This is a genomic window from Saccharothrix xinjiangensis, from assembly GCF_039527585.1.
In the GTDB taxonomy this organism is placed as follows: domain Bacteria; phylum Actinomycetota; class Actinomycetes; order Mycobacteriales; family Pseudonocardiaceae; genus Actinosynnema; species Actinosynnema xinjiangensis.
The window spans coordinates 57672-113120 of the sequence record NZ_BAAAKE010000015.1 but is presented as its reverse complement, the minus strand read 5'-3'; the positions used below and the strand labels follow the sequence as shown (position 1 = coordinate 113120).

57 protein-coding genes (2 of these 57 running past the window's edge) are annotated in these 55449 nt (G+C 74.2%); 27 read left to right on the top strand and 30 right to left on the bottom strand.

What is annotated here, in order from left to right; translation table 11 throughout:
- The 5 genes in view from carA to pyrR are tightly spaced (each overlapping or abutting the next) and all read right to left on the bottom strand, a layout consistent with a single transcriptional unit that may run on beyond the window.
- Positions 1-320, bottom strand: the beginning of a protein-coding gene (gene carA, locus ABD223_RS26665) for a glutamine-hydrolyzing carbamoyl-phosphate synthase small subunit (protein WP_344039266.1). It extends 793 nt beyond the left edge of the window; 320 of the gene's 1113 nt are visible here — the first part of the coding sequence; its start codon is at positions 318-320; its stop codon lies beyond the left edge, outside the window.
- On the bottom strand, positions 317-799 hold the full coding sequence (locus ABD223_RS26660; protein ID WP_344039265.1) for a PH-like domain-containing protein: 483 nt from the start codon (positions 797-799) through the stop codon (positions 317-319). The genes carA and ABD223_RS26660 overlap by 4 nt, the downstream gene beginning before the upstream one ends.
- Positions 796-2088 carry a dihydroorotase gene (locus ABD223_RS26655; protein ID WP_344039264.1) on the bottom strand — a complete coding sequence of 431 codons (1293 nt, stop codon included), beginning with the start codon at positions 2086-2088 and terminating at the stop codon, positions 796-798. Before ABD223_RS26655 ends, ABD223_RS26660 begins: the two co-directional genes overlap by 4 nt.
- The gene (locus ABD223_RS26650) at positions 2085-3044 is read right to left on the bottom strand and encodes an aspartate carbamoyltransferase catalytic subunit (protein ID WP_344039263.1); all 960 of its coding nucleotides are present in this window, start codon (positions 3042-3044) and stop codon (positions 2085-2087) included. The genes ABD223_RS26655 and ABD223_RS26650 overlap by 4 nt, the downstream gene beginning before the upstream one ends.
- Positions 3041-3613, bottom strand: a complete 573-nt coding sequence (gene pyrR / locus ABD223_RS26645; RefSeq protein ID WP_344039262.1) for a bifunctional pyr operon transcriptional regulator/uracil phosphoribosyltransferase PyrR — start codon at positions 3611-3613, stop codon at positions 3041-3043. Before pyrR ends, ABD223_RS26650 begins: the two co-directional genes overlap by 4 nt.
- A gap of 257 nt (positions 3614-3870) precedes the next feature.
- Here pyrR and bldD point away from each other — a divergent pair, with 257 nt between their 5' ends.
- Complete coding sequence (gene bldD, locus ABD223_RS26640; protein ID WP_015103676.1) at positions 3871-4359, top strand: transcriptional regulator BldD; 489 nt, start codon at positions 3871-3873, stop codon at positions 4357-4359.
- Positions 4360-4495: 136 nt separating this feature from the next.
- Here the strand turns inward: bldD and nusB are convergent, their stop codons facing one another.
- Genes nusB through ABD223_RS26625 form a run of 3 tightly spaced genes read right to left on the bottom strand, consistent with a single transcriptional unit; the run spans position 4496 to position 6624 of the window.
- The gene (gene nusB, locus ABD223_RS26635; protein WP_344039261.1) at positions 4496-4915 is read right to left on the bottom strand and encodes a transcription antitermination factor NusB; all 420 of its coding nucleotides are present in this window, start codon (positions 4913-4915) and stop codon (positions 4496-4498) included.
- Between the two features lies 1 nt (position 4916).
- Complete coding sequence (gene efp, locus ABD223_RS26630; RefSeq protein WP_344039260.1) at positions 4917-5480, bottom strand: elongation factor P; 564 nt, start codon at positions 5478-5480, stop codon at positions 4917-4919.
- Positions 5481-5532: 52 nt separating this feature from the next.
- Positions 5533-6624: a M24 family metallopeptidase gene (locus tag ABD223_RS26625; RefSeq protein ID WP_344039259.1), complete on the bottom strand. Its 1092-nt coding sequence runs from the start codon at positions 6622-6624 to the stop codon at positions 5533-5535.
- An 89-nt stretch (positions 6625-6713) separates the two neighbouring features.
- Between ABD223_RS26625 and ABD223_RS26620 the strand changes: the two genes are divergently transcribed.
- Entirely contained in the window at positions 6714-7115 is a 402-nt protein-coding gene (locus ABD223_RS26620; protein ID WP_344039257.1) for a hypothetical protein, read from the top strand.
- Positions 7116-7210: 95 nt separating this feature from the next.
- On the opposite strand, the gene ABD223_RS26615 is transcribed toward ABD223_RS26620, so the two are convergent.
- From ABD223_RS26615 to ABD223_RS26585, 7 genes are all read right to left on the bottom strand, one after another.
- Positions 7211-8740 carry a glycoside hydrolase family protein gene (locus ABD223_RS26615; RefSeq protein ID WP_344039256.1) on the bottom strand — a complete coding sequence of 510 codons (1530 nt, stop codon included), beginning with the start codon at positions 8738-8740 and terminating at the stop codon, positions 7211-7213.
- A 264-nt stretch (positions 8741-9004) separates the two neighbouring features.
- Positions 9005-10111: a 3-dehydroquinate synthase gene (gene aroB / locus ABD223_RS26610; protein ID WP_344039255.1), complete on the bottom strand. Its 1107-nt coding sequence runs from the start codon at positions 10109-10111 to the stop codon at positions 9005-9007.
- Positions 10112-10393: 282 nt separating this feature from the next.
- Positions 10394-10897 (bottom strand): shikimate kinase, encoded by a 504-nt coding sequence (locus tag ABD223_RS26605; RefSeq protein ID WP_344039253.1) that lies wholly within the window; start codon positions 10895-10897, stop codon positions 10394-10396.
- Complete coding sequence (gene aroC / locus ABD223_RS26600) at positions 10894-12093, bottom strand: chorismate synthase (protein ID WP_344039252.1); 1200 nt, start codon at positions 12091-12093, stop codon at positions 10894-10896. The genes ABD223_RS26605 and aroC overlap by 4 nt, the downstream gene beginning before the upstream one ends.
- 165 nt (positions 12094-12258) lie before the next feature.
- Positions 12259-12747 (bottom strand): prepilin peptidase, encoded by a 489-nt coding sequence (locus ABD223_RS26595; RefSeq protein ID WP_344039251.1) that lies wholly within the window; start codon positions 12745-12747, stop codon positions 12259-12261.
- Between the two features lie 494 nt (positions 12748-13241).
- Positions 13242-13694 (bottom strand): PTS sugar transporter subunit IIA, encoded by a 453-nt coding sequence (locus ABD223_RS26590; RefSeq protein WP_344039250.1) that lies wholly within the window; start codon positions 13692-13694, stop codon positions 13242-13244.
- Positions 13691-13927, bottom strand: coding sequence for a PTS sugar transporter subunit IIB (locus ABD223_RS26585; RefSeq protein ID WP_344039249.1), 237 nt, complete (start codon positions 13925-13927; stop codon positions 13691-13693). Before ABD223_RS26585 ends, ABD223_RS26590 begins: the two co-directional genes overlap by 4 nt.
- 143 nt (positions 13928-14070) lie before the next feature.
- Between ABD223_RS26585 and ABD223_RS26580 the strand changes: the two genes are divergently transcribed.
- The 4 genes from ABD223_RS26580 to ABD223_RS26565 all read left to right on the top strand — a co-directional run bounded on the left by ABD223_RS26580 (position 14071) and on the right by ABD223_RS26565 (position 17036).
- A complete protein-coding gene (locus tag ABD223_RS26580; protein WP_380648476.1) occupies positions 14071-14856 on the top strand; it encodes a GntR family transcriptional regulator in 786 nt (261 codons plus the stop codon).
- Positions 14857-14859: 3 nt separating this feature from the next.
- A complete protein-coding gene (locus ABD223_RS26575) occupies positions 14860-16164 on the top strand; it encodes a PTS transporter subunit EIIC (protein WP_344039247.1) in 1305 nt (434 codons plus the stop codon).
- Positions 16157-16426, top strand: coding sequence for an HPr family phosphocarrier protein (locus ABD223_RS26570; RefSeq protein WP_344039246.1), 270 nt, complete (start codon positions 16157-16159; stop codon positions 16424-16426). Before ABD223_RS26575 ends, ABD223_RS26570 begins: the two co-directional genes overlap by 8 nt.
- 67 nt (positions 16427-16493) lie before the next feature.
- Positions 16494-17036 (top strand): AAA family ATPase, encoded by a 543-nt coding sequence (locus tag ABD223_RS26565; protein WP_344039245.1) that lies wholly within the window; start codon positions 16494-16496, stop codon positions 17034-17036.
- Between the two features lie 12 nt (positions 17037-17048).
- Here ABD223_RS26565 and ABD223_RS26560 read toward each other — a convergent pair whose 3' ends face one another.
- The 6 genes from ABD223_RS26560 to ABD223_RS26535 are packed head-to-tail and all read right to left on the bottom strand — an operon-like array spanning position 17049 to position 23001.
- Positions 17049-17888 carry a shikimate dehydrogenase gene (locus tag ABD223_RS26560; RefSeq protein WP_344039244.1) on the bottom strand — a complete coding sequence of 280 codons (840 nt, stop codon included), beginning with the start codon at positions 17886-17888 and terminating at the stop codon, positions 17049-17051.
- Between the two features lies 1 nt (position 17889).
- Complete coding sequence (mltG, locus tag ABD223_RS26555) at positions 17890-19122, bottom strand: endolytic transglycosylase MltG (protein ID WP_344039243.1); 1233 nt, start codon at positions 19120-19122, stop codon at positions 17890-17892.
- Positions 19119-19631, bottom strand: coding sequence for a Holliday junction resolvase RuvX (gene ruvX, locus ABD223_RS26550; protein WP_344039242.1), 513 nt, complete (start codon positions 19629-19631; stop codon positions 19119-19121). Before ruvX ends, mltG begins: the two co-directional genes overlap by 4 nt.
- Entirely contained in the window at positions 19618-22290 is a 2673-nt protein-coding gene (gene alaS / locus ABD223_RS26545; RefSeq protein WP_344039241.1) for an alanine--tRNA ligase, read from the bottom strand. Before alaS ends, ruvX begins: the two co-directional genes overlap by 14 nt.
- A 55-nt stretch (positions 22291-22345) precedes the next feature.
- Positions 22346-22609, bottom strand: a complete 264-nt coding sequence (locus tag ABD223_RS26540; protein ID WP_344039240.1) for a hypothetical protein — start codon at positions 22607-22609, stop codon at positions 22346-22348.
- The gene (locus ABD223_RS26535) at positions 22606-23001 is read right to left on the bottom strand and encodes a DUF948 domain-containing protein (RefSeq protein ID WP_344039239.1); all 396 of its coding nucleotides are present in this window, start codon (positions 22999-23001) and stop codon (positions 22606-22608) included. The genes ABD223_RS26540 and ABD223_RS26535 overlap by 4 nt, the downstream gene beginning before the upstream one ends.
- Before the next feature lie 255 nt (positions 23002-23256).
- On the opposite strand from ABD223_RS26535, the gene ABD223_RS26530 reads away from it, so the two are divergent.
- Genes ABD223_RS26530 through ABD223_RS26510 form a run of 5 tightly spaced genes read left to right on the top strand, consistent with a single transcriptional unit; the run spans position 23257 to position 29899 of the window.
- Positions 23257-24651, top strand: coding sequence for a pyridoxal phosphate-dependent decarboxylase family protein (locus ABD223_RS26530; RefSeq protein ID WP_344039238.1), 1395 nt, complete (start codon positions 23257-23259; stop codon positions 24649-24651).
- Positions 24648-26312: an IucA/IucC family protein gene (locus ABD223_RS26525; protein ID WP_344039237.1), complete on the top strand. Its 1665-nt coding sequence runs from the start codon at positions 24648-24650 to the stop codon at positions 26310-26312. The genes ABD223_RS26530 and ABD223_RS26525 overlap by 4 nt, the downstream gene beginning before the upstream one ends.
- A complete protein-coding gene (locus tag ABD223_RS26520) occupies positions 26309-26884 on the top strand; it encodes a GNAT family N-acetyltransferase (RefSeq protein WP_344039236.1) in 576 nt (191 codons plus the stop codon). Before ABD223_RS26525 ends, ABD223_RS26520 begins: the two co-directional genes overlap by 4 nt.
- Positions 26881-28152, top strand: coding sequence for a lysine N(6)-hydroxylase/L-ornithine N(5)-oxygenase family protein (locus ABD223_RS26515; protein ID WP_344039235.1), 1272 nt, complete (start codon positions 26881-26883; stop codon positions 28150-28152). Before ABD223_RS26520 ends, ABD223_RS26515 begins: the two co-directional genes overlap by 4 nt.
- Positions 28145-29899: an IucA/IucC family protein gene (locus ABD223_RS26510; protein WP_344039234.1), complete on the top strand. Its 1755-nt coding sequence runs from the start codon at positions 28145-28147 to the stop codon at positions 29897-29899. The genes ABD223_RS26515 and ABD223_RS26510 overlap by 8 nt, the downstream gene beginning before the upstream one ends.
- A gap of 303 nt (positions 29900-30202) precedes the next feature.
- Here ABD223_RS26510 and ABD223_RS26505 read toward each other — a convergent pair whose 3' ends face one another.
- Together ABD223_RS26505 and ABD223_RS26500 are read right to left on the bottom strand one after the other, a co-directional pair.
- Positions 30203-30931, bottom strand: a complete 729-nt coding sequence (locus tag ABD223_RS26505) for an SAM-dependent methyltransferase (protein WP_344039233.1) — start codon at positions 30929-30931, stop codon at positions 30203-30205.
- Positions 30932-30972: 41 nt separating this feature from the next.
- Positions 30973-32295: a replication-associated recombination protein A gene (locus tag ABD223_RS26500; RefSeq protein ID WP_344039354.1), complete on the bottom strand. Its 1323-nt coding sequence runs from the start codon at positions 32293-32295 to the stop codon at positions 30973-30975.
- A gap of 118 nt (positions 32296-32413) precedes the next feature.
- Between ABD223_RS26500 and ABD223_RS26495 the strand changes: the two genes are divergently transcribed.
- The 4 genes from ABD223_RS26495 to ABD223_RS26480 are packed head-to-tail and all read left to right on the top strand — an operon-like array spanning position 32414 to position 34792.
- Positions 32414-33187 (top strand): transglycosylase SLT domain-containing protein, encoded by a 774-nt coding sequence (locus ABD223_RS26495; RefSeq protein WP_344039232.1) that lies wholly within the window; start codon positions 32414-32416, stop codon positions 33185-33187.
- Positions 33187-34239, top strand: a complete 1053-nt coding sequence (locus ABD223_RS26490; RefSeq protein WP_344039231.1) for a CHAP domain-containing protein — start codon at positions 33187-33189, stop codon at positions 34237-34239. Before ABD223_RS26495 ends, ABD223_RS26490 begins: the two co-directional genes overlap by 1 nt.
- A complete protein-coding gene (locus tag ABD223_RS26485) occupies positions 34236-34520 on the top strand; it encodes a YbaB/EbfC family DNA-binding protein (protein WP_344039230.1) in 285 nt (94 codons plus the stop codon). The genes ABD223_RS26490 and ABD223_RS26485 overlap by 4 nt, the downstream gene beginning before the upstream one ends.
- Positions 34520-34792: a hypothetical protein gene (locus ABD223_RS26480; protein ID WP_344039229.1), complete on the top strand. Its 273-nt coding sequence runs from the start codon at positions 34520-34522 to the stop codon at positions 34790-34792. The genes ABD223_RS26485 and ABD223_RS26480 overlap by 1 nt, the downstream gene beginning before the upstream one ends.
- On the opposite strand, the gene ABD223_RS26475 is transcribed toward ABD223_RS26480, so the two are convergent.
- Positions 34779-35534: an ESX secretion-associated protein EspG gene (locus ABD223_RS26475; protein ID WP_344039228.1), complete on the bottom strand. Its 756-nt coding sequence runs from the start codon at positions 35532-35534 to the stop codon at positions 34779-34781. The genes ABD223_RS26480 and ABD223_RS26475 overlap by 14 nt on opposite strands.
- A 72-nt stretch (positions 35535-35606) precedes the next feature.
- Between ABD223_RS26475 and ABD223_RS26470 the strand changes: the two genes are divergently transcribed.
- Positions 35607-36359 carry a helix-turn-helix transcriptional regulator gene (locus ABD223_RS26470; RefSeq protein ID WP_344039227.1) on the top strand — a complete coding sequence of 251 codons (753 nt, stop codon included), beginning with the start codon at positions 35607-35609 and terminating at the stop codon, positions 36357-36359.
- Here ABD223_RS26470 and ABD223_RS26465 read toward each other — a convergent pair.
- The 5 genes from ABD223_RS26465 to ABD223_RS26445 are packed head-to-tail and all read right to left on the bottom strand — an operon-like array spanning position 36286 to position 39469.
- On the bottom strand, positions 36286-36810 hold the full coding sequence (locus ABD223_RS26465; RefSeq protein ID WP_344039226.1) for a hypothetical protein: 525 nt from the start codon (positions 36808-36810) through the stop codon (positions 36286-36288). The genes ABD223_RS26470 and ABD223_RS26465 overlap by 74 nt on opposite strands.
- Positions 36811-36839: 29 nt before the next feature.
- Positions 36840-37478, bottom strand: a complete 639-nt coding sequence (locus tag ABD223_RS26460; protein WP_344039225.1) for a hypothetical protein — start codon at positions 37476-37478, stop codon at positions 36840-36842.
- Positions 37471-37737, bottom strand: a complete 267-nt coding sequence (locus ABD223_RS26455; protein WP_344039224.1) for a WXG100 family type VII secretion target — start codon at positions 37735-37737, stop codon at positions 37471-37473. The genes ABD223_RS26460 and ABD223_RS26455 overlap by 8 nt, the downstream gene beginning before the upstream one ends.
- Positions 37734-38960, bottom strand: a complete 1227-nt coding sequence (locus tag ABD223_RS26450; RefSeq protein WP_344039222.1) for a PPE domain-containing protein — start codon at positions 38958-38960, stop codon at positions 37734-37736. Before ABD223_RS26450 ends, ABD223_RS26455 begins: the two co-directional genes overlap by 4 nt.
- Positions 38957-39469, bottom strand: a complete 513-nt coding sequence (locus ABD223_RS26445; protein ID WP_344039221.1) for a hypothetical protein — start codon at positions 39467-39469, stop codon at positions 38957-38959. Before ABD223_RS26445 ends, ABD223_RS26450 begins: the two co-directional genes overlap by 4 nt.
- Positions 39470-39524: 55 nt before the next feature.
- Between ABD223_RS26445 and ABD223_RS26440 the strand changes: the two genes are divergently transcribed.
- From ABD223_RS26440 to ABD223_RS26430, 3 genes are all read left to right on the top strand, one after another.
- Positions 39525-40136 carry a uridine kinase family protein gene (locus tag ABD223_RS26440; protein ID WP_344039220.1) on the top strand — a complete coding sequence of 204 codons (612 nt, stop codon included), beginning with the start codon at positions 39525-39527 and terminating at the stop codon, positions 40134-40136.
- Between the two features lie 28 nt (positions 40137-40164).
- Positions 40165-40584, top strand: coding sequence for an SRPBCC family protein (locus tag ABD223_RS26435; RefSeq protein ID WP_344039219.1), 420 nt, complete (start codon positions 40165-40167; stop codon positions 40582-40584).
- A 267-nt stretch (positions 40585-40851) separates the two neighbouring features.
- On the top strand, positions 40852-41970 hold the full coding sequence (locus ABD223_RS26430; RefSeq protein ID WP_344039218.1) for a lytic polysaccharide monooxygenase auxiliary activity family 9 protein: 1119 nt from the start codon (positions 40852-40854) through the stop codon (positions 41968-41970).
- A gap of 138 nt (positions 41971-42108) precedes the next feature.
- On the opposite strand, the gene ABD223_RS26425 is transcribed toward ABD223_RS26430, so the two are convergent.
- Entirely contained in the window at positions 42109-42957 is an 849-nt protein-coding gene (locus tag ABD223_RS26425; protein WP_344039217.1) for an NmrA family NAD(P)-binding protein, read from the bottom strand.
- Positions 42958-43151: 194 nt separating this feature from the next.
- Here ABD223_RS26425 and ABD223_RS26420 point away from each other — a divergent pair, with 194 nt between their 5' ends.
- From ABD223_RS26420 to ABD223_RS26385, 8 genes are all read left to right on the top strand, one after another.
- The gene (locus tag ABD223_RS26420) at positions 43152-45653 is read left to right on the top strand and encodes a DEAD/DEAH box helicase (RefSeq protein WP_344039216.1); all 2502 of its coding nucleotides are present in this window, start codon (positions 43152-43154) and stop codon (positions 45651-45653) included.
- Positions 45654-45699: 46 nt separating this feature from the next.
- Complete coding sequence (locus ABD223_RS26415; RefSeq protein WP_344039215.1) at positions 45700-48696, top strand: AfsR/SARP family transcriptional regulator; 2997 nt, start codon at positions 45700-45702, stop codon at positions 48694-48696.
- 230 nt (positions 48697-48926) lie between these two features.
- The gene (locus ABD223_RS26410; protein WP_344039214.1) at positions 48927-49235 is read left to right on the top strand and encodes a hypothetical protein; all 309 of its coding nucleotides are present in this window, start codon (positions 48927-48929) and stop codon (positions 49233-49235) included.
- A gap of 41 nt (positions 49236-49276) precedes the next feature.
- Positions 49277-50119 (top strand): LytR/AlgR family response regulator transcription factor, encoded by an 843-nt coding sequence (locus ABD223_RS26405; RefSeq protein ID WP_344039213.1) that lies wholly within the window; start codon positions 49277-49279, stop codon positions 50117-50119.
- A complete protein-coding gene (locus tag ABD223_RS26400; protein ID WP_344039211.1) occupies positions 50116-50499 on the top strand; it encodes a DUF485 domain-containing protein in 384 nt (127 codons plus the stop codon). The genes ABD223_RS26405 and ABD223_RS26400 overlap by 4 nt, the downstream gene beginning before the upstream one ends.
- Positions 50496-52214 (top strand): sodium/solute symporter, encoded by a 1719-nt coding sequence (locus ABD223_RS26395; protein ID WP_344039210.1) that lies wholly within the window; start codon positions 50496-50498, stop codon positions 52212-52214. The genes ABD223_RS26400 and ABD223_RS26395 overlap by 4 nt, the downstream gene beginning before the upstream one ends.
- Positions 52211-53383: a sensor histidine kinase gene (locus ABD223_RS26390; RefSeq protein ID WP_344039209.1), complete on the top strand. Its 1173-nt coding sequence runs from the start codon at positions 52211-52213 to the stop codon at positions 53381-53383. The genes ABD223_RS26395 and ABD223_RS26390 overlap by 4 nt, the downstream gene beginning before the upstream one ends.
- A gap of 52 nt (positions 53384-53435) precedes the next feature.
- Positions 53436-55449: the 5' portion of a TIR domain-containing protein gene (locus tag ABD223_RS26385; protein ID WP_344039208.1), read on the top strand. The gene runs 866 nt beyond the window's last position; the window shows 2014 of its 2880 coding nt (coding positions 1-2014); the start codon lies at positions 53436-53438; the stop codon falls past the right edge of the window.

Sequence of the window (55449 nt, the reverse complement as noted above, 5' to 3'; positions counted from 1 at the left end):
ACGACGCCCTGCTCGGTCAGCTCCTCGTCCAGGCTCCGGCGCGAGCGCCAGTTGGACGGCATGCGCGCCGGGTCGCGCACCACGTACCCGGCCACCCAGATGCGGCCCGACTCGTCGTCCTCGTCGTTCCAGCCGGTGTTGCCGATCTGCGGCGCGGTCTGCACCACGATCTGGCGGTGGTAGGACGGGTCGGTCAGGGTCTCCTGGTAGCCGGTCATGCCGGTGGAGAACACCACCTCGCCCAGGCTCGCGCCGAGCGCGCCGTACGCCTCGCCGCGGAACACCCGGCCGTCTTCGAGAACCAGTGCCGCGTTGGTCATCGGTCGCCTCCCAGGGCTAGCACCCACTGCTCGTACACGTCCTTGTCATCGCCCCGGAACCCGGTGTCGAGCACCCGGTCCCCGAGCTGCCAGCGCACGACCAGCAGGCCGTCCGCGGTCATCACCTTCCCCGCGAGGCCGCGCGCCGTGCGGGCGCCCTCGACCCGGTCCGCGGGGATCCACAGCGGGCTCGCGCCCGCGCGCTCCACCAGCAGGCCCTGCTCGGTGAGCCTCAGCACGGCCTCGGCGCGGTGGCCCACGTCGCCCACGGCGACCCGGTCCTGCCAGTTGTCGCCGAGGGTCGTGCCGACGTAGACGCCGGTCGTCTCCAGCACGGTGGCGCCGGTCTCGGCGGGCGGCGCCGGGAACTCCGGCAGGTCCGCCTGGCGCCGCTTGCGGTTCTGCCAGCCGCGCCACATGCCGTACAGGCAGAGCAGGAAGATCGCCAGGACCGCCAGGGACAGCAGCACGCGGGTCATGCCGGGATCCTCCCGCCGAGTGCCGTCACGCGCCCGCGCAACACCGTGGCGACCACCGCGCCGGGCAGCTCCATCCCCTCGTACGGGGTGTTGGCCGCGATGCTGGCCAGCTCCGCGCCGCGCACGGTCCAGCGGGCGCCCGGGTCGACCAGGACCAGGTTGGCGGGCTCGCCCACCTCGATCGGGCGACCCTGGTCGGGCAGGCCCGCGATGGCGGCGGGCCGCTCGCTCATCACCCGCGCCACGCCGCGCCAGTCCAGCAGGCCGGTCTCGACCATGGTCGCCACGACGATCGACAGCGCGGTCTGGAGGCCGAGCATGCCGGGTCGGGCGGCGGCCCACTCGGTGTCCTTGTCCTGGACGGCGTGCGGCGCGTGGTCGGTGGCCACGCAGTCGATGACGCCCTCGGCCAGCGCCCGCCGCAGCGCCTCGACGTCGGTGGTCGCGCGCAGCGGCGGGTTGACCTTGTTGACCGGGTCGTAGGTGGCCAGGCGCTCGTCGGTCAGCAGCAGGTGGTGCGGGGTGACCTCGGCGGACACCCCGGTGCCGCGCGCCTTGGCCCAGGCCAGCACGTCGGCCGTGCCCGCGGTGGAGACGTGGCAGACGTGCAGGCGGGCGCCGACCTGCTTCGCGAGCAGGCAGTCCCGGGCGACGACCGCCTCCTCGGCGGCGGCCGGCCAGCCCTGGAGGCCCAGCCGGGCGGCGTGCTCGCCCTCGTGGGCCTGCGCGCCGACGGTGAGGCGGGGCTCCTCGGCGTGCTGGGCGACCACCACGTCCAGCGCCTTGCTGTACTCCAGGGCCCGGCGCATGATCAGCGGGTCGTGCACGCAGTGGCCGTCGTCGGAGAACACCCGCACGCCCGCCTTGGCCATGGTGCCCAGCTCGGCGAGCTTCTCGCCCTTCAGGCCGACGGTGACCGCGCCGACGGGGTGCACGTCCACCAGGCCGACCTCGCGGCCGCGGCGGGCGACGTGCCCGACGACCACCGCGTTGTCCGCGACCGGGTCGGTGTTGGCCATGGCGAACACGGCCGTGTAGCCGCCCAGGGCCGCCGCGGCCGAGCCGGTGGCGATGGTCTCGGTGTCCTCGCGGCCGGGTTCGCGCAGGTGGGTGTGCAGGTCGACGAAGCCGGGCAGCAGGACCGCGCCGCCGCCCTCGACCACGTCGGCGCCGTCGGCGTCGTGCCCGGGGACCTCGCCGATCGCGGCGACCACGCCGTCCCTGACCAGCACGTCGACCGGGTCGCCCTCGCCGTAGGGCCGTACTCCCCTGATGATCAAGGGATTCACGCGGTTTCCTCCTCGTGGGCAAGCAGGTGGTACAGCACGGCCATGCGCACGTGCACGCCGTTGCGCACCTGGTCGGTGATGGCGGCGCGGGGCGAGTCGGCGACCGACGAGGCGATCTCCATGCCGCGGAGCATCGGGCCGGGGTGCAGCACGACGGCGTGCTCGGGGAGCAGCGCGAGCCGGTTGTCGTTCAGGCCGTAGGCGATGGAGTACTCGCGGGCGGACGGGAAGAAGTGTCCGCTGCCCCCCGCGCCGGCGGGCCCGCTGTACATCCGCTCCGCCTGCACCCTCAGCAGCATGACCGCGTCGTGGCTCGGCAGCTCGGCGTCCAGCTCGTGCGAGACGCCCACCGGCCAATTCTCCACCCCGGCGGGCAGCAGGGTCGGGGGTGCGACCAGCGTCACCTCCGCGCCGAGCGCGGTCAGCAGGTGCACGTTCGAGCGGGCCACGCGGCTGTGCAGCACGTCGCCGACGATCGCGATCCGGCGGTCGCGCAGGTCGCCGAGGCGTTCCCGCAGGGTGGCGGCGTCGAGCAGGGCCTGGGTGGGGTGCTCGTGCGTGCCGTCGCCCGCGTTGACCACGGACGTGCCCGCCTCGCGCAGCCAGCCGGCCAGCCGGTGCGCCGCGCCGGACGCCGGGTGCCGCACGATGACGCAGTCCGCGCCCGCCGCGGCCAGGGTCAGCGCGGTGTCGCGCAGCGACTCGCCCTTGCCCACGCTGGAGCCGGACGAGGAGACGTTCACCACGTCCGCGCTCATCCACTTGCCCGCGATCTCGAAGCTCACCCGGGTGCGGGTGGAGTTCTCGTAGAACACGGTGATGACCGTGCGACCGCGCAACGTGGGGAGTTTGCGCACTTCACGGCCTTCGAGGGCCTGCTTCAGCCGGGCCGCGGTGTCGAGGATCGCGGTGGCCTGGACCGGGTCGATGCCCTCGGTGGACAGCAGGTGCTTCACCGCAGGACCACCCCGTCGCGGTCGTCGAACTCAGCCAGCAGCACGTGGACCTCCTCGGACCGCGCGGTGGGCACGTTCTTGCCCACGTAGTCGGCGCGGATCGGCAGCTCCCGGTGACCCCGGTCGACCAGGACGGCCAGCTGCACGGCGCGCGGGCGGCCGTGGTCGCGCAGGGCGTCGAGGGCGGCGCGGATGGTGCGGCCGGAGAACAGCACGTCGTCCACCAGGACCACGAGCTTGTCGTCGATGCCGCCGCCGGGGAGCTTCGTGTCCTCCAGCGGTCGGGTCGGGCCGCGCCGCAGGTCGTCCCGGTACAGGGTCACGTCCAGGGTGCCGGTGGGCACCTCGACCCCGCTGAACTCGGCGATCCGCGCCCCCAGCCGGCGCGCCAGCGGCGCGCCCCGGGTCGGAATCCCCATCAGGACTACTTCCGGTGCGCTGGGTGCACCTAGAGCGGTCTTCTCGATGATCTGATGGGCCATTCGGGCGACGGTGCGCGCGACGTCGCCGGCCGACAGGAGCTCTCGCTCCCCGGCCGGGTCCGTCGCGCCACGTTGACGTGGCGCCACGGTGGACCTCCTTCCCCGCCTCGCAGGACGGGTCCTTAAAGGACGTCGGACACCCGGTTGCGACCGGGCTGACCAGCACGGTATCAGGCGTGGGCGGTCAATCTTCCGGGTGGTGTCCGTGGTCTCGCCCACCTGTCCCAACGAGATCAGCTTGACCTGGTGACCACGGAGAGCAATCATTACTCTGCGTATTGATCTAAGCCTCCCCGCGGCAGTCCCCTACCGGCTGACGGGGCGAATGAACGGAGAACCGCCACATGGGCGACTACGCCAAGGCGCTGGGGGCAAAGCTCCGCGCGATCCGCCAGCAGCAGGGCTTGTCTTTGCACGGCGTCGAGCAGAAGTCCGGCGGTCGCTGGAAGGCCGTGGTCGTGGGCTCTTACGAGCGCGGCGACCGAGCCGTCACCGTGCAGAAGCTGGCCGAGCTGGCCGACTTCTACGGGGTGCCGGTGGCCGAACTGCTGCCGGAGGGTCGGGTCCCGTCCGGGGCGGAGCCCGCCACGAAGATCGTCATCAACCTGGAACGGCTGCAACAGCTGCCGGCGGAGAAGGTCGGGCCGCTCGCGCGGTACGCGGCCACCATCCAGAGCCAGCGCGGTGACTACAACGGCAAGGTGCTGTCGATCCGGACCGAGGACCTGCGGTCCCTCGCCATCATCTACGACATGACACCCGGTGAGCTGACCGAGCAGCTCATCGACTGGGGTGTGCTTCCCCCCGAGGCCCGACCGGCCAAGGAGGACTGAAGCACCGTCTGCCGGGACCCGGCGGGTGTCATCGGGTCCCGGTGGGCACGGCTGAAGGGGGCCGTGACCCGCTCGTGCGAGCGGGACGCGACCCCCTGCCGGTGTTGCGCTTGCCCACAGGTGCTCGCAGGACTGCTTACAGGACGGCGCGGAGCTGGTCCGCGATGACCGCGATCCGGCCCAGCACGCCGTTGACGAACCGCGGCGAGTCGTCCGTGGACAGGCCCTTGGCCAGCTCCACCGCCTCGTCGATCGCCACCGCGTCGGGCACGTCGCCCGCCCACAGCAGCTCGTAGAGCCCGACCCGCAGCACCGCCCGGTCCACCGCCGGCATGCGCTGGAGCGTCCAGCCCTCGGAGTGCTCGGAGATCAGGTCGTCGATCCGCGCGCGGTGCGCGGTGACGCCCTCCACGAGGCTGACCGTGTAGTCGTTGACCGGCGGCACGTCGGCGGAGCCGACGCGCTCGGCGATCAGGGTGACCGGGTCGGCGCCCCGCACGTCCGCCTCGTAGAGGACGTCGACCGCGCGTTTGCGGGCCTTGCTGCGTGCGCCCATCTCAGCCGTTCACTCGGCCGAGGTAGCGGCCGTCGCGGGTGTCGACCTTGATCTTCTCGCCGGTGGTGACGAACAGCGGGACCTGGATCTCCGCGCCGGTCTCCAGCGTGGCGGGCTTGGTGCCGCCGGTGGAGCGGTCGCCCTGGAGACCCGGGTCGGTGTGCTGGATGACCAGCTCGACCGAGGTCGGCAGCTCCACGTAGAGCGGGGTGCTCTCGTGGATGGCGACGACCGCCTCCTGGTTCTCCAGCATGTAGTTCGCCGCGTCGCCGACGGTCTCCGCCGGGACGGTGATCTGGTCGTAGGTGTCGCCGTCCATGAAGACGAAGTCGGCGCCGTCCTTGTACAGGTACGTCATGCCGCGCTTGTCCACGGTCGCCGTGTCGACCTTGGTGCCCGCGTTGAAGGTCCTGTCCACCACCTTGCCGGACAGGACGTGCTTCAGCGTGGTGCGCACGAAGGCGCCACCCTTGCCCGGCTTGACGTGCTGGAACGCGGTGACGGTCCAGAGCTGGCCGTCGAGGTTCAGCACCAGGCCGTTCTTCAGGTCGTTGGTCGTGGCCACGGTGGTGGGCTCTCCTGTGGTTGAGTGCCGGCGAGCGCCGACGGCTCGGACGTCAGACGACCACGAGCTCTTTCGTGGTCAGGGTGAGGAGCTCCGGGGCGCCTTCGCGCACCACGAGCGTGTCCTCGATGCGGACACCGCCCTTCCCGGCCAGGTACACACCGGGCTCGACGGTGACCGCCATACCGGGCAGAAGTGTACCGTCACCCGCCTTGGACAGCGCCGGAGCCTCGTGGATCTGGAGGCCGACGCCGTGGCCGAGACCGTGCAGGAACTGCTCGCCGTAGCCCGCCGCGTCGATCACGCCGCGCGCCGCCGCGTCCACCGCGGCGACCTCGGCGCCCACCACCAGGGCGGCGCGGCCCGCCGCCTGCGAGGCCGCGACCAGCTGGTAGAGGTCCCGCTGCCAGTCCGCGGCGCGGCCGACCACCAGGGTGCGGGTCATGTCCGAGTGGTAGCCGTCGACCAGGGCGCCGAAGTCGAGCTTGACGAGGTCGCCGTGGTGGACCGGCGCGTCGGTGGGCCGGTGGTGCGGCACGGCCGAGTTCGCGCCGGCCGCCACGATCGACTCGAACGACGGGCCGGCCGCGCCGTGGTCGAGCATGCGGCCCTCCAGCTCGCGCGCGATCTCCTTCTCGGTGCGGCCGGGCCGCAGGCCGCCGTGCTCGATCAGGCCGGCCAGGGCGCGGTCGGCCGCCGCGCACGCCATGCGCAGCGCCTCGACCTCGGCGTCGTCCTTGACCACCCGCAGCGCCTCGACCAGGCCGGGCGCGCGGACCAGCTCCGCGCCGCCGCTCCTGCCACCGGCCGCGTCCCGCAGCGCGTCCAGGCCGTCCACGGTCACGTCGTGGCTCTCGAAGCCCACCCGGCGGGCGCCGGCTGCCCGCTTGAGCAGCGCCGCGTCGCAGGGCCGGTCGATGACCCGCTCCAGGTCGGGCACCTGCGCGGCGGCCTGGGTGAGGTAGCGGCCGTCGGTGCAGAACAGGCTCGCCCCGTCCGACTCGGCGTGCACCAGGAGCGCGGCGTTCGAGCCGGTGAAGCCGGTCAGGTAGCGGACGTTGAGCAGGTTGGTGACCAGCAGGGCGTCGAGCTCCTGCGCCCGGAGCGAGGCACGCAGGGCGGCACGGCGGGTGGCGTGGGGCATACCGGCAGCCTAGGGCCGGCGGAGCAGCAGTACAGGGCCACACGATCGGATGAACTTCAGGGGGCTTGGCGGACACATAGGGTGGAGTTATGCGCACGTGGCCGGTTCGCGGGTTGACACTGGGGTTGCTCCACGGCGCGGTGCAGACCGGTGTCGTGGCGGTGGGCGTGCACAGCCCCGGGGCCGCCTCGTCGACCAGGTACATCGCGCTGGTGCTGCTCGTGGTGGTCGGCGGGCTGTGGGGTGCGCTGGACGCGTGGCGGGGTATGCGGGGGCCGGGGATGGTGTGGTTCTCGGCCGGGTTGGTGGCCGGGCCGGTGGCCGGGGTCGTCGGGGTGGCGGGGCGGTCGCTGGTCGACCAGACCGGGTGGGAGTCGCTGGGGTCGGCGCTGACCGGCGGCGCGGCGTTCACCGCGCTGGTGGTGATGGCGACGGCCGGGGTGGGGGTCGCGGTCGGGAGCAGGTTGCCGCAGGCGGAGGGCGCGCGGTAGGTCTTCGGCGGACGGGTCGGCCGTGCGGGGTCGGCCACGCGGGATCGACTGTGCGGGACCGGCCACGCGGGATCGGTCGTGCGGCCCGGCCGTGCTCAGCGGCGCAGGCCGCCTGCCTTCTCGTAGTCCTCCCAGGTCCCCCGCGTCACGTCGGTGATCGGGGAGGAGTTCAGCGCGGCCACCTCGGCGTCGTTGACCAGCCACAGCCGGTCGCCCTCCAGCAGCAGGCCGACCTGCCCGTCCGGCGCGCGCACGGCGGGAGCCTCCGCCGGGACGCGTTCGACGACCTCCAGCCGGTCGACCACGGGCGGGCGGCGGTCCAGCACCCGCCTGGCCAGGCGGTGGGCCACCGAGCGGCGCTCGACGCGGACCACCTCGCCGGCCAGCACCAGGTCGACGGTGTTCTCCGGGGACGGCACCGCGAAGCCGTCGAGGACGCGGGCCGCCTCCTTCGTGGCGCAGCCGGGGACGCCCGCCAGGTCCAGGCCGAAGCGGGCCAGGTCGGTCGGCGCGCCCGACTCGCCCTTGACCGTCGCGCGGACCACGTCCACCGGGACCCGGCCGCACGGGTCCTCCGGCGAGGCGGGCGCGTGCCCGGTGGGTGTCCGGACCAGGCCGGGACCCTCCTGCCACGGGCCGGGGATGTGCACCGGCGGGTGCGGTTTGGCGGTGAAGTCGCGGTTCCAGGAGGTCAGGGTGGTGCCGTGGTCGGTGGAGTGGGCGATGACGAAGGCCTGGAGCGCGTCCACGTACATCCAGTCGGCGCTGAACGCGTCCACGATCGAGCGGGTGCGCGAGCGCGTGTCGGGGGCGCTCTTGAAGCCGTCGGGGCCGAGGGCCTGCACGCCGGTGGCGAACGTCGGGTCCTGGGACCGCAGCACGAACTGGCCCGCGCCGTTCCAGCCGGCCGCCGCGCCCGTGGTGTCGGTGAACATGAGGTAGACCCAGCCGTCCAGCCACAGCGCCGACACCTGGCCCGCGCCGTAGACGTTGTCCCTGATCACCTCGCCGGACGGGGTGATGATCGGGCCGTTGCCCTGGCGGGTCCAGGTCAGGCCGTCGGGGCTGACCGCGACGCCGACGGCGCTGCCGTTGTCCAGGTTGTCGCGCTCGGCGGCGGTGTAGTACAGGTAGTGGACGCCGCCGACCTTGATCACCGACGGGTCGCAGGTGTGCATGGCGTCGAACCCGGAGCCGCTGCCGGAGAGCACGGGCGTGGCGGGTGCGCCGCCGGGCGCGGTGAACGGGCCGTTCACCGAGGGCGCCTCCGCGTAGAGCACGTCGTCGCCGGCGGGCTGGGCCACGCCGAGCTGGCTGCACCACCACATGCGGTACTTGCCGCCCTCGACCACCAGCGTGGGCGCGTAGTTGTAGGCCGAGTCCCCGCCACCCACCGCGACGACGCCACCGCTCCGCCTCCCGCGATCGGCGGCCAGCGCCACGGGTTCCGGGACGGGCGCGGGTGAGCTGCTGGTCGTGGTGGAGGGGCTCGGCGCGGCGCTGCTCGTGGTGCTCGTGGTGCTTGCCGGTGCGGGGTCGGCGGCGCTCGGGGCGCAGGCCGCCAGGGCGGCGGTGACCAGCACGAATCCGAGGAGCCTCGCCGCTCCCCGTGCGGACCTGGGCATGCGGGGCTGGTCTCCACTTCTGCGGGGTGGTCGGTGCGCCGGAGAACGCGCGGCGCCCGGCTCCCCCCAGTGTAGGGATCGCCTCACTTGTTCGGGTGTCACCCGATCGGAGCTACGAGGTCGACTTCCCGGGAACCGAGGCACCGGAGGCCCCGGCGCTGGAACCCGGAGTTCCAGCGCCTGGGGCGCTGGGACCCCGGGCGTCGGGCCCCAGCGTCCCGGAGGTCTCCCCTCCCACCGGCCCGGAGGTCTTCTCCCCCGGCGTCACAGCAGGACGCTGCCCCCGCTCTTCGGCTCACCCGCCACGGCCGAGTAGGCCGCCGCGATCAGGGACGGGTCCGGGCCTTCCAGGCGGCCCGGCTTGGCCAGGCCGTCCAGGACCACGAACCTCAGCACGCCCGACCTGTTCTTCTTGTCCGAGCGCATGCCGTCCATCAACTGGGGCAGCGCGTCCGGGTCGTAGCTGGTCGGCAGGCCCAGGGAGGTCAGGATCGCGCGGTGGCGGTCGGCGGTGGCGTCGTCCAGGCGGCCGGCCAGGCGGGACAGCTCCGCGGCGAACACGAGGCCGACGCTGATCGCCGCGCCGTGGCGCCAGCGGTAGCGCTCGCGGCGCTCGATGGCGTGGCCCAGGGTGTGGCCGTAGTTCAGGATCTCGCGCAGGTCGGACTCGCGCAGGTCGGTGGACACCACGTCCGCCTTGACCTGGATCTTGCGGCGGACCAGCTCCTCGATCACGTCACCGGCGGGGTCGAGCGCGGCGGCCGGGTCGGCTTCGACCAGGTCGAGGATCACGGGGTCGGCGATGAACCCGCCCTTGACCACCTCGGCCATGCCCGCGACCAGCTCGTTGGGCGGCAGCGTCTCCAGCGTGGCCAGGTCGACCAGCACGGCGGTGGGCTCGTAGAACGTGCCGACCAGGTTCTTGCCCGCATCGGTGTTGATGCCGGTCTTGCCGCCGACCGCGGCGTCGACCATGCCGAGCAGCGTGGTCGGCACGTGGACCAGCCTCACCCCGCGCATCCAGGTGGAGGCGACGAACCCGGCGAGGTCGGTCACCGCGCCGCCGCCGAGGCCGATCACCACGTCCTGCCTGCCCAGCCCGATGTGGCCGAACACGTCCCAGCAGTAGCCGGCGACGCGCAGCTCCTTGCCGTCCTCGGCGTCCGGGACCTCGACGCGGTGCGCGTCGACCCCGGCGGCGATCAGCTCGTCGCGGATCGCCTCGGCGGTCGCGGACAGCGTGGGCGTGTGGACGATCGCCGCCTTGGCCGTGCCCCGCACGAGTTCGACCAGGTCACCGAGCAGGCCACGGCCCACCACCACGTCGTACGGTCGTTCCGCGGCCACGCGGATCCGCACCGGCTCGCCCATCACCACTCCCTCCGTCGTTCACCATTCGACCACGACCGCTCCGAGCACGTCGCCGCCCCACGCCCCGGCCGGGCGCTCGCCCTGGTCGCGCACCGCGCGGCGGGCGCCGCCCGGACCTTCGACCAGCCCTCCACGCGGGAGGTCACCGCGCGTCCGAGGCCCCGCGCCCGACCACGTCTCCGCGTCCGCCCTGGTGAACGGGCCGACCAGGCGCGCGCAGCCACGCAGCGGGGTGGAGCCGACCGGTTCGACGGGTGCGGTGTGCCAGGACCCGGGTGGCGGTCAACCGCACCGGGCGAGCACGGTGTCGACCACCTGCTCCGGGGACAGGTGGTCGGTTGCCACCTCGACGGTGGCGACCTCCCGGTACAGCGGCAGGCGGGCGTCGAGCAGGGCCTTGAACGTGGCGCGCGGGTTCACGCCAGCCAGCAGGGGACGGGCGGCGGACAGGCCCGTGCGCCGCACGCCCTCGGCCATGCCCACGTTGAGGAACACCACGGTGTGGCCTGCCAGGCGCTGCCTCGTCGTGGCGGACAGCACCGCTCCCCCGCCCAGCGCCAGCACGCCGTCGTGGGTCTTCAGGGCTTCGGCGACGGCCTGCTCCTCCAGCGCGCGGAACGCGGGCTCGCCGTCGGTGGTGAAGATGTCCGAGATCGGCTTGCCCGCGCTCACCACGACGTCCTCGTCGGTGTCGCGGAAGGCCAGCCCGGTGCGCTCGGCGAGCAGGCCGCCGATCGTCGTCTTGCCCGCGCCGGGCGGGCCCAGGACGACGAACCTCGGGCTCACAGCCCCGCCCAGCGGGCTTCCAGGGCCTCCAGGTAGGAGGCGACGTTGCGCTTGGTCTCGGTGATCGAGTCGCCGCCGAACTTCTCCAGCGCCGTCTCCGCCAGCACCAGCGCCACCACCGACTCCAGCACCACGCCCGCGCGCGGCACCGCGCACACGTCCGAGCGCTGGTGGATCGCCACGGCCGGCTCGCCGGTGCGGACGTCGACGGTGGACAGGGCGCGCGGGACGGTCGAGATCGGCTTCATGGCCACCCGCACGCGCAGCGGCTCGCCGTTGGTGATGCCGCCCTCCAGGCCGCCGGCCCGGTTGCTGCGCCGGGTGACGCCCTTGGGCCCGGTGCCGCGGTCGATCTCGTCGTGGGCCTCGCTGCCCCACCGCTCGGCGGTGGTGAAGCCGTCGCCGACCTCGACGCCCTTCATCGCCTGCACGCCCATCAGCGCGCCGGCCAGCCGGGCGTCGAGCCTGCGGTCCCAGTGGACGTGCGAGCCGAGGCCGGGCGGCAGGCCGTAGGCGATGACCTCGATGACGCCGCCGACCGTGTCACCCGCCTCCTTGACGGCCTCCACCTCGGCGACCATGGCGTCGGTGCCGCGCTGGTCGAAGGCCCGGACCGGGCTGGCGTCGACCGCGTCCAGGTCGCCGGGGCCCGGCGCCTCGGCGTCGGCCGGGGTCTTGGCCTTGCCGATGGACACCACGTGGCTGATCACGTCGACGTCGAAGACCTGCTTGAGGAAGTGGCGGGCGACCGTGCCCAGCGCGGTGCGGGCGGCGGTCTCGCGGGCGCTGGCGCGTTCGAGGACCGGCCGGGCCTCGTCGAAGCCGAACTTCTGCATGCCGGGCAGGTCGGCGTGGCCCGGACGCGGCCGGGTCAGGGCCTCGTTGCGGCCGGTGGGCTTCAGCTCGCTCGGGTCGACCGGGTCGGCGGACATCACCTTCTGCCACTTCGGCCACTCGGTGTTGCCGATCCGGACCGCGATCGGACCGCCCTGGGTCAGGCCGTGGCGCACGCCACCCAGGATGTCGACCTCGTCGGCCTCGAAGCCCATGCGGGGGCTCCGCCCGAACCCGAGGCGACGCCGCTCCAGTTGAGCGGTCAGGTCGGCGGTCGTGACCTCGACCCCGGCGACCATGCCTTCCAGCACGGCGACGAGGGCGGGCCCGTGGGATTCCCCAGCAGTCATCCAGCGCAGCACGCGGGGAATCTTTTCACAGCGTGAACGGGAGGGGGAGGATCGGGGCCACGGGCCGGCGGCCGCCTCGAACGTCCCGCCAAGTGGACACCACGCGGCTGACGAGCGCGCCGGGACGCGTCGTTGACCAGCACGAACGTCTAGACCACTGAGGACGGTCCACCGAGGTCAGCCGGCCGACAGCACCGCCAGCCAGGCCGCGACCAGCAGACCCGGGCCGTGGGGCGCGCCACCCGTCCGGCGCGCGGCGGCCACGGCGAGGCTCACCGCGCTCGCCACCACCGCGCCCACCGGTAACGCCCACCACGACACCGACGCCAGCACCGCGCCCACCACACCCGCCAGCTTCACGTCGCCGCCGCCCATCTCGGACGGCGCGAGCAGCCGCACGCCCAGGTGGAACCCGAAGAACAGCGCCGCTCCCGCCGCCGCCCGCCACAGGTCGGCGCCCGCCCACCACAGCGCCAGGCCCACCAGGGGGTAGGCGGGCAGCGTCACGACGTCGGGCAGCCGCCGATGCCGGAAGTCCACGACCGACAGCACCACGCCCAGCCACGCCACCGACAACGCCAGCGGCAGCCACCGGGGTGGGACGAGCACCGCGCTCAGCCACCACAGCGCGGCCGTGGGCGCGGCGCACCACAGCGAGTGGACCACCGCTCCCCTGGGGACGGAACGGAGGAAACGGGCTCCCAGCGCGCCGGCGCAGAAACCGGACAGTAAGAGGAGGGCTGTGGGGCAGAGCGGGAGGGAGGTCGCGGAGAGGGGATCCGGTGGGACGGGGTCAGGCGAGACCGGGACGGAGACGGGGGCGGGAGCAGGCGCAGGGGCGGAGGCGGGGGCGGGACCGAAGGCGGGGCCGGAGGTAGGAAGGTCGGATGAGAGGAGTCCGAACGGGACGGACGCGAGGAAAGCCGGTGCGAGGAGCGCCGGTGTGAGCTGCGCGGACGTGGAGATGGCCATGGACCCAGCGTGGCGGCGGGAACCGGTGCGGGACAACGATGAGGGCTGGTGAACGGTCCATTCACCAGCCCTCATGGCCGAGCGGCGGCGGCTGATGCCGCCGAGAGATCAACGCCCTGGAAGATCCGCGCCCCCGAAGTCAGCGCTTCCGGGAGACCTGCACTCTGGAAATCAACGCCCCGGGAAGATCAGCGCCGCCAGGAGAACAGCACGTCCCCCGCCGCCACCGGGCCGGCGGCCTGGTCGAGCAGCACCTCCGGCGCCGCGTCCAGCGCGATCACCGGGCAGACCGGCGAGAAGCCCGCCGCCTCCACCTCGGCCGGGTCCCAGGTCACCACGGGCTGGCCGGCCCGCACGGACTCGCCCTTGGCCACGTGCAGCGCGAAGCCCTCGCCCTTGCGCTTGACCGTGTCGATCCCGAGGTGCACGAGCACCCCCGCACCGTCCTCGGTGGCCACGACGAACGCGTGCGGGTGCAGCGTCACCACCGTCCCGTCCACCGGGGACACCACCTCGGCGCTTCCCCGCTCGGGCTCGACCGCCACCCCCGGGCCCACCATGGCCTGCGCGAAGACCGGGTCGGGCACCTCGGTCAGCGGCACCACGCGGCCGCTGACCGGGCTCGTCACGCGCAACGTCACAGCAGGTCCTCGATGTCGCTCGCGATGGTGTCGGCCTCCGGGCCGACGATGACCTGCACCACGTTGCCCGACCGCATCACGCCGTGCGCGCCCAGGCCCTTCAGCGCCTTCTCGTCCACCAGCGAGCCGTCCTCCAGCTCGCAGCGCAGGCGCGTGATGCAGGGTTCGATCTCCACGATGTTGTCCGCACCGCCGAGCGCGGCGAGGATCCGCTCCGCCTTGTCGTCCGCCACTTGAAGTCCTCTCTCGACACCTGGCCCGAGGGTGCCACCGCTCGGGCACGGTCCCGTAACGGCGGTTGACACCCGGTCGGCGCGCGGAGCATCCTCCCCGCACCAACTGGTCTAGACCGGAAAGTACCAATCCGGGACTGCTGATGCGAGCGCGGGGAGGTGTCGTGGGCGACGCGGAGATCGTGGACGGGCCCAAGCCCAAGCACGCCCAGCTCCGCGACATCCTGCGGCGGATGGCCGAGCAGGAGCTGCCGCCCGGCTCGCCCGTCCCCTCCGAGCGCGACCTCGCCCAGCGGTACGGGGTCTCCCGCATCACGGTCCGCGCCGCGGTCGGCCAGCTCGTCGCCGAAGGGCTGCTGACCAGGGCCAAGGGCCGGGGCACGTTCACCGCCCGGCGCCGCATGGACGTCCAGCTCTACCTGGAGTCGTTCACCGACGACATGCGCCGCCGCGGCCTGACCCCCGCGACCGAGGTCGTGTCCTGCGCCGCGGAGCCGCCGCCGCCCGCGGTGGCGGGCGCGCTCGACCTCGGGCCGCGCGAGCAGGCGTTCCGGCTGGTCAGGCTGCGCCGCGCCGACGGCGTGCCGCTGGCCGTCGAACGCGGCTGGTACAGCCCCCGGGTCGTGCCCGGCCTCGACCGGCACGACCTGACCACCTCGCTCTACACCCTCATCGCCGACACCTACGGGGTCCAGCTCGACCACGCCGGCCAGACGGTCTGGGCCGAGGCGGCCGACCCCGCCACCGCGAAGCTGCTGGACGTGCGCGCGGGCTCACCGCTGCTGGTCTTCCGCCGGGTGAGCTCCGCGCAGGGCAGGCCCGTCGAGGACATGACGTCCTGGTACCGGGGCGATCTCTACCAGGTGACCATGCAGTTGGACCGGACCGACCCGGGATCCGGCCCGCACCACTCCGCCACAAGGAGGTAACCCATGAGCGCCAGCGCCCCACAGGCGACCGGCGGTCGGGAGATCAAGGGGCTGGCCGCGCTCCAGCGCTTCGGCCGCAGCCTCATGCTGCCGATCGCCGCGCTGCCCGCCGCCGCCCTGCTGCTGAGGCTCGGGCAGGACGACCTGCTCGGCAAGGAAGGCCTGGGCTGGAACGCCGTCGCGAGCGTCATCGGCGGCGCGGGCAACGCGCTGTTCGCCAACCTGCCGCTGCTGTTCGCGGTCGGCGTGGCGATCGGCTTCGCCCGGCGCGGCGACGGGTCGACGGCGCTGGCCTCCGTGGTCGGCTTCGTGGTGACCACGGCCGTGTTCGACGCCATGTCGCCGCTGGTGCTCGAAGGGCAGACGAAGCCGAACGGCGATCCCGAGGTGATCAACTACTCGGTGCTGACCGGTCTCGTGGTCGGCCTGATCACCGCGGTGCTGTGGCAGCGCTACCACCGCATCAAGCTGCCCACCTACCTGGCGTTCTTCGGCGGTCGGCGGTTCGTGCCGATCCTGGTCGCCGCGGTGATGATCCCGATCGCCGTGGTCATGGGCCTGATCTACCCCTGGTTCGACGCCGGCCTGACCAACGTCAGCGAGGCGGTCACCGGCAGCACCATCATCGGCGCGGGCATCTACGGCACGGTCAACCGCCTGCTGGTCCCGATGGGCCTGCACCACATCCCCAACACGTTCCTCTGGCAGGTGTTCGGCGACTACGAGGGCAAGACCGGCGACATCCCGCGCTTCTTCGCGGGCGACCCGACCGCGGGCACGTTCCAGACCGGCTTCTTCCCGATCTTCATGTTCGCCCTCCCGGCGGCGGCGCTGGCCATCGTGCACACCGCGCGCCCGGCGCAGCGCAAGATCATCGGCGGCATCATGGGCTCGGCCGCGCTGACCGCGTTCATCACCGGCGTCACCGAGCCGCTGGAGTTCGCGTTCATGTTCGTGGCGTGGCCGCTGTACGTGATCCACGCCGTGCTCACCGGCACCTCGATGGCCATCAGCAACGCGCTGGGCATCCGCGACGGGTTCGGCTTCTCCGCGGGCGCGATCGACTACGCGCTGAACTTCAACATCGCCGAGAAGCCGCTGCTGATCATCGTGCTCGGCCTGGTCTACGCGGTGATCTACTACTTCCTGTTCCGCTTCGTGATCACCAAGTGGAACCTGAAGACCCCCGGCCGCGACGAGGACGAGGACCCGGAGGCCGACGCGAGCGCGGTCGAGCCCGAGGGTGAGAAGGGTGCCCGGCGGCGCGCCGCGCGGCGGGCCGAGGAGGAGAGGACCGAAAGTGCCTGAGCGACGGGTCACCGTGGCGAGCAAGGTCGGACTGCACGCGCGCCCGGCCGCGGTGCTGGCCAAGGCGGCTGCGGGGCAGCCGGTCAAGATCACCATCCGCAAGGACGACGGCCAACCGGTCGAGGCGGCGAGCGTGCTGGGCCTGATGACGCTCGGCGCGATGCACGGCGACGAGGTCGTGCTGGCCGCGGATGGCGAGGGCGCGGACGCCGCGCTGGAGGCGATCGCGGACATCATCGCCACCGACCTCGACGAGGCCTGATCCCGCGGGGTTCGACGCACCGGGGGCCCGCTCATCGCGAGCGGGCCCCCGGTGCTGTGATGACCGGATGAGCGATGAACCGGGCTCGGCGGTCGTGGTGGTCACCGGCATCATGGCGGCCGGCAAGTCGACGGTGGCCCAGCGCCTGGCCGAACGGCTGCCGCGCGCCGCGCACGTCCGCGGCGACGCGTTCCGCCGGATGATCGTCTCCGGGCGGGCGGACATGACCCCCGACGCCGCCGACGAGGCCGAGGCCCAGCTGCGGCTGCGGTACCGGCTGGCCACCACCGTCGCCGACGAGTACGCCCGCGCGGGCTGGACGGCAGTGGTGCAGGACGTGGTCCTCGGGGAGCACCTGCGCGGGTTCGTGGACGCCGTGCGCACCCGCCCCCGCTACGTCGTCGTCCTGGCGCCGTCGCCGGAGGCCGTGGCGCTGCGCGAGGCCGGGCGACCCAAGACGGGGTACGGCGCGTGGACCGTCGCCGACCTGGACCGAGGCCTGCGCGAGGGCACCCCGCGCCTGGGCCTGTGGCTGGACACCTCGGACCAGGCGCCGGACGAGACCGTGGACGCGATCCTGGCGAACCTGGACGCCGCCCGGGTCGACTGAACCCGACCGGCCTCAGATCGGCAGGAGCAGGAGGTCGTCCGTCGCGCTGCGCAACGCCCGGCGCATCTCCTCGCGCGGCGCGGGCAGCCCGGTGAACTGCTCGGCCTGCCCGAACGCCTGGTGGAGCAGCATGTCCAGCCCTGTCGCCAGGGAACGCCCCCTCGCCCGCACGGCGAGCGCCAGCGGCGTCGGCCACGGGTGGTAGATCACGTCGAGCACGCACGGCGCACCCGCCAGCGCGTCGGCGATCGGCTCGGTCGCCGCCGGCGGCACGGTGCTGACCAGCACGTCGCAGGACGCGGCCAGGTCGGCGAAGTCGGCCGTGCCCCACACCACCGGCTCCAGCGCCAGGCCCAGGCGGGCCGCGCACCCCTCCGCCTCGGCGGCCCGCGACACCGAGCGCGCCACCAGCGCCACCGAGCGGACGCCGACCGAGGCCAGCGCCACCAGCGCCGCCGTGGCGGTGCCGCCCGCGCCCAGCAGCACCGCGCGCGTGCCGGAGGTGAAGCCGCACGCCGCGCTCAGCGCGCCCAGCACCCCGTCCACGTCCGTGCAGTCCGCCCGCCAGCCGCCGTCCACCGGCACCAGCGTGTTGGCCGCGCCGACCAGCGCGGCCCGGGACGTGACCTCGGACGCCACGGCCAGGGCGGCGCGCTTGTTCGGCATGGTCACCGACAGGCCGGCCCACGACTCGTCCAGCCCGGCGACCAGGTCGGGCACGGCGGGCGCGTCGCACTCGATCCGCGCGTAGGTCCAGTCGGTCAGCCCCAGCGCCCGGAACGCGGCGTCGTGCAGCACGGGCGACAGCGAGTGGGCCACCGGCGAGCCGATGACCGCGGCACGGCGCGCCACGTCAGAAGACACCCCTCTGCTGGGCGTCGTCCACGTCCACGAGGTGGTCGTCGAAGGTCTCGTTGAAGCACGACTTGCCGTTCGTCTCGCACTTCACGAAGTACCGCCACGGCCCGTCCTCGGGGGCGATCGCCGCCTTCACGGCCTTCTCGCCGGGCGAGCCGATCGGCGTCGGCGGCAGGCCCTTCGTGTCCGCGTTGTAGGTGTTGTACGGCCCGGAGCGGGCGCGGTCCTCGGGGCTGGTGGTGATGTGCGGCCGGTCCAGCTTGTAGTTGACCGTGGAGTCGAGTTCGAGGAGCTGGCCCGCGGCGAGCCGGTTGTAGATGACCCGGGAGACCTTGCCGAAGTCCTCGGTCACGCCTTCCTTCTCCACCAGCGAGGCCACCACCAGCACCTCGTACGGCCGGAACCCGGTCTTGTCGGAGCCGCCGGGGATGCCGTAGCCCTGGAGGCGGTTCAACGACGTGGTGATCACGCTCTTGAGCAGCCCGACCGCGTCCGCGCCGGGGTCGAGGTGGTACAGGCCCGGCAGGATGAGCCCTTCGAGCCGGTTCTCCTTCGGCGCGCTGGTCACGGCCGTGAGCGCCCAGTCCGGCACGCCCAGCGCGACCGGGTCGGCGTTCTCCGCCGCCTCGCGCAGCTGGTCGACCGTCACGCACTTCCTGGCGCCGTCCAGCTCCACGCACGAGGCGTCGGACAGCAGCGACATGATGCCCTTGGTGGTGGAGCCGTCCAGCGCGGTGAGGTCGTGCAGCACGTAGCCGCCCCGGACCTCCAGCGGCGTGATCTTCGCCGCCTTCTCCAGGATCCGCGTGACCGCGGCCTCACCGGACATCTTGGTCTTCATCAGGTAGAAGCCCGGCTGGATCCCCGTGACCCGCGCGTCGTCGGCGCCCGCCTCGGTGAACGCGCGCTGGCTCGCCACGACGTCCTGCTCCTTGAGCGTGGCGGCGATGGAGGAGACCAGGTCGCCGTCCTTGACCTCGACCACCACGTCGGCCTCGCCCGCGCCGGCGTAGTCGTCGTAGGAGCCGATGCCGCTCAACGACCGGTACCCGTAGTACGCGCCCGCGCCGCCGCCGGCGAGCACCAGCGCCACCACGACCCACAGGATCGTGCGCTTGCGCCGGCGCTTGGCCCGCCGCGCCGCCGCCGCGGCGGCGGCGTTCCTGCGCCGGGGCCGCTCGTCCTGCTGCGCGTCGGGATCGGTGAACAACCCGAGGTCGTCGGTCACGAGCCGTCCTTCGGTCCGGGGGCACGCTCCTCGGCGGAACGGGCCACGTGTCGAGCCCGCGCGTCCAGCCAGGACTGGAGGATCTCCACAGCGGCAGCCTGGTCGACGACGGCGCGTTGCTTCTTGCCTCGCACACCGCGTTCGGCGAGCACCCGGCTCGCCGTGACGGTGGTCAACCGCTCATCGGTGAGCCGGACCGGCACCGGGGCGACGCGCGCGGCCAACGCCGCAGCGTACGCGGTCGCCTTCTCCGCCGCCGGCCCGTGCTTGCCCGCCAGCGTGCGCGGCAGGCCGACCACCACCTCCACCACGTCGTGCTCGACGACGAGTCCGGCCAGGTCAGCGAGGTCCCGGCCGGTCTTCTCGTCACGCGACAGGGTGACCAGCGGCGTGGCCAGGAACGCACCGGGATCGCTCAGCGCCACCCCCACGCGCACCGCGCCGACGTCGACGCCCAGCCTCCGACCGAGGCCGGGGTCGTCGACGCCGGGGCGGTCAGCGCTGCTCAAGGGCGCGATCCACCTCGGCCCGCAGCGCGGTGAGGGCCTCGGGGACGCCGGCGGGGTTCGTGCCGCCGCCCTGGGCGAGGTCGGGCTTGCCGCCACCGCGACCGCCGACGGCCGGGGCGAACGCGGGCACCAGCTTGCCCGCGGCCAGGCCGAGGTCGCGGGCGGCCGACGTGGTGGCCACCACGAAGCTGACCTTGTCGCCGTCCGGGGCGAACAGGCCGACGACGCCCGGCCTGGCGCCCAGCCGGTTGCGCACCTCGCCGGCCAGCGACCGCACGTCGCCGCCCGCCGTGCCCTCGGGCAGGGCCAGCGCGACCACGGACACCCCGCGCACGTCCAGGGCCTGCTCGGCGAGCGACCCGGCGGAGGACAGCAGCTGGGCGGCCCGAACCCGCTCCAGCTCCTTCTCGGCCGCGCGCAGCCGCTCCACCAGGGCCTCGACCCGGGCGGGCACCTCGGCGTCGGGCACCTTCAGCAGGGCGGCGACGTTCTGCACCAGGGCCCGCTCCTTGGCCAGGTACTTGAACGCCTCCATGCCGACGTAGGCCTCCAGGCGGCGCACGCCGGAGCCGACGGACGACTCGCCGATCACCGTGATCGGGCCGATCTGGGACGCGTGCTCGACGTGCGTGCCACCGCACAGCTCGCGCGACCACGGGCCGCCGATCTCGACCACGCGCACGGTCTCGTCGTAGGTCTCGCCGAACAGGGCGACCGCGCCCATCTCCTGGGCGCCGCCCATGTCGGTGAAGACCACGCGCACCGGCAGGTCCTTGCGGACGGCCAGGTTGGAGACCTCTTCGATCTCGCTGCGGGTCTCCTCGGACAGGCCGCCGGTCCAGGCGAAGTCGAGGCGCAGGTAGCCGGGCTTGTTGTAGGAGCCGCTCTGGAGGGCCGACGGGCCGAGCACCTGGCGCAGGGCGGCGTGCACGACGTGCGTGCCGGAGTGGCCCTGACGCGCGCCGACGCGCCACTCCGGGTCGACGCGGGCCTCGACGTGCTCGCCCTCGGCGACCTCGCCGCTGACCACGCGCACCTGGTGCACCCAGAGCTTGCGGGCGACCTTCTGGACGTCGACGACCTCCAGCTCGGCGTTGGCCGTGACGATGGTGCCGGCGTCGCTCTCCTGGCCGCCGGACTCGGCGTAGAGCGGGGTGCGGTCGAGCACGACCTCGACGAGGTCTCCCTCGCGGGCCGACCTCACCCGCTTGCCGCCGCTGATGATGCCGCGCAGCGTGGCCTCGCTGGCCAGCTCGGTGTAGCCGGTGAACTCGGTGGCGCCCAGCTCCAGCAGCTCGCGGTACGCGGTCTGGTCGCCGTGGCCGGTCTTCTTGCCGGCGGCGTCGGCCTTGGCGCGGGCGCGCTGCTCGGCCATCAGCTTGCGGAAGCCGTCCTCGTCGACGGACAGGCCGGCCTCGGCGGCCATCTCCAGGGTGAGGTCGATCGGGAAGCCGTAGGTGTCGTGCAGCTGGAACGCCTTGTCACCCGGCAGGGTGGCACGGCCCTCGGCCTTCACGACGCCCGCGGCGCTCTCGAAGATCCGCGAGCCGGCGTCGAGGGTGCGGAGGAAGGCCTCCTCCTCGGCCTTGAGCACCTGCTCGATGCGGGCGAAGCCGCTGACCAGCTCGGGGTAGGTGGGGCCCATGGTGTCGCGCACCAGTTCGGCGAACCGCACCAGCACCGGCTCCCGGACGCCGAGCAGGCGGGAGGAGCGCACGATGCGGCGCAGCAGGCGGCGCAGCACGTAGCCGCGGGCCTCGTTGCCGGGGGTGACGCCGTCGCCGACCAGCAGGACGCCGGAGCGGGCGTGGTCGGCGATGACGCGGAACCGCACGTCGTCGGTCTCGTCGTCGCCGTACTCGCGACCGGACAGCTCCTCGGCCTTGGCGATCACGGCGCGCACGAGGTCGGTCTCGTAGACGTTGTCCACGCCCTGGAGCAGCATGGCCACCCGCTCGACGCCCATGCCGGTGTCGATGTTCTTGGCGGGCAGCTCGCCGAGGATCGGGTAGTCCTTCTTCGCGCCGCCCTCGCCGCGCTCGTTCTGCATGAAGACGAGGTTCCAGATCTCCAGGTACCGGTCCTCGTCGACGACCGGGCCGCCCTCGGCGCCGTGCTGCGGGCCGCGGTCGTAGTAGATCTCCGAGCAGGGCCCGCACGGGCCGGGCACGCCCATGGACCAGAAGTTGTCCTCGACGCCGCGGCGCTGGATGCGCTCGGGCGGCAGGCCGGCGACCTTCTGCCACAGGTCGGCGGCCTCGTCGTCGTCCTGGTAGACGGTCACCCAGATGCGCTCGGGGTCGAAGCCGTAGCCGCCGTCGCCCGGCGTCCGGGTGACCAGCTCCCAGGCGAGCCGGATGGCGTCTTCCTTGAAGTAGTCGCCGAAGCTGAAGTTGCCGGCCATCTGGAAGAACGTCAGGTGGCGGGTGGTCTTGCCGACCTCGTCGATGTCGGGGGTGCGCACGCACTTCTGCACGCTGGTGGCGCGCTGGTACGGCGGCGGGGCCTCGCCGAGGAAGTAGGGCTTGAACGGCACCATGCCGGCGTTGACGAACAGCAGGTTGGGGTCGTCGAGCAGCAGGGAGGCGCTGGGGACGACGGTGTGGCCGGCGCTCTCGAAGTGCTCGCGGAAGCGCTTGATGATCTCGTGGGTCTGCACGGTCTTTCCTTCGCGAAGGGTGGGGTCGGGGCGCGGTGGGGCGGACGACCGGCCTCTAGTCGTCCGCCCTGCGCGCTCGCCGACCCGGCGTGAAGCCCGTCTGCCGCTCCACGGTGTCCTGCAACTCCTGCTCGCGCTCCGACATGCCGGCGCGCACGTCCGCGCCGAAGGTGCCCAGGGCGCCCGCCAGCTCGCGCAGGCCCTGGCCGACGTTCTCGCCGATGCCCGCGGGCGTGGCGGCGTGCGCGGCCTGTCCCGCCTTGCGGGTGGCGAAGACGCCCGCGGCGATGCCGAGCCCGAACCAGAACAACCGCCTCATCGCCTGCCCCTGCGTCGTACGTGCTTCTTGGGCGCCTCGTCGGCCGCGCGGCGCGCCCGGATGGCCTTGCTGAGCCCGTAGGACAGCGCGGCGGCCTTGACCAGCGGACCGCCGAGCGTGGCGGTGAACAGCGAGGTCAGGGCCGAGACGTTGCCGGTGACCGCTCGGGCGTTGGCGGTGATCCCGTCCACCCGCTCCAGCTGCGTGTTCACGTGCGAGATCGTCGTGTTCGCGCCGGTGAAGAGCGGGTCGCTGTTCTCGTGCGCCTTGCGGATGGCGATCGTCGCCTCGTCCAGCGTGCGGCCCAGCTTGATCAACGGGATCGCCAGCAGCAGCACGAGCAGCACGAACGCGCCGGCGGCGACCAGCGCGGCGATCTGCCCTGGCGACACGGATCCTCCTGGTGGTTTGCCGGTCTGAAGTGGCGGCCAAGGTTACCGCGCCCGGTCCGGCGGGTCCGCACGAGATCCGCGCGCGTGCCGTGCCACGTGGTGGGACGGTCGGTCCAAGACCCCCCATTTGGCCTCGCCTCGGCGGGCGGGCGGGGCGGCTAGCGTGGATTCAGGAGTGATCGTCACAAAGAGCTTGACAACGGCCACGCGGGGTAGATGAGGTAAGGCTTGCCTTAGCCGATCTTCGGAGGTGTCGTGTTCGCCCCCAGCCCCTCCGGACGACCGATACCCGCGGGCGGACCCCATGACGTGCTGGCCGCGGCCGAGCGCGCGCTCGGCGACGTGCCGGAGCACGGCATCGGCGCGGAGGCCGCGCTGGCGCGGGTGACCGGGGTGATGGCCGCGTACGGGGTGGACCTGACCAGCCCGCTGGCAGCCGCCCACCTGCAACCGCCGCCGCTGGCCGTGGCCGTGGCGGCGGACGCGCTGGCCGGCGCGTCCAACGCCTCCCTGGACACCTACGACTCCGGGCCCGCCGCCATCGCGGTGGAGCGCTGGGTGGTGGCCGCGCTGGCCCGGCTGGCCGGGTTGGGCGCGGACGCCGACGGCGTGTTCACCCCCGGCGGGACCCTGTCCAACCTCACCGCGCTGCTGCTCGCCAGGGACGCGGCGGCGGCCAGGCTCGGCGTGGACGCGCGGTCCGAGGGCGTGGCCGCGCTGCCCGACCCGGTGGTGTTCTGCTCGGAGGTCGCGCACTTCTCGGTGCAGCGGGCCTGCGCGGCGCTCGGCCTCGGCGAGCACGCGGTGCGCCCGGTGTCCGTGGACGCCGACCGGCGGATGCGGCCCGACGCGCTGGCCGCCATGCTGCGCGCCATCACGGGCGCGGGCGGCACGCCGGTGGCCGTGGTGGCGACCGCGGGCACCACGGACTTCGGCTCCGTGGACCCCCTGCCGGAGCTGGCGGCCCTCGCCCGCGCGCACGGCACGTGGCTGCACGTCGACGCCGCCTACGGGTTCGGCGCGGTGTTCTCCGCGAAGCTGCGCGGGCTGGTCGACGGGCTGGCGCTGGCCGACTCGGTGACCGCGGACCTGCACAAGATCGGCTGGCAGCCCGCCGCGGCGAGCGTGCTGCTGGTGCGCTCCGGGTCGCTGTTCGCGCCGCTGGAGCGGTCGGTGGCCTACCTCAACCCCGAGGACGACCGGGCCGAGGGCTACGACGGCACGCTCGGCCGCACGTTGCAGACCACGCGCCGGCCGGACGCGGTGAAGGTGGCCGCGACGCTGCTCGCGCTGGGTCGCGCGGGCCTGGGCTCGCTGGTGGACCGCTGCCACGAGCTGGCCCGCCACGCCGCCCGGCTGATCGCCGCCGACCCGGCGTTCGAGCTGGTCGGCGCGGTGGTGCTGACGACCGTGGTGTTCCGCTACCGGACCGCGGACGAGGCGCGGTCGGACGAGGTCAACGCGCGGCTGCGCCGCCGGTTGCTGCGCGCGGGCGAGGCGCTGATCGGCCGCACCGAGGTGGACAAGGCGACCTGCCTGAAGTTCACCCTGCTCAACCCCGACGCCCGGGAAGCGGACCTGGTGGCGCTGCTCGCCCTGGTCCGCGAAGCCGGATCGGCGGCCGAACGAGTGGTGGAGGGAGCAGCATGAGAGCCGACCCGCTGGACGGGGACCCGCTGGGGGGCGAACCCCGGCGTGCCGCCGAGCACGCCCACCTGGAGGCGCTGCTGCGCTGCTGGGTGCGGGAGCTGGGCGTGCCGGTCGGCGACCGGGTGCGCGTCGACGTGCTGGGGCTGCCGCTGGAGGCGGAGGTCCGCTACAACTCGCCGACCGGGCGGCACCGGTTCGGCCCGGTGACCCTGGCCGGGAAACCCGCGGACCCGGTGGTGGCGGTCGCCCTGGTCGGCGCGCAGCTGGGCGGCGACACCGCCGACCTGGTGGAGCGCACCGCCGAGTCGGTGCGGCGGGTGACCGGGTTCGTCGAGCACCGCAGGCGGCTGCCGGTGGGGCCCGCGGACCGGTTCCTGGACGCCGAGCAGCGCCTCATGCTGGGGCACCTGCACCACCCGGCGCCCAAGAGCCGCGACGGGCTGTCCGACGCCGACAACGCCCGCTACTCCCCCGAGCTGCGCGGCTCGTTCCCGCTGTTCTGGTTCTCCGCCGCCGAGCAGGTCGTCTCGCACGGCTCGGTGTCGGGCCCGGACGCGGTGGCGCTGATGTCCGACCTGGCCGGGCGCAGCCCCGAACCGGGGCGGGTGCTGGTGCCCGCGCACCCGTGGCAGGCCCACGACCTGCTGCGCCGGCCGCGGATCGCCTCGCTGGTCTCGCGCGGGCTGCTGGAGCCGCTGGGCGAGTTCGGGCCCGAGTGGTCGCCGACGTCGAGCCTGCGGACGGTGTACCGGACCGGCGCGCCGGTGATGCTGAAGCTGTCGCTGGGCCTGCGGATCACCAACTCGCGGCGCGAGTCGACGTCCACCGAGCTGCGGCGCGGGTCGGAGGTCCACCTGCTGCTGGAGTCCGGGTACGCGACGGGCACGGAGAAGGCGCACCCCGAGTTCTCGGTCGTGCGCGACCCGGCGTGGATCGCGGTGGACGAGGGCGGCGACGTGACCGGCCTGGACGTGGCCGTGCGCGAGTCGCCCGCGGACCTCGGCGACTCGCGGTGCCTGGCCGGGCTGGTCGCGCCGCGCCCCGGCATCGGGCGGTCGCTGCTGGGCGAGCTGGTGCTGCGGCTCAACGCCGCCGAGTGGGTCGCCGCCTACACCGACCACGTGCTGGTGCCGATGCTGCGGCTGTACGCCGAGACCGGCATCGGGTTGGAGGCGCACCAGCAGAACACGCTGGTGCGGCTCGACCCGGCCGGGCGCGTGGTCGGCGGCCGGTACCGCGACAACCAGGGCTACTACCTGGCCGCGTCCCACCTGCCGCGCGTGCTGGAGCGGCTGGGCGCGAAGACGTCGACGCTGGCCGTGGTCGACGACGCCGTGGTGGACGACCGGCTGACCTACTACCTGCTGCGCAACCAGGCGCTGGCCGTGATCGGGTGCCTCGGCGCGGAGGGACTGGCCGACGAGCGGGACCTGCTCGGCGTGATGGCGTCCCGGCTGAGGTCCGCGCTGCCCGCGCTGGCCGAGGCCGGTCCGGACGGCGACCGGTTGGCGCGGCGCTGGCTGGAGGCCGACTCGCTGCCGTGCAAGGGGAACCTGCTGACCAGGCTGGAGGGCATCGACGAGGTGCTGGCCCCGTTGGACGCGCAGTCGGTGTACTTCGACGCGCCCAACCCGCTGCGGGAGGTCGGGTGCGCCCGGTGACCCACCTCGACGCCTACCGGCCGACCGACGACCTGTCGGGCGTGCCCGGACCGCCGCTGCCGGCGCTGACCGGCCGGTGGCGGGCGCGGGCCGCCGACCCCGACCGCGACCTGTCCCTGCTGCACCGCTGGATGCAGGCGCCGCACGTGGCCGCGTTCTGGCACCAGGCGTGGCCGCGCGAGCGGTGGGCCGAGGAGCTGCGGCGCCAGCTGGGCGGCGTGCACTCGCTGCCCGTGCTGGTGGACCTGGACGGCGACCCGGTGATGTACCTGGAGGTGTACCGGGCGGCGCGGGACGCGGTGGCCGGCGTCTACCCGGCCCGGCCGCACGACCTCGGCCTGCACGTCGCCGTCGGCGAGCTGTCGATGACCGACCGGGGCCTGGTGCGGTCGCTGCTGCCGGAGCTGACCGAGGCGCTGTTCGAGGCCGACCCGCGGTGCACGCGGGTGCTGCTGGAACCGGACGTGCGCAACCGGCGGGCGATCAGCTCGTTCACCGCGGGCGGGTTCGCTCCGGTCGGCGAGGTGCTGCTGCCGGACAAGGTGGCGCTGCTGATGGTGCGGTCGCGGTGACCGTGCACGACGTCGTGGCCGTCGGGTGCGGTCCGTTCAACCTCGGGCTGGCCGCGCTGGCGTCGACAGCGGCCGACCTGGACGTGGTCGTGCTGGAGGCGCGGCCGGAGCTGCGCTGGCACAGCGGGATGATGTTCCCGGACGCGCTGCTCCAGGTGTCGTTCCTGGCGGACCTGGTGACGCTGGTCGACCCCGCGCACCCGCTGTCGTTCCTGTGCTACCTGCGCGACGCCGACCGGCTGTACCCGTTCTACGTGCGGGAGAGGTTCCACCCGACGCGGCGGGAGTACGAGGACTACCTGCGGTGGGCGGCGGCGCGGCTGCCGGTGCGGTTCTCCTGCCCGGTGACCTCGGTCGAGTGGGTCGGCGACCGGTTCGCGGTGTCCGGGGCGGGGTTCTCGGTGGAGGCGCGGCACCTGGTGCTCGGCGTCGGCACGGAGCCGCACGTGCCGCCGGCGCTGGCCGGCCTCGGCGACCGGCTGGCGCACAGCTCGGACTACCTGCACCGGGACGTGTCGGCCGGGCGGGTGACCGTGGTGGGTTCCGGGCAGTCCGGGGCCGAGGTGGCGCTCGACCTGCTGCGGCGCAACCTGTCCGACGGCCGGCCCGCCGTGTCGTGGCTGACGCGCGCGTCCGCGTTCGCGCCGCTGGACTACACCAAGCTGGTGCTGGAGATGACCACGCCGGAGTACGTGCGGCACTTCCACTCGCTGCCGCAGGGCAAGCGGGACGAGCTGCGGGCCGAGCACTGGCGGCACTACCGGGCGATCTCCGCGGAGACCCTGGAGGAGCTGCACGACCTGCTGTACCGGCGGGAGTGGGAGCGGGACCTGGCGCCGGTCGAGCTGCGGCCGGGGGTGGCGGTGGTGTCGTCCTCGGTGGTGGGCGGCGAGGTGGTGCTGGAGTGCGTGCACCGGGACACCGGGCGGGCGTTCCGGCACGTCACCGACGTGGTGGTGGCGGCGACCGGGTACCGGCAGGCGTCGACGCCGTTCCTGGCGCCCCTGGAGCGGCACGTGCGGCGCGACCCCGAGGGCCGGTACGTGGTGGCGCTGGACCACTCCATCGAGCTCGACCCCGAGGTCGGCGGGCGGGTGTTCGTGGCCAACGCGGACCTGCACAGCCACGGCGTGGCGGCGCCCGACCTGGGGATCGGGGCGGTGCGCAACGCGACGATCCTGAACGCGGTGGCCGGCCGCGAGGTGTACCCGCTGCCCCGGCACACCGCTTACACGAGCTTCACCGCACCGGGGGGGACCGTTGACTGACCTGTGGCGCGAGTGCTCGGCGGCGTTGCTGGCGAAGGCGATCGGCGAGCTGTGCTTCGAGGGGCTGCTGACGCCTTCCGGCGGTCCCGCCGGGTACGAGCTGCGGTTCGACGACGCGGTGTACGCGTTCGAGGCGCGGCGCACGGCGTTCGGCGGGTGGGCGGTCACCCCCGGGTCGGTGCGGCGCGGCGCGGCGGGCATCCTCGGCGACGACGTGGTCGAGCCGTGCGACGACGTGCAGCGGTTCGTGGTGGACGCCTTCCGGTCCCTCGGGGTGGACCCGGCCACGACCGCCGGGTTCCTGGCCGAGGTGACCTCGACGCTGGCGGCGGACGCGCACCTGGCCGCGACGTCCCGGCCGGTCGCGGAGCTGGCGGGGCTGCCGCAGGCCGAGCTGGACGGGCACCTGACCGGGCACCCGTGGCTGATCGCGAACAAGGGGCGGGTCGGCTTCTCGGCCGACGACGTGGCCCGGCACGCGCCGGAGTCGCGGACCCCGGTGCGGCTGCCGTGGCTGGCCGTGCACCGGGGGCTGGCGGAGTTCCGGGGCACGCCGGAGCTGTCGGAGCTGGCGGTGCGGGGTCACGAGCTGGACGCGGCGACGGTCGAGCGGTTCACCGACGTGCTGCGGGAGGCCGGCGTCGAGCCGTCGGCGTACGTGTGGCTGCCCGTGCACCCGTGGCAGCTCGACCACGTGGTGCGGGTGCTGTGGGCGCCGGAGCTGGCGCTGGGGCGGATCGTGGAGCTGGGCGAGGCGCCGGACTGGTACCTGCCGACGCAGTCGGTGCGGAGCATGTCCAACGTGGACGCGCCGGGGCGGTACCAGGTCAAGCTGCCGCTGAAGGTGCTGAACACGTCCGTGTACCGGGGGATCCCGCCGCACTGCACGGTGAACGCGCCGGTGGTGACGCAGTGGCTGCGGGGGCTGTGGGGGGCCGACGAGCACATCGCGTCGTGGGGGACGCAGCTGCTCGGCGAGGTCGCCTCGGTGACCGTCCGGCACCCGCAGCTGTCGCGGGCGGGCGAGGTGCCCTACCAGTGGTTGGAGACGCTGGGGTGCATCTGGCGCGAGCCGGTGGCGCTGGGAGAGGGTGAGCGGGCGTGGTCGCTGGCGGCGCTGCTGCACGTGGACCGCGAGGGTCGGCCGCTGGTGCTGGAGTACGTGGGTGACGCGGATCCGGCGGTGTGGTTCGCGGCGCTGCTGCGGGCGCTGCTGCGGCCGTTGATCCACTTCTTGTACACGTACGGGGTCACTTTCAACCCGCACGGGGAGAACGTGGTGGTGGTCGTCGACCCGTCGGGGTCGCCGGTGCGGGTGGCGCTGCTGGACCTGGTGGACGACGTGAACGTGTCGGTGGACCGGGTGCCGGCGCGGGGGTTGGAGCCGGACTCGGACGCCCCCGTGCTGCCGCGCAAGCCCTGGGCGGTGCTGCGGCAGTACGTCGTGGACGCGTTGCTGGTGGGGGTGTTCCGGCCGTTGTCGTCGCTGTACCCGTTGCCGGAGGAGCGGTTCTGGGGGATGGTGCGCGGGGAGGTCGAGGCTTACCGGTCGCGGTTCCCCGGGGTGGCCGGGCGGATGGAGGAGGGGTCGCTGACCTGCGCCGAGTTCCTGCGGTACCCGTTGAACAGCTACCGGGTGACGCTGGGGTACCGGGACCTGGCCGCCCGGCCGCCGGTGCCCGGGGCGGGGACGGTGCCGAACCCGTTGCACGGGGTGGAGCCGGTGCTGCCGGTGGACGGGTGGTGAGGTCTTCAGGAGGGCGGGCGCACGACCTTGCCGTCGGGGAACAGGCGGCAGTGGGGCCGCTCCGACTCCGCCCTGGTCGCGCCGGGACGATCCGGCGCTCCCGGGAAGGAGCACTCGCAGGTCCGCCACGTCGCCCACCTCGGCGATGGCGGATCCGAACACCCAACAGGGCCAAGAGCGGGGGCAGGATCCCGGACATTCGCCACCTCGGAACGGGATGCGGAGGTGGCAGCCTGGGCGGAGGGTCCGGACGAGGTCGGCCGCCTCGCCCGGTATCCCCGGCCGGGCGAGGCGGCCGGGGTCCTAGGTGCGGGCCAGGGTCAGGTAGGCGAAGCCCAGCGAGCCCCGGTAGCCCTTGAGCCAGCCCTCGCGGTGCTCGTCGACGATCTCGCGGACCTCGGCGGCCCGGGGGTGGTCCGGGTTGGCCAGCAGCCAGCGCTCGCGGGAGGCGCACCAGCGCGATTCGAAGCTGTCCCACTCGTCGCGGGTGGCGGTGGCCAGGTTGAGCAGCCGGTAGCCGCCGGCCAGGGCCAGGTCCACCAGTTCCGGCAGGGTGCCGAGGTCCTCGTCGCCGAACACCTCGGTCGCGGTGGCGTTCGGCGGGTTCTCCCAGAAGCCGTCGCCCAGGAGGAGGGTGCCGTTGGGGCGCAGGCGGGCGCGCATGGCGTCCAGGGCGCCCTTCGTGCCGCCCCACGCGTGGGAGGCGCCGATGCTGATCACGACGTCGGCGGGGTCGGTGGTCCAGGTGGTGGCGTCGGCCAGTTCCAGGGCGACCCGGTCGGTCAGGCCCCTGGCCTCGGCGTTCGCCCTGCCCCTGGTGATCGCGTGCTCGTCGCTGTCCACGCCGGCGGCGGTGGCGCCGGGGACGTGCCCGACCGCGCGGAGCAGCAGTTCGGCCCAGCCGCAGCCGTAGTCGACCACCCGTTGGCCCGGGACCAGGTGCAGGCTGTTGACCAGGTCGAACGCCTTGGCGTCGGACAGCGGCGAGTTGAAGTCGAGGAGGGCATGGCCGTTGGCCGGGACGTCCGTCACGGCCACACCGTGTCAGAAGCGGGGTGGATCGGAAACGGAATTTACCGGTCCTCGCCCCGCACGACGCGGCGCAGCCTGGGCAGGCGTTCGGCGAGCACGCGCTCGGCGCCCCGGCCGGTCGGCTCGTAGTAGTCGCGGCCGACCAGGTCGTCCGGCGGGTACTGCTGGGTCAGCACGCCTTCCGGCACGTCGTGCGGGTACCGGTAGCCCTGCGCGTTGCCCAGCTTCGCCGCGCCCGCGTAGTGGCCGTCGCGGAGGTGGGCGGGCACGGCGCCGATGGCGCCCTTGCGGACGTCGGCCATGGCTTCGCCGATGGCGGTGGTCACCGCGTTGGACTTGGGCGCCGTCGCCAGGTGCACGGTCGCCTGGGCCAGGTTGAGGGCGCACTCGGGCAGGCCGATCAGCTGCACGGCCTGCGCGGCGGCCACGCACACCGGCAACGCGGTCGGGTCGGCCATGCCCACGTCCTCGCTGGCGTGGATCACCAGCCGCCTGGCGATGAACCTCGGGTCCTCCCCCGCCTCGATCATCCGCGCCAGGTAGTGCAGGGCGGCGTCCACGTCCGAACCGCGGATGGACTTGATGAAGGCGCTGGTCACGTCGTAGTGCTGGTCGCCCTGCCGGTCGTAGCGGACGGCCGCCTTGTCGACCGTGGCCTCCAGCGTCGGCAGGTCCAGCTCGCCGCCGGGGCCCACGGCGTCCGCGGCGGCCTCCAGGGCGGTCAGCGCGCGGCGGGCGTCGCCGCCGGCCAGCCTGACCAGGTGGTCCTCGGCGTCGGGGGCGACGGTGATGGAGCCGTCCAGGCCCCGGTCGTCGGTGACCGCGCGGCGGACGAGGGCGCGGACCGCGTCGTCGGTCAGCGGGCGCAGCTGGAGCACCAGGGACCGGGACAGCAGCGGCGAGACGACGGAGAAGAACGGGTTCTCGGTGGTCGCGGCGACCAGCAGCACGATCCGGTCCTCCACCGCGCCGAGCAGCGCGTCCTGCTGGGTCTTGGAGAACCGGTGGACCTCGTCGATGAACAGCACGGTCGACTCGCCGGAGCGGACCAGGCGGCGGCGGGCCTCGTCGATGACCGCGCGCACCTCCTTCACGCCGGCCGACAGCGCGGACAGGGCGGCGAACCGGCGGCCGGTGGCCTGGGAGACGAGGGTGGCGAGGGTGGTCTTGCCGGTGCCCGGCGGGCCGTAGAGCATGACGGAGGCGGGTGACGAGCCCTCGACCAGCCTGCGCAGCGGCGCGCCCGGCCCGAGCAGGTGGTCCTGCCCGACGACCTCGTCGAGGGTGCGCGGGCGCATCCGCACGGCCAGCGGAGCGTTGGCGGCGAGGCGCGACGCCTTCTCCTCCTCGGTCGCGCCGAACAAGCCCTGGTCGAACAGCCCTTCGTCCACGTGTTCGACTGTAGTCGGCCTGTGCAGCGGTGCTGTCCCAGCGTGCAGCGGTGGTACCGGTGCGGGCGGGGTCGCGGGCAGGGTGGGCGGCATGAGCGAGCTGAGCCCGGCGGAGATCGCCCGGCACGCCCACGACGCCGGTTTCCGCGGCGAGGACCTGACGATCGCGGTCGCGGTCGCGCTGGCCGAGTCCGGCGGCGACCCCCGCGCGCACAACGACACCCCGCCCGACAACTCCTACGGGCTGTGGCAGATCAACATGCTGGGGTCGATGGGACCCGCGCGGCGGCGCGAGTTCGGGTTGGAGTCCAACCGGGAGCTGTTCGACCCGGCGGAGAACGCGAAGGCGGCGAACAGGATCTCCGGTGACGGCCGGTCGTGGGCGCCGTGGACCACTTACACGAGCGGGAAGTACCGGCAGCACCTGGACGAGGCGCGGCGCGGGGTCGCGGCGATGAAGCGCGGGGGCGGCACGGGCGGTTCCGGCGGCGGCGGGCGCGGCGGTTCCGGCGGGCGCGGCGGTTCCGGCGGCGGGTTCTCCGTCGACGTGGGCGTGCTGCGCGACTACGCGCGGCGGACGCGCGACACCGCCGACGACCTGACCGCGCTCGGTCGCGGGCACGTGCGCGACGTCCGGGAGATCGCCGACGACAGCTTCGGGCGCGTCGGCAGGCAGTCCGGTTTCGCCGAGGCGCTGGACAACTTCGGCGCGGCGCTGCGCAAGCAGGTCAAGGGCGTCGCGCACAACACCGACGCGCTGGCCGCGTCGGCGACCAGGTCCGCCGGGTCGTACCGCGACCAGGACGACGACATCTCCCGCGCCCTGGGCGGCGGCCGGGGCGTCACCGGAGGGGGTGAGGGCTAGTGGACACCCGTGCGATCGCCCGGCACATCGCGGAGAGCATGATCGGGCACCGCAACGCGCTGGCGGGCAAGGCCGAGGACGCGGTGAAGGCGCAGTACGCGCTGCACCGGACCGCGACGGGCCTCACCGACCGGCAGGAGGAGCAGGACAAGGCCGCCAAGACCGTGCTGGAGCACTGGCGGGGGAACAACTCCGAGGGGTTCGAGAAGCGCGCGAACCGGCTGAACGGGCAGTTGCGCGCGACCGCCGACGCGGCGCGGGACGCCGAGCGCGTCGTGGCCGGCGTGTCGGCCGCCCTGACCACCGGGCACGCCCGGGCGCGGCGGGCCGTGGAGGAGTACCTCGGCGAGGCGACGCGGCTGCTCGACGCGGGCAAGGCGGTCGGCACCAGGGCGGCGATGCTCCAGGCCGTCGCGCGGGCCGCCGACCTGGAGCCCCGGTACACCAAGGAGACCGCCGCGGCGCTGCGCGACGTGCGGGGCGAGATGGAGGACGCCGCCCGCCGGTTGCGCGCGCTGGAGAAGGAGGTCAAGCACGACGGCGTGGCCGACGCGCGGCCCGAGCGGTCCCGGGGCGAGGTCCGCGGCGGCGGCGGCGGGGGCGGCGGTCGCACCAGCCCGTCGGACGCGCGGGCGCGCGGCCGGGCCCGGACGATCATCTCGGCGGCGCGCGGCCAGCTCGGCGTTCGCGAGAACCCGCCGGGCAGCAACCGCAACCCGTACGGGCCGACGGCGGCGTGGTGCTCGTCGTTCGCCACGGCGATGTGGCGGAAGGCCGGGGTCGACATCCCGGTGCTGCCGTTCACCGGCGACGTGTTCCGGTGGGGGCAGCGCAACGGCAAGGCGTACACGTCGCTGAGCGCGGTGCGGCCGGGTGACGTGCTGCTGTTCGGCACCGGGCCCGGCAGCCCGGCGACCAGCAAGCACATCGGGATCGTCGAGAAGGTGTCCGGTGGCACCGTGACGCTGATCGAGGGCAACTCGGGCGACTCGGTGCGGCGCAACACGCACCGGCTCAGCTCGGGCACGTTCTACGGAGGGGTGCACCCGTGACCGCGGGGTTCACCGCGCGGGCCCACGACCCGGACACCGGGATCTCGGTGGAGGTGGGGCCCGGGGGCGGGTTGCGCGACCTGGTGCTGGACCAGCGGTCGCTGCGGTTGGGGGCGACCGGGTTGGCGGAGGCGGTCCTGGCGCTGGTCGACGCGGCCACGGCGCGGGCCAACGCGCGGGTGCAGCGGGTCGTGGGCGACGTGAGCGCGCTCGGGTTGGGCGTGGAGGCGCGGATGGTCGAGTCGGTCGAGGACACGACTCCCGAGACGTGGCGGGTGTGATGGGGCGGGGAACGGAGCCGGGGCCGGGGCTCGTGGAGAGGCTGGAGGCCATCCGGCGGGAGGCTTCCGGGCGGGGCGTGACCGTGGTGGTCGACCTGCACGGGAAGCTGGTGGACCTGGCGTTCGCGCGGGAGGCGCTGGCCCTGCGGCCCGACGAGCTGGCGGGTGTGGTGCGGTCGTTGGCGGACGAGGCCGCGGCCGGCGCGGTGGCGGGGGGGATGGCCCTGGTCGGCGAGGTGGTGCCGGCCGAGCTGCTGGTCAGGGGGTCGTGACCTGGGTCAGGAGGGCGGTCAGGTGGCGGGTGATCCACGGGGTGTCGGCCGGGGTGATGCGGACCCAGTTGGTGTCGTCGGTGGCCATGGCGTAGCGGCCCGCCGCGGTGTCGGTCCAGCTCAAGGTGGTGGAGCGGCCCGCCTGACCGGTGGCGGCCAGCTGGCCGCTCGCCTGCCGCGGCGAGTCGACCAGGGTGGTGATGGCGCGGGTGGCCCGGCCGGTGACGTTGGCCTGGGCCAGGGCCCGCTCCAGGGCCGGGTGGCCCGATTTCGCGTAGGCGTCCACCGCCGCGGTGAAGGCCGGGCGGGGCAGGGAGACCGGTTCGCCGGGACCCGCCGGGGCGTCGCCGATGACCCTGGTGATGGCCGTCGCCAGGTCGGTGATCGGCTCCAGGGCCACTTCGCGGTCGTTCAGCACGGCCAGGACGCCCCGCGCGCCCCGGGCCGTCGCCAGGACGCGCCACGGGGTGGGGCGGAACACCAGGGCGTCGACCGACCGGCTGCCGTGGGCCAGCCTGCCGAACAGGTCCTCCAGCTCCGGTGAGACGTCGTCGCCGTCGGCCAGGCCCGCTTCGGTGAGGGTGCGCAGGACCTCGCCGCCCAGGGCGTCCCGCTCGTCCTCGGTCCCGCCGTGCGAGGGGACCTCCAGGGGGTACGGCAGGTCGCCGGCGCCCAGGTCCTCCCACAGGAGGTCGAACTCCAGGTGGGTGAGGACCACGCCGGTCGCCGAACGTCTCGCCATGGGCAAGAAGGTAGTGGTTGGTCCGAACTCGTGCGGGCGGGGTGGGCGACACCGGCGGTTAGGCTGCCGGTCGTGGACGTCGCGGGCGGTTTCCTGACGGTGCGGGCCTCCGGCGCCGCCGCCGCCAAAGCCGCGCTCAACGGGGGTGCGTCGGTTCCCGAGCACATCCAGCTGCTGCTGCGCTGCACCGTGCCCAAGGGCGTGCCGGTGACCGGGACCGCGCTTCGGTTCCCCGATTGCTCGTTGCACGTGCTGCCGGTGGGCGTGGTGATGCTGACCGTCGCCGAGGCGCGGCTGAGCGTCGGGTTCGGCGAGTTGAAACCGCTGATGTTCCAGCCGGTGCCGGTGGACGGCGCGCTGCGGTCGGTGTTCTCCGGCGCGGTGGCGCACGTGCTGGCCGCCGCGCACGTGCTGGACCCGCACGGGTTGGCGCACCACCTGCTGGGGTTGGCCGAGCTGGTGCTGCGCAGCGCGCTGCGGGCGGAGCTGGACCGGGTCGACGCGCTGGCCGCCCGCCGGCGCGAGGCGCTGGAGTACATGCGCGAGCACCTGACCGACCCGGACCTGGGCGCGGACCGGATCGCCGAGGCGCTGTTCATCTCGCGCCGGCGGCTCTACCAGCTGTTCGACGACGGTCAGGGCGTGTCCGAGCGCATCCGCGGCCTGCGGATCGACCGGGCCAAGGCGCTGCTGGCGGACCCGGCGAAGGCGGCGCGCGGGATCGGGGAGATCGCCAAGGACTGCGGTTTCGTCAGCGCCGCGCACTTCTCCCGGACGTTCCGCCAGGTGGTGGGTCGGACGCCGAGCGAGTTCCGGGGTCGCTGAACCGCATCCCGGACACGAACCGGCCCGCCACGCCCGCGACGTCGAGCCAGCCGCGGCCGCTCGGCGAGTGCAGGGTGAACACGGCGACGCGCGGGTGGTCGGGGTCGGTCACCACGACCTGGAGCTGCGCGCCGGGCCCGGTCACCGGGATGCGCTCCACGATCACCACCGGGTAGCCGGTGGCGGTCACGCCCCTGGTGACCTCGCGGATCGCCGGACCGTCGAGGTGGAACGCGGGCTCGTCGGGTTCGGCCGGCACGACGCCCGCCATCAGCAGCGCCGGGTCGGCGTCGGGGTGCTCGACGACGGCCAGCAGGCCCGCGCCGTGCCGGTGCGCCAGCTCCGCGGCCTGCGTCGCGGACACCTCCAGGCCGGGGTCGTGGGAGCCCTTGAGCCTGCGCAGCACCGCCAGCAGCTCGGCCGCGGTGCGCTCGGGGGTGCCTAGTGCCACCGGGGTCACCCCCGGCACGGGAGCCAGTCTCACCCGAGGCCCGCCCGGAAAGCCGCCGCCGCGCCCGCGGTGGGCGCCGGTCGAGGTGGGCCGAACAGCACGGACGCCAGCTCGGCGGTGAGGGACGAGAAGCCGGTCAGGGCCTCGGCGACCACGGTCCGCGGCTCCTCGGCGCGCAGCCGCTCGGCGACCCGGCGGGCCTCCGCCCGGTGGTCGCGCTCCAGCAGCCGGGCCTCGTCGAGCACCTCGTCCAACCTGCGCTTCAGCTCGTCGTGCCTGGTCACGGCCTCGTCGTGGGCCGCGGTGTGCGTGGGGGTGAAGCGGGCCAGGGCACCGGTGCGGTCGACCTCGTCGGCGGCGTCGGCCAGCTCGCGGCGCAACCGCACCGCGCGCCGGTCCAGCTCCTCGGCCCGCCGCTGGTTGCCCAGCAGCGTGGTGGCCCAGTCGTCGAGCACCTCGGCCGCCGCCCGCATCGCGCGCCGCACCGCCGTCAGCTCCGACACCACCGCCTCCAACCGGGTCCTGAACCCGTCCGCCGCCGCACCCGTCCACCCCTCCGGCGGCGGTCCGGGGTCGGCGAAGGCCGCCGCGCACCGCTCGCTCGCCGCCGCCACCGCCCCGGCGTGGCCGGGGGTGGGGTCGAAACCCAGGCCACGGTAGTCAGCCATGGCGCCACTCGTCCGCTTCGCGGTAGCGCTCACCCGCCGCGCGCAGCCCGTCCGCGACCACGTCGAGCCCGACGTCGCGCAACGCCCGCGCCCAGTCGGCCACGAGGCGGTCGACCGCCTCGGTGATCCCCTCGGGGCCGAGGTCGCCGACCGGGTCCTCCAGGGCGGCGACCACCGCCCGCACCTCGTCGGAGGTGTCGTCGAGCCGCGTGGCGAAGGCGGTCAGGGCGTCCGGGTCGACGCCGTAGCCGTCGCTCATTCGCCGAGCACCGGCGGGTAGGCGGGAGGCAGGTCGTCGAGCAGGTCGAGGCCCTGGTCGTAGCGGTTGCGGTGCTCGCCGTCCTCGGCCCGGTTGGCCGGGGCCATCGGCGGGCACATGCCGAAGCCCTGCGGGCCGCCCGCGCCGGTGACCGGGCCGAAGCCGCCGCGGGCCGCCGCGCCGCCGGGCACCGCGCCCAGGACGCCGGACGTCGCGCCGGAACCGAGGGGACCGGAACCGAGCGGGCCGCCGGCCGCACCGTGACCGCCGGCCGCGCCGTAGCCACCGGCCGCACCGTAGCCACCGGCAGCCCCACCGCCCGGGACGCCGCCGGTGGGGCCGAAGGAGCCGAAGCCGCCGGCCGCGCCCGGGGCGGGCCCGCCCGCGGCGGCCACGCCGGTCGTGTCGATAAGGCGCGCGTCCGGCAGCGGCAGCGGCAGCGGCGGGGGTGGGGGCGTGGGCACGGGCCCGGGCGGGGTCGGCGTGATGGGCGGGACGGGCGGCCGGGGCCCCACCTCGACCTCCGGCGGGGTGACGGGCCGGTGGTCCGGCTGCACGGCCGACGCGCCCGCCGGGGCCTGCTGGAACGTCTCCGGCAGCGACGTGTGCACCGCGCGGCTCGCGTCCTCGAACTCGGTCATCACCCGCACCGCCTCGGCGCGGGCCCGCTGCTGCTCCTTCTTCGACGGCATGTGGTCGTCGAGCAGCTGGTCGAGCATGTACGCGCCCTCCGGCCCGTCGAGCGCGCTCACGTCACGCCCCTCCTCGAACCAGCGCTCGGCGGTCGGGTGCACGGGCACGGGCATCCGGCGGCGCGCCTCGTCCACGGCCTCCGTGTAGCGCTCCAGGCCGGTGCCCACCTGGTAGGCCCGCTCGGAGGCGTCGGCGGCCCACCTGGTCAGCCGGGTCACCGACTCGGCGGCCGCGCCGGCGGACGGGCCGCGCCAGGACGTCGCCAGCCGCTGCACCAGGTACTGCACCCGCGCCGTGGTGTGGTCGACGTCGGCGGCCAGCCGCTGCCAGGACCACGTGCGCTGCGACATCGCCGCGGCGTCGGAGGACATCACCATGTCCCACAGGCTGCGGTGCGTGTAGACCTGCCAGTTGATCCGGCCGAAGTTGCGCAGCTCGCGGTTCTGCGCGACCCGCTCCTTGCGCTGGTGCTCCCGTCTGATCCGCCGGGCCTGCTGCCGCGCCCGCCGGGCCTGCTCGCGCTCGTTCACGCCAACCGCCCCATGGTCCGCTTCACTTCGTCGTCCTCGGCCCGGTAGGTCTCGGCGACCCCGTTGAGGGCGTTCTGCAACGTCTCCAGCTCCACCAGGTAGGAGCTCAGGGCCTTCCGCACGCCGCCGTCGATCGCGCCGGCCCGCAGCCCGAACGCCCGCCGCATGTGCAGCGCGACCGGGCCCTGGCCGTCGCCCAGCGGCTGGTCGACCTCGCCCTCGGCCCGCTTCAGCAGCTCGACCAGCTCGCCGCGCAGCCGCTCCAGCTCGCTGCCCGCGCCGGCGAACTCGTCGAGGTCCAGCTCGATCCGGTCGGCGCCGCCGTCGGCGACCACACCGGCCGCGCCCGCGCCGGTCGGCGCCGCGACGTCCGGGGCGTCGACGGAACCCCTGCCGCGTTCGTCGGGCCTCAGCTCTTCGCGCAACCGCTTGACGTCCTCGACGCCGCGCACCCTGACCATGAAGCACATGGTGGTGGTCGCGGGCGCGGTCACCAAGACCGGGTGCACAGCGGGAGCATCCGCGGTGCACGATCGGACAAGCCGTGTGCGAAAATCGCGTCCCGTGCCGTCACCTGCCGTTCACGCGCGCGCCGTGCTGCTCGCCGGTCCCTCCGGGTCGGGCAAGTCCACCCTCGCCGCCCACCTGGGCTGGCCCGTGCTGCGCCTGGACGACTTCTACCGCGAGGGCGACGACCCGCTGCTGCCCCGCGACGCCGCGGGCCGGCCCGACTGGGACGCCGAGGGCTCCTGGAACACCGGGGACGCGCTGGCCGCGGTGGTCGAGCTGGCCACCACCGGTGCGGTCGACGCGCCCGTGTACTCGATCGGCGAGGACCGCCGGGTCGGCTGCCGCGCCGTCGTCGCGCCCGGGTTCTTCATCGCCGAGGGCCTGTTCGCCGACCGGCTGGTGGCGGGCTGCCGCGAGGCGGGCGTGCTGGCCGACGCGGTCGTGCTCGCGCCGAACGCCCTGGTGACGTTCGCCCGCCGGTTCGCCCGGGACGTGGCCGAGGCGCGCAAGCCGGTGCCGTTGCTGCTGCGCCGGGGCCTGCGGCTGCTGCGCGAGCACCCGGAGGTGGTGCGCCGGTGCGCGGACGCCGGGATGCGGCCGGTGGACCCGGCGCGGGCCCTCGCGCAGCTGGCCGCCACCGGGACGGGGCTCCCGGCGGCGGTGTAATCCCGCGCGCGCCGGGTACGGCTGCGGCATGGCTGAGTTCGAGCGTGAGCAGAGGATCCCGGTCGACGCGCGGGCGGTGTTCGACATCGCCCGGGACGTGGGCGCGATGGAGGCGTGGCTGCCGGACGGCCTCCAGGTCGAGTCGAGCGGTCCGGAGCGGGTCACCGGCCGGGTCTCGATCGGCGACGAGATCGACGAGGCCGAGGGCTACCTGTCGGAGGTCCCCGAGCAGCGGCGGTTGGAGTGGGGCGACCTGGAGGGCGACGGCTACTCCGGCTGGCTCCAGGTGGACGAGGACGGGCCGACCGCGAGCCGCGTGGTGCTGCACCTGGACGTGCGCGGCGACCACCCGGGCGCGGTGGGCGGCGAGGCGCACGAGCTGACCGACGAGTACCTGGGCCAGGCCCTGGACCGGCTCGCCGCGCTGGCCACCGACCGCGCCACGTGATCGTTTTCACCTGATCGGGACGGGGCGCCGTGCCGGGCAGATCCGGCACGGCGCCCCGCGCTGTCCCGCACTCGCGGCGCGCCCTGGGAGCCTTCCCAGGTGAAAATGCCCGCTTCCGGGTGTAACGGTTGACCGCCGAAGGGCCGCTCACGTTCGGCCGCTGGGATGCACTGGGTAGCTGAAGATTCACAGACCGCTGTGCCCGCCGATACAGTTGGCCCGATTCCTGGGAGCGTTCCCAGAACCTCAACGAGGAGGTGAACGACGGTGAAGGCCCGACGATGGGTCGCGCTGGCAGCGGCCGGCGTGGCCGGTGTACTGGTCTCGGTGCTCGTGAACGTGGTCAGCACCCCCGCGGCGTCCGCGCACGGCGCCATGATGAAGCCGGGTAGCCGGACCTTCCTGTGCTGGAAGGACGGCCTTTCCCCGCAGGGCGACATCCGCCCCCAGAACCCCGCGTGCAGCGCGGCGGTGACCGCGGGCGGCACGAACTCCCTCTACAACTGGTTCGGCGTGCTGCGCTCCGACGGCGGCGGCCGCACCAAGGGCTTCATCCCGGACGGCAAGCTGTGCAGCGGCGGCAACCCGACGTTCTCCGGGTTCGACATCGCCCGCAACGACTACCCGGTGACGCACCTGACCGCGGGCGCGAACATCCGCTGGTCGTACAACATGTGGGCCGCCCACCCGGGCACCTTCCACCTGTACGTCACCAAGGACAGCTGGAGCCCGACCCGGGCGCTGTCCTGGGACGACCTGGAGAGCACCCCGTTCCACAGCGTGACCAACCCGCCGGCGAGCGGCTCGGTGGGCACCGTGGACGGCCAGTACTACTGGAACGCGAACCTGCCCTCGGGCAAGTCGGGCCGCCACATCATCTACTCGGTGTGGACCCGTTCGGACAGCCAGGAGACGTTCTACAACTGCTCCGACGTGACGTTCGACGGCGGCAACGGCCAGGAGACCGGCGTCGGCGGCGGCGGTGGCTCGTCCACCACCACGACGACGACCACGACGACGACCGGCACGACCACCAGCACGACGAGCACCACGCCCACCACCACGTCGTCCAACCCGGGCACCACGGGCTGCACGGCGAACTACCGGATCACGAGCTCGTGGTCGGGTGGCTTCCAGGGCGAGGTCGAGGTCGTGAACACCGGCTCCAGCACCTTCAGCGGCTGGACCGCGAGGTGGAACCTCGCCAGTGGCCAGACCCTGAACAGCGTCTGGAACGGCGTGCGCTCCGGCTCCGGCTCCGAGGTGGCCGTGAGCAACGTGGACTGGAACCGCACCGTGGCGCCCTCGGGCTCGGCGAAGTTCGGCTTCACCGGCAGCTACACCGGCTCCAACCCGCTGCCCACGGTGACCTGCACCAGCCCTTGATCCACACCCCTGTCGGGCAGGTTCGGCCCAGGACGTCCCAGTCCGGTCGAGAACCCGAACGGGAGCCCCCGCCCGCGCCAGGCCACCGCGCCCGGCTCCGGTCGGGGGCTCCCGCATCGGTCGGGGCTCCCGCGCCGGTCAGCCCTTCACGAGGGCCAGGACGGTGTCCCGCATCGGCGTGGTGGGCCTGCCGATGAGGCGGGACAGCTCCCCCGGCGTGTCGGCGAGCAGGCCGGCGGCGATGTCGGTGTCCATGCGGGCCAGCATCAGCGCCACCTCCTCGGGCAGCCCGATGCCGGACAGCGTGCGGGTGTACAGCTCGGCGGGCATGTCCTGGTAGAGGACCTCGGTCCCGGAGACGTCGGTGATCATCCCGGCCAGGTCGGCCATGGTCCACGCGGTGTCGCCGGACAGCTCGTGGACGGCGCCCTCGTGGCCCTCACCGGTCAGGACGGCGGCCGCGGCCGCGGCGTAGTCCGCGCGGGCGGCCGAGGCGACGCGCCCGTCGGCGGCCGCGCCCGGGATCACCCCGGTGGTCAGCGCCTGCCGGACGGTCTGCTCGTAGTTCTCGTTGTACCAGCCGTTGCGCAGGAAGCTGAACGGCACGCCCGACGCCCTGATGTGCTCCTCGGTGGCCTTGTGCTCCGGGGCGACCGACACGGCGCTGGTGTCGGCGTGCAGGACGCTGGTGTAGACCAGCAGCCGCACCCCGGCGGCGCGGGCGGCGTCCACCGCGGCCCGGTGCTGCGGCACGCGCCTGCCGACCTCGTTGCCGGAGATCAGCAGCACCTCCTCCGCGCCCTCGAACGCGCCGGCCAGGGTCTCCGGCCGGTCGTAGTCGGCCTCTCGGACGGTCACGCCCAGGTCCTCGGCCTTCTTCGGGTCGCGCACGGCGGCGACCACGCGCGCGGCGGGCACGCCCCGGTCGAGCAGGGCGGTGACGACGAGGCGGCCGAGCTGACCGGTGGCGCCGGTGACGACGATCATGGTGGTGTTCCTCGCGGGTGTTTTTTCCGGTGGCGGACGTCATCGGGGTGGCCGCGACCCCGCTGCCGCCGCCGCGCGGATCGCCGGGTCGGGAGGCCACGCCGGCACCCTAGGTCGAAGACCCGGTCCCCACCACTCGGGACACCAGGTCAGGAGAGCCCATCACCGGGCGTTACCACTATGCTCTGCCTGCGATGACTCTCACCGACCGGCTGCCGGCCACCTCCGACCCCGACCTCCTCTACGACACGTTCGCCGAGTGGGCGTCCGGCCGGGGGCTGTCGCTGTACCCGGCTCAGCAGGAGGCGCTCATCGAGATCGTCTCCGGCTCGAACGTCATCCTCAGCACCCCGACCGGCTCGGGGAAGTCGCTGGTCGCCATCGGCGCGCACTTCGCCTCGCTGGCCGCGCAGCGCGGCGGCGGCGGCGGGCGGACCTTCTACACCGCGCCCATCAAGGCCCTGGTCTCGGAGAAGTTCTTCGCGCTCATCGACACCTTCGGCGCGGAGAACGTCGGCATGATGACCGGCGACGCGAGCGTCAACGAGACCGCGCCGATCATCTGCTGCACCGCCGAGATCCTGGCCAACATCGCGCTGCGGGACGGCGCCGCGGCCGACGTGGGCCAGGTCGTGATGGACGAGTTCCACTTCTACTCCGAGCCCGACCGGGGCTGGGCGTGGCAGGTTCCCCTGATCGAGTTGCCCCGGGCGCAGTTCCTGCTGATGTCGGCCACGCTGGGCGACGTCGCGTTCTTCGAGAAGGACCTCACCCGCCGCACCGGCCGACCCACCGCGGTGGTCCGCTCGGCCGAGCGCCCGGTGCCGCTGAACTTCCAGTACGTCACCACGCCGCTGCACGAGACGATCGAGGAGCTGCTGCACGGCAACGAGGCCCCGGTCTACGTCGTGCACTTCACCCAGGCCTCCGCCCTGGAGCGCGCCCAGTCGCTGATGTCGGTCAACGTCGCCACGCGCGCCCAGAAGGACGCCATCGCGACCGTGATCGGCCGGTTCCGGTTCACCTCGGGGTTCGGCAAGACGCTGTCCCGGCTGGTCCGGCACGGCATCGGCGTGCACCACGCGGGCATGCTGCCGAAGTACCGGCGCCTGGTCGAGCAGCTGGCGCAGGCCGGCCTGCTGAAGGTGATCTGCGGCACCGACACCCTGGGCGTCGGCATCAACGTGCCGATCCGCACCGTGGTGTTCACCGCGCTGTCCAAGTACGACGGTCAGCGCACCCGCCACCTCAAGGCGCGCGAGTTCCACCAGATCGCGGGCCGGGCGGGCCGCGCGGGCTACGACACCGTGGGCACGGTCGTGGTGCAGGCCCCCGACCACGTGGTGGAGAACGAGAAGGCGCTGGCCAAGGCGGGCGACGACCCGAAGAAGCGGCGCAAGGTGGTGCGCAAGAAGGCGCCCGAGGGCTTCGTGTCCTGGAGCGACCAGACGTTCGAGCGGCTCAAGAACGCCGAGCCCGAGCCGCTCACGTCGAGCTTCCAGGTCAGCCACGCCATGCTGCTCAACGTCATCGGCCGGCCCGGCAACGCGTTCGCCGCCATGCGGCACCTGATGGAGGACAACCACGAGGACCGGCCCGCGCAGCGCCGGCACATCCTGCGCGCCATCTCGATGTACCGGGGCCTGCTGGCGGCGGGCGTGGTGGAGCGGCAGGGCGACGACATCCGGCTCACCGTGGACCTCCAGGTGAACTTCGCGCTCAACCAGCCGCTGTCGCCGTTCGCGCTGGCCGCGATCGAGCTGCTGGACCGCGAGTCGCCGTCGTACGCGCTCGACGTGCTCTCGGTCGTGGAGTCCACCCTGGACGACCCGCGCCAGGTGCTGGGCGCGCAGGAGCACAAGGCGCGCGGCGAGGCCATCGGCGCGATGAAGTCCGAGGGCATCGAGTACGAGGAGCGGATGGCGCTGCTGGAGGACGTGACGCACCCCAAGCCGCTCGCCGAGCTGCTGGAGGCCGCGTTCGCCACCTACCGGCGCGGGCACCCGTGGGTCGCCGACCACCACCTGTCGCCGAAGTCGGTCGTGCGGGACATGTTCGAGCGGTCGATGACCTTCGCCGAGTACGTCTCGCACTACCAGCTGGCCCGCTCCGAGGGCCTGGTGCTGCGGTACCTGGCCGACGCGTACAAGGCGCTGCGGCAGACCGTGCCCGAGGACGCCAAGACCGAGGAGCTGAGCGACCTCCAGGAGTGGCTGGGCGAGCTGGTCCGCCAGGTCGACTCCAGCCTGCTCGACGAGTGGGAGAAGCTGCGCAACCCCGGCGAGGACACCGGGGAGGCGGGCCCGCTGGACGAGGCGCCGCCCGCGGTCACCCGCAACGTGCGCGCGTTCCGGGTGCTGGTGCGCAACGCGCTGTTCCGGCGGGTGGAGCTGGCGGCCCGGCGCAACTACTACGAGCTGGGGCAGCTCGACGGCGGCTCGGGCTGGTCGGCCGAGGACTGGCAGGACGCGCTGGAGCCCTACTTCGAGGAGCACGACGAGATCGGCGCGGGCCCGAACGCGCGCGGACCCGCCATGCTCGTGATCACCGAGGAGACCGGGCGCTGGGTGGTGCGCCAGATCTTCGACGACCCGGCGGGCGACCACGACTGGGGCTTCACCGCCGAGGTCGACCTGGCCGAGTCCGACGAGACCGGCACGGCCGCGGTTCGGGTCACCGAAGTCGGCCCGCTGTAGGTCCGGGTCCATCCGGTGGTACTCCGGTGCGAACCGGGGCACGACCATGGTCGAAGTCGACTTCGAGATCGGAGGCGGAGCGCTGTCGCGGGACGAGTTCGGCGTGCTGGGGCCCCTGGTGGTCCGCCGCGACGGCCGGACGGTCCAGGTCACCGCGGCCAAGCACCGCATCGTCCTGGCCACCCTGCTGCTGGGCTCGAACCGGTCGGTGTCCGCGGCCGAGCTGATCCGCCGGGTGTGGGGCGAGGCGCCGCCGGACCGGGCCGCGCAGACGCTGCCGGTGTACGTGATGCGGCTGCGACGGGCGCTCGGCGAGCCGAAGCTGATCCGCACCACGCCCACCGGGTACCGGATCGACCTGCTGCCCGACGCGCTGGACCTGCACCGGTTCGAGGCGCTGGCCGGGCGGGGCGCGGAGCTGGTCCGGGCGGGCCGCGCGGCGGCGGCGGTCGCGGAGTACGAGCGGGCGCTGGCGTGCTGGCGCGGCGTGCCGCTGGCGGACGTGCCGTCGGAGTCGCTGCACGAGGTCGAGGCGGCGAACCTGGTCGAGCGGCGGCTGCTGGTGACCTCCGAGCTGGTGGACGCGAAGCTGGGGCTCGGCCGGTGCGAGGAGGTGGTCGCCGACCTGCGCAGGCTGACCGCGCGGCACCCGCTGCGCGAGCGGTTCTGGTCCCAGCTGATGGTGGCGCTGCACCGGGCGGACCGGCAGGCCGACGCGCTGGACGCCTACCGGCAGGCGGCCACGGTGCTCGCGCGGGAGCTGGGCGTGGACCCCGGCGACTCGCTGCGCGCGGTGCACCGGGCGATCCTCGCCGGCGACCAGGCGCCGCCGCGGCCGGCCGGGCCCGCGTGGTCGCCCGCGGCGCAACTGCCCGCGCCGGTCGGCAACTTCGTCGGCCGCGCGGCGGAGCTGACCCGGGTGGCCGGCCTGCTCGCCCGGTCCGGGGCGACCGTGGTGGTGTGCGGGCCACCGGGCGTCGGCAAGACGGCGTTCGCCGTGGCGGCGGGGCACGCGGCGCGCGAGCGGTACCCGGACGGGCAGCTGTACGTGGACCTGCGCGGGCACTCCACGTCGCCGCCGCTGTCCACCTCGGCGGTGCTGGCGCGGTTCCTGCGGGCCATGGGCGTGCGGTCCGACCACATCCCGGTGGGCGAGGACGAGCTGGTCCGCGGCTACCGGGCGCGGCTGCGCGGGCGGCGGGTGCTGATCACGCTGGACAACGCGGCGTCGGCGGAGCAGGTGCTGCCGCTGCTGCCCGCGGGGCCGGGGCACGGCGACCCGGGGTGCTCGGTGGTGATCACCAGCCGCAACGAGCTGCGCCCGCCGGGTGCGACGACCGTGCGGCTGGACGTGCTGCGCGGCGACGAGGCGTGGAAGCTGCTGGCCCGGTCGCTGGGCCCGGAGGCCGCGGCGGCGCAGTTCGACGCGCTGGCCGAGCTGGCGCGGCTGTGCGGGCACCTGCCGCTGGCGCTGCGGATCGCGCTGGGCAACCTGGTCGGGTCGTCGCACGCGGACATCGCCTCCTACGTGGCGGAGCTGCGCGGCGGCGACCGGCTGGCGGCGCTGGCCGTGGACAACGACGACACCGCGGCGGTCCGGCGGGCGTTCGACCTGTCGTACGCGGCGCTGACACCGGCCGCGGCGCGGCTGTTCCGGCTGGTGGCCGTGCTGCCGGGGTCGGACTTCGGCGCGTGCGGCGCGGCGGCGCTGCTGGACGAGCCCGAGGAGGTGTCGCGGCGGCTGCTGGACGACCTGGCGTCCGCGCACCTCGTGCAGCGGGTCGGCGCGGACCGGTTCGCGCTGCACGACCTGATCGGGGTCTACGCGGCCGACCGGGCCGCGGCGGCGGGCGAGGACCTCGCGTCGGCGCGGCGGCGGCTGTTCGACTGGTACCTGCGCACGGCCGTCGAGGTGGGCGACGTGCTGTACCCGGAGCTGGGCGCGTCCGGGCCGCCGCGGCTGACCCCGGACGAGGCGCGGGCGTGGCTGGAGGCCGAGCGGCCGAACGTGCTGGCGGCGACCGAGCACTGCGCCGAGCACGGCCCGCGCGAGCTGTCGTGGCGGCTGATCGACGCGGTGAGCGGGTACTTCGGCTCGCACGGCCACCACGTGGAGTTCCTGCACGCGGTCAACGCGGCGCTGGGCGCGGCGCGCGCGGCGGGCGACCGGGCCGCGGAGGCGACCACGCTGGTGTGGCTCGCCACCGAGCACCGCAACCTGGGCAACCCGCGGGTGGCGCTGCGGCACCTGGCGCTGGCCCGCCCGACCGGGCTGCTGAAGTGGCTGCACGCGGGCCTGGAGGGCGTCGTGCGCCTGGAGCTGGGCGACCTCGCGGCGGCCGGTGGCGCGTTCGACCGGATGACGGCCCTGGCGGCGGAGGACTGGGCGCCGCCGCACGTGCGGATCGGCGCGCTCGCCGGGCACGGCGCGCTGCGGCTGATGCGCGGTGACGCGGCGGGCGCGGCGGAGCTGCTGGCGGAGGGCCTGGCGCTGGCGCGCGCCGCGGACGGGTCGAACGTGGAGGCGACGTGCGCGAGCCTGCTCGCCCGCTGCCGCACGGTGCTGGGCGACTACCCGGCGGCGGTCGACCTGCTGCGGCACGCGGAGGCGTCGTGGTACCGGACGGGGGTCCGGCCCGCGCGGGCCGAGGCGCTGGCGCACCTGGCGGTGGCGCTGTGCCTGGGCGGTGAGCGCGTGGAGGCGCTGCGGACGGCGCAGCGGGCCCTGGGGCTGGTCCACGAGCTGGGCGGGTACCCGCGGATCGAGTCGGAGGTGCAGAACGCGCTGGGCCTGGTGCTGCGGCACCTGGGCAAACCGGGGCCGGCCGTGGCGGCGCACCTGCGGGCGCTGGAGCTGGCGGCGTCCACCGAGTACCTGTTCGGGGTGGCCCAGTCGCACGCGCACCTGGTGGGCGCGCTGGTGGCGGACGGTCGGCGGGCCGAGGCGGTGCGGCACGCGGGCACGGCGGCGGACCTGGCGGGGCGGGGCGGGTTCGCGGTGGTCGAGCGGTTGGCGGCGGCGGCGCTGGCCGAGCCGGGGTGAGCCGGGCCGGCGGCGTCCCCCTCCCGGAACGCCGCCGGGGCCCGGTCGGCGCGTGCGCCGGACCCGGTCGGGGCACGAGGAGTCGCGGTCGTGCCGGAACGCCGGCGGGCGACCCCGGTGTTCCGCGACGCGGCGCCAATCAAGACCACTCCCCCGGGTCGTTGACCGGCCGCGGGCGGAGCGGGAGCATCGGGTTCCGGTACGTGGGCGGCTCACAGCTGGGGGACGGCATGGCTTCCGATCCGCACGTCGAACTGGCGCGGATCGCCGACGGGCCGCCGGGCACGTCCGCCGAGCTGGTCTCCGCGCTCACCGAGCTGGCGCGGCTGGCCAACCGGTGGTCCGAGGTGGTGCGCGGGTTGCAGGAGCCGACCCGGCGGTTCGTGGGCAGCGCGGCGGCGGCCTCGGTGTCGCTGGCGGCGCGGCGCGGCGAGGAGGCCTTCCTCGAACTGGAGGTCAGCCTGGGCGACGCCGCCGCCGCGCGGCGGTCGTTGCCCTTGGCCGCCCCGAAGAGCGAGGATGGTCGTCCGGTGGTCTAATCGCCGTCGCCGTCGACCGCACCGCACCGCATTGGAAGCTGATGACCTCAGGACTGCCCTGTCCCCTCTGCGAGGGCCCGGAGCGCCGCGGGGCACTCGACCGGACGCTGCGGGTGCTCGCGGTGGACGACGAGGCCCCCGCCCTGGAGGACCTCGTCTACCTGCTGCGCTCCGACCCGCGCGTGGGCCACGTCGAGGCGGTGACCGACGCGACCAAGGCGCTGCGCACGCTGCACCGCGCCATGGACGCGGGGCAGCCGGTGGACGCGGTGTTCCTCGACATCCGGATGCCCGGCCTGGACGGGCTGGACCTGGCCCGCGTGCTGTCCCGGTTCGCCCAGCCGCCACCGATCGTGTTCGTCACCGCGCACCAGGAGCCCGCGGTCGAGGCGTTCGAGCTGAAGGCGCTCGACTACCTGCTCAAGCCCGTGCGCGCGGAGCGGCTGGCGGAGTCCGTGCACCGGATCGTGCACGAGGTGCTCGACTCCAAGACCGCCGAACCGCCCGCCGCCGCCCCGCCCGCCGAGAAGGCCCCGGACGTCGGCGACGAGGTCATCCCGGTCGAGCTGGGCGGGATCACCCGGTTCATCAGGCTGGCCGACATCCGCTACGTCGAGGCGCACGGCGACTACGCCCGCCTGCACACCGCCACCGGCAGCGGGCTGGTGCGCGCCGCGCTCAACGGGCTGGAGGAGCGCTGGCGGTCGGCCGGGTTCGTGCGCATCCACCGCAGCCACCTGGTGTCGCTCGGGCACATCGACGAGCTGCGCCTGGAGGACGGCCACCTGAGCGTCAACATCGGCGGCGCGGTGCTGCCGGTCAGCCGGCGGCACGCCAGGCACCTGCGCCAGCTGCTGGTGCGCCGCAACCGGCAGCCGTCGTGACGGGACCCCAGCCGCCGCGCCAGCGGGTGGTGGTGACGAGTCCGCGCACCCGCGCGCCGCGCGCGCCCCGCCCCTACCCCGCCTCGCGGGAGATCGACGAGCAGAGCGAGCTGGGCGCGGTCTACATGCGCTCCCTGATCCGCACCCAGCGCAGGCTCGGGCTGCTGCTGTGCGCGGTGGTGTGCGGGAGCGTGGCGGCGCTGCCGCTGCTGTTCACGCTCGTGCCCTCGGTCGGCTCGCAGCGGCTGCTCGGCCTGCCGCTGCCGTGGCTGCTGCTGGGCGTGCTGGTGTTCCCCGTGTTCGTCCTCGCGGGCTGGTTCTACGTGCGGCAGGCCGAGCGCGGCGAACGCGAGTTCGCCGAGCTGGTGGAACGGTCGTGAGCAGCACCTACGGCATCATCGCGGTGCTGGTGGTGGCGATCGGGACCGTGCTGGTGGGCGCCTACGGCCTGCGGATCTCCCGCACCACCTCGGACTTCTTCGTCGCCTCGCGCACCGTGTCGCCGTGGTGGAACGCCTCGGCGATCGGCGGCGAGTACCTGTCGGCCGCGTCGTTCGTCGGCATCGCGGGCCTGGTGTTCGCGCACGGGCCGGACATGCTGTGGTTCCCGGTCGGCTACACGGCCGGCTACCTGGTGCTGCTCGCGCTGGTCGCCGCGCCGCTGCGGCGCAGCGGCGCCTACACGCTGCCGGACTTCGCCGAGGCCCGGTTCGGCTCGCCGACCGTGCGGGCGGTGGCGTCGGTGTTCGCGCTGGGCATCGGCTGGCTGTACCTGCTGCCGCAGCTCCAGGGCGCGGGCCTGACCCTGCACACGGTCACGGGCGCGCCGGACTGGGTGGGCGCGCTGGTGGTGGCCGTGGTGGTCACGCTGAACGTGGCCTCCGGCGGGATGCGCAGCATCACGTTCGTGCAGGCGTTCCAGTACTGGCTCAAGCTGACCGCGATCGCGGTGCCGGTGGTGTTCCTGGTGGCGGCCTGGCACGCGCACGGCGCGAAGGGCCTGACCGGGCCGGAGTACCCCGAGTTCACCAGGCAGACCACGGTGACGTTCGACGGCGCGGCCTCGTTCCACGTGCCGGAGGCCATCCCGTACACCGGCACGGGCGTGGTGGACGGGCTGCGGGTCGAGGGCTTCGGCGAGCTGGCCGCGGGCGACCACACCGCGGCCGCCGGTTCGCGGCTGACGTTCCCGCGGGGTGCGGCCGTGCCGCACGTCAGCTCGATCCCGGCCAACACCAACGAGACGTGGGCGATGCCCATGCGCGGCGGCGAGCGGTTCCCGCTGTACGCGGTGTACTCGCTGATCATCGCCACGTTCCTGGGCACCATGGGCCTGCCGCACGTGATCGTGCGCTTCTACACCAACCCCAACGGGCGCGCGGCGCGGCGGACCACGCTGATCGTGCTCGGCCTGCTGGGCGTGTTCTACCTGGTGCCGCCGATCTACGGCGCGCTCGGCCGGCTCTACACGCCGGAGCTGCTGATGACCGGCAACACCGACGCGGTGGTGCTGGTGCTGCCCAGCCGGATGGTCGACGGGCTGGGCGGGCAGCTGCTGGGCGCGCTGGTGGCGGGCGGCGCGTTCGCCGCGTTCCTGTCCACCTCCTCGGGGCTGATGGTGTCGCTGGCGGGCGTGCTGAGCCGGGACGTGCTGCGGTTGCGCGGCGTGCGCGGGTTCCGGGTGTCGACGGTGCCCGCCGTGCTGGTGCCGCTGGGCATGACGTGGCTGGTGGGGAACGTGCCGGTGGCGGACATGGTGGGGCTGGCGTTCGCGGTGGCGGCGTCGTCGCTGTGCCCGCTGCTGGTGCTGGGCATCTGGAGCACCCGCATCACCACGGCGGGCGCGGTGGCCGGGATGCTCGCGGGCGGGCTGCCCGCGCTGGTGGCGGGCCTGGTGACGATCAGCGGCGGCGCGGGTTCGTGGTACCACGTGTTCCTGGCCCGGCCCGCCGCCTGGACCGCGCCGCTCGGGTTCGTCGTGATGTACGCGGTGTCGCTGCTGACGCCGCGTCGGGTGCCGCCGGGGGTGAACCACGTGATGGTGCGCTTGCACGCGCCGGAGAACCTGGGCCTGCGCAGTCAGGACCGGTTGTGACCGCCGTGTGGACGGCCGGCGCGATACTGCTGGTCGGCCTCGCGGTGGTGATCACGCTGTGGCGGACCTCCCGCACCCGCAACGACTTCCTGACCAACGAGCAGCGGATCACGTTCGAGACGCTGCACACGGCGTGGTCGGCCGCGCCGCCGCTGCGCGCCGGGCTGGTGCCGGACGCGGCGAAGAGGTCGGCCAAGCACCTGCGCACGCTGCTCGGCACGCCGGCGCTGGCGCTGACCGACGAGACCGAGGTCGTGGCGTGGGAGGGCGAGGGCGCCCACCACGCGGCCGAGGCGATGGGCCTGGCGGCCGACGTGTTCGGCACCGGGCGCACCAGGGCGTTCGACATCACCTGCGCGCGCGCCGACTGCCCGGTCAACACGGCGGTGCTCGCGCCGCTGACCGTGGAGGGCCGGGTGGTGGGCGTGCTCGCCGCCTACAGCCGGGAGGCGTCGGCCGGGCTGGTGCGGGCCACGAACGAGGTGGCGCGGTGGGCGTCCGGGCAGCTGGAGCTGGCCGAGCTGGACCGGTCGCGGACCCGGCTGGTGGAGGCGGAGGTGCGGGCGCTGCGGGCGCAGATCTCGCCGCACTTCATCTACAACTCGCTGTCCGCGATCGCCTCCTACGTGCGCACGGACCCCGAGCGCGCCCGCACGCTGCTGCTGGACTTCGCCGACTTCACCCGCTACTCGTTCCGCCGGGCCGGTGACTTCACCACGCTGTCGGAGGAGCTGAAGTCGATCGACCAGTACCTGGCGCTGGAGCGGGCGCGGTTCGGCGAGCGGTTGCAGGTGACGCTCCAGATCGCGCCCGAGGTGCTGCCGGTGACCGTGCCGTTCCTGTGCCTCCAGCCGCTGGTGGAGAACGCGGTGCGGCACGGCATGGAGGGCAAGGTCGGCCCGGGGCGGATCTCGATCCTGGCGGCGGACGCGGGCGAGGAGGCGCACATCACCATCGAGGACGACGGCATCGGCATGGACCCGGAGGCGCTGCGCCGCACCCTGGCGGGCCAGGTCGGCGCGACGGCGGGCATCGGGCTGGGCAACATCGACGAGCGCCTGCGCCGCTGCTACGGCGACGACTACGGGCTGGTGGTGGAGACCGCGCAGGGGCTGGGCACGAAGATCAGCGTGCGGGTGCCGAAGTACTCGGCGGGCGTGCACGCCTGAGGGAGGGGTGGCAGGAGTGGCGGGACCGGAAGGCCCTCTCTTACACCACACGATGATCGTGGTCGATGTGCCGACCACGACGGGGCGGAGCGCGGGGGTCGCCCTCCGCGAGGACGTCCGCGCGCTGGTCCGGGACTCCTGCGAAGCGGCGGGCCTGCCGTGGGATGACGAGTCGGTGGAGGACGCGGGCGACTCCCTGCTCGTCCTCGTGCCGGCGCACGTGTCGAAGGTCGCGGTCGCGGAGACGTGGGTCGCGGCCCTGGCGAGGCTCCTGCGGCGGCACAACGCGGCTCGTGCCGGGGATGACCGGATCGGCATCCGGGTGGCGCTCCACGCGGGCGAGGTGCTCTACGACGCGCGCGGCAAGACGAGCCCGGAGCTGATCGCCGTCCACCGCCTCGCGGACTCGACCGCCCTGAAGGCCGCGGCGAGGACCTCGCCTCACGGCCTGGTCGTCATAGTCTCGGACTGGTTCTTCGACGAGGTGATCAGGCACACCACCCTGATCGGCGACTTCCGGCGGGTCCAGGTGCAGGTGAAGTCGTTCGCCGCCAACGCCTGGGTCCGGGTCGTCGGCCGGTCCGGCACGGAAACCGCGCCGCCGGGGGCGCGCACCGATTTCGCGGTCGTGCACGAGGCGCGGGACGCGGAGTGGGCCGAGTCGATCGCCGCCCTGCTCACCGGGGCCGGCTACTCCGCCGAACTGGAGACCCGGCTCCTCGGCGCCCCCTCGGCCGGCGGGGCGCCCGCCTCCTTCGACCACGTCGACCACCTGGTCGTCGTCGTGTCGCCCAACCTGCCGGAGCCGGCCGCTTCCGCCCTGTCGCGGTGGCGTGGCCGGACCACGGCCGTCGAGGTGGCCCGGGGCGGGCCCACGAGGTCGTTCGCGCGCCGGGTGAGCGTGGTCGACCTGGGCTTCGCGGAAGTGGGCAAACTTCTGCTCCGCGCGCTGACCACGCCCACCACCACCTCCGGGTTCACCCTGGTGGCCCGGAACGGCGCGGCTGCCGCGTCCGGCGGGGTCTTCCAGGCCCGTCGCGTCCGCGACGTGCAGGCGGCGCCGACCCTGGTCATCGTCCACGCGATCCCGGACGAGGCGTTCGCCGGGGAGTTGGCGGAGGCCCTGCGCCCGCTGGTCTCGGAACACGTGCTCGGGTGGATCACCACCCGGGCGGTCTCCGAGGCGAACCTCGACCTCGACGGCCACGTGGACGCGGGGGTGCGCGTCGCCGGCCTGGTGCTCGTCGTGGTCAGCCGCGACCTGCTCGCCGTCCAGTACGGGGTGAGCCGGGAGTTCCGCGTGGCGGTGGACCGGCACCACGCGCGGCTCTCGGCGGTCCTGCCCGTCGTGTACCGCCCGGCGGCGTGGGAGGAGCAGTTCGGGTCCCTGCCACCCCTGCCGACCGGTGGTCGCCCGGCCGTGGACTGGCCCAGGCTCGACGACGCGGTCCTGAGCGTCGTGGAGGGCGTGCGGTTCACCTGCGAGCAGTTGCGCGGCGGGCCGCCGAGACCGGTCGCCGGGGGTCGGCCGCCCGCGCGCCGGGGGTTGAGCGAGGTCTTCACCGAGACCGGTGTGCCCACGGTGACGTTCGTCGAGCCGGACGACTTCGCCGAGTTCCGGGAGCGCCTGCGCCAGCCGGGGCTGGGCATCGTCCTGGAGGGGCCGTCCGGGATCGGCAAGACCACGATGCTGCGCCGGGCCGTGGCCCTGGACCCGGACCTGGCCGGCACCAGGGTCCTGAGCGCTCGCGACCCGCGCGACCTGCCCGTCATCGAGGCGCTGCCCGAGCGGCACGAAGGGCTGGTCGCGGTGGACGACTTCCAGCGGTTGCGGCCGGAGGTCCAGGCCCGCCTGGCCGACCACCTCAAGCTGCTGGCCGACCTCGGCTCGGCCGACCGGCGGCTGGTCCTGCTGGGCATCCCCGGCACCACGCGCTCGCTGGTCTCGATCGGGTGGGACGTGGCGACGCGCATCAAGGTGTTCAAGTTGCGCAACGCGGTGGAGGCCCTGGTGGTGCGGTTGATCGAGCAGGGCGAGGAAGCGCTGAACATCGAGTTCGACCGGA

Bases quoted from the DNA above. Each gene is read 5' to 3' on its own strand.
- nusB (WP_344039261.1), bottom strand. From the start codon at position 4,915: ATGGGCGCACGCAGCAAGGCCCGCAAACGCGCGGTCGACGTCCTCTAC.
- ABD223_RS26480 (WP_344039229.1), top strand. From the start codon at position 34,520: ATGGGGCGGGGAACGGAGCCGGGGCCGGGGCTCGTGGAGAGGCTGGAG.
- ABD223_RS26565 (WP_344039245.1), top strand. From the start codon at position 16,494: ATGAGCGATGAACCGGGCTCGGCGGTCGTGGTGGTCACCGGCATCATG.
- ABD223_RS26435 (WP_344039219.1), top strand. From the start codon at position 40,165: ATGGCTGAGTTCGAGCGTGAGCAGAGGATCCCGGTCGACGCGCGGGCG.
- ABD223_RS26575 (WP_344039247.1), top strand. From the start codon at position 14,860: ATGAGCGCCAGCGCCCCACAGGCGACCGGCGGTCGGGAGATCAAGGGG.
- ABD223_RS26460 (WP_344039225.1), bottom strand. From the start codon at position 37,478: ATGGCTGACTACCGTGGCCTGGGTTTCGACCCCACCCCCGGCCACGCC.
- ABD223_RS26420 (WP_344039216.1), top strand. From the start codon at position 43,152: ATGACTCTCACCGACCGGCTGCCGGCCACCTCCGACCCCGACCTCCTC.
- ABD223_RS26455 (WP_344039224.1), bottom strand. From the start codon at position 37,737: ATGAGCGACGGCTACGGCGTCGACCCGGACGCCCTGACCGCCTTCGCC.
- ABD223_RS26475 (WP_344039228.1), bottom strand. From the start codon at position 35,534: ATGGCGAGACGTTCGGCGACCGGCGTGGTCCTCACCCACCTGGAGTTC.
- ABD223_RS26525 (WP_344039237.1), top strand. From the start codon at position 24,648: ATGAGAGCCGACCCGCTGGACGGGGACCCGCTGGGGGGCGAACCCCGG.
- bldD (WP_015103676.1), top strand. From the start codon at position 3,871: ATGGGCGACTACGCCAAGGCGCTGGGGGCAAAGCTCCGCGCGATCCGC.
- ABD223_RS26410 (WP_344039214.1), top strand. From the start codon at position 48,927: ATGGCTTCCGATCCGCACGTCGAACTGGCGCGGATCGCCGACGGGCCG.
- ABD223_RS26660 (WP_344039265.1), bottom strand. From the start codon at position 799: ATGACCCGCGTGCTGCTGTCCCTGGCGGTCCTGGCGATCTTCCTGCTC.
- ABD223_RS26540 (WP_344039240.1), bottom strand. From the start codon at position 22,609: ATGAGGCGGTTGTTCTGGTTCGGGCTCGGCATCGCCGCGGGCGTCTTC.
- ABD223_RS26415 (WP_344039215.1), top strand. From the start codon at position 45,700: ATGGTCGAAGTCGACTTCGAGATCGGAGGCGGAGCGCTGTCGCGGGAC.
- ABD223_RS26620 (WP_344039257.1), top strand. From the start codon at position 6,714: ATGCGCACGTGGCCGGTTCGCGGGTTGACACTGGGGTTGCTCCACGGC.
- ABD223_RS26425 (WP_344039217.1), bottom strand. From the start codon at position 42,957: ATGATCGTCGTCACCGGCGCCACCGGTCAGCTCGGCCGCCTCGTCGTC.
- ABD223_RS26405 (WP_344039213.1), top strand. From the start codon at position 49,277: ATGACCTCAGGACTGCCCTGTCCCCTCTGCGAGGGCCCGGAGCGCCGC.
- ABD223_RS26615 (WP_344039256.1), bottom strand. From the start codon at position 8,740: ATGCCCAGGTCCGCACGGGGAGCGGCGAGGCTCCTCGGATTCGTGCTG.
- ABD223_RS26625 (WP_344039259.1), bottom strand. From the start codon at position 6,624: ATGCCCCACGCCACCCGCCGTGCCGCCCTGCGTGCCTCGCTCCGGGCG.
- aroB (WP_344039255.1), bottom strand. From the start codon at position 10,111: ATGGGCGAGCCGGTGCGGATCCGCGTGGCCGCGGAACGACCGTACGAC.
- ABD223_RS26495 (WP_344039232.1), top strand. From the start codon at position 32,414: ATGAGCGAGCTGAGCCCGGCGGAGATCGCCCGGCACGCCCACGACGCC.
- ABD223_RS26580 (WP_380648476.1), top strand. From the start codon at position 14,071: ATGCGAGCGCGGGGAGGTGTCGTGGGCGACGCGGAGATCGTGGACGGG.